This window comes from Halobellus captivus, assembly GCF_007655485.1.
Classification (GTDB): domain Archaea; phylum Halobacteriota; class Halobacteria; order Halobacteriales; family Haloferacaceae; genus Haloquadratum; species Haloquadratum captivum.
Genome location: NZ_VJXQ01000001.1, coordinates 505452 through 557042, shown reverse-complemented (window position 1 = coordinate 557042; position 51591 = coordinate 505452). Strand labels below are relative to the sequence as shown.

Here is a 51591-nt window from a genome sequence, read left to right as displayed (position 1 = left end):
GACGACGCCGCCCAGCCCGCGCTGTTCGATCTGTCGCGCGGCCTCGTCGAGGTCGGCCGGTTCCGCGAATCCGAACAGGGCGTCGAGGTACGGCGTCGCCGTCGACATCCCCCGGGAGGTCGGCTCGAACGCGGACGAGATCGCGAGCGGGTTGAGCCAGACCACCGCGCTCGCCCGGTCGGCGAGCCACGTCACGCCGTCGGCCAGCGTGTCGGGATCGCCCACGTCCAACCCGTCGCTGACGACGACGACGACCGTCCGTCGGTCGACAGCGTAGGGGTGGGACCGTCTGAGCGTCGCGAACGCCTCGCCGATCTTCGTCCCCCCGCCCCACTCGACCGCCGCGTCGCGGAGCGCACCCGCGGGGTCGCCGCCGCGTTCGAACTGCCGTGTGACGTCCACGAGGTCGGTATCGAACAGGAACACGCCCGCGTCCCGCGCGCTGGCGTGGAGTCGATCCGCGAAGGCCAACAGGACACTTCGGTCGATGGAGTCGAGCACTGAGCCGCTCACGTCGATCAACAGACAGCACCGGAGCTCGCTCCGGACCGGGCGCGACGACGGGAGTTCGATCGGCGCGCCGCCGGTCGCGAGGCTCGCGCGGAGCGCCCGCCTGGCTTCGACGCGGTCGCCGGTTGGTGACCGTCGCCGACGACGCCCCGGAACCGTCGAGAGCGCGTCGACGAAACGGTCGATGGCGGCGAGTTCCGCATCCGTCAACCGCGCCGTATCGACGTCGACGCGCTCGCTCCTGCCGACGGCGCTGTACCGACGCGCGTCACGCTCACCGGTCGATTCCGGTCTGTCGCCGGTCGCGTGCCGCCGATCGGTCGGGATCCGAACGTCGACAGGACCGCCGTCTCCATCCAATCCGGCGAGATCGGGCGCTTCGGCGTCTTCCAGTATTCCCGGTTCTCCCGCGTCGTCGTCGGCCGCTGGGGGCGTCTCGCGCTCGTCTCCGTCACTCGACATCGGGGTGTCGTGCTCGGTCGCGACCGCGCTCAGTCCGGATCGGAGCCGGTGCCAGAACGTCGGAAACGACGATTCGAAGGCGTCGGCGTCGGTCGGATCCGAGAGCAGTGTCGCCCGCAGCGCGTCCGCGACGCGCGTCCGGTCGTCGAGACCGACAACCGACAGGGCGCGGGCGGCCGCCAGCGTGTCGCTCGGCGGCACGGTGACGCCCTCCGACCTGAGTTTCGCCGCGAACCGGATCAGTTCGATCAGGGTGTGTCGGCGCGCGGCGCGAAAGTTCGGGACACCGTCGCGGGTCGAGAATCGGTCGAAGCCGCGGTCGTTGGGAGTCATCGGCAATCGGTGTTCGAATCCATCGTCATTCAGGCCTCGATTCGCTCCTCGGCCGCGGCGGCGGCCGCTCGCAACTGTTCGAGCAGTTCGGTGTCGACGCGGGCGAAGTCTTCGGCCTCCTTGAGCAGACAACCGAGCGTCCGTTCGATCTCCGTCGTCGTGAGCGGCTGCTCTCCCTCGTCGTGACGGAGCTGTGCCACCGCGCGAGCCCAATCGAGCGTCTCCGCGACGCCCGGCTGTTTGAGGAACGCCTCCTCGCGGAGCCTGGCGACGATCGCGCACACCTCTGCGGCGATTGCGCCGTCGAGTTCGGGCACCTTCCGGCGGACGATCTCGTACTCGTCCTCCAGCGACGGCGGTTCGACGTGGAGGTACAGACACCGCCGCTTCAGCGCGTCCGAGAGCCCCCGCGTTCGGTTCGACGTGAGAACCACGACCGGCGGCTGCTCCGCGGTCACGGTGCCGTACTCGGGGATCGATACCTGAAAATCCGAGAGGAGTTCGAGCAGGAACGCCTCGAACTCCTCGTCGGCGCGGTCGATCTCGTCGACGAGCAGCACCGGGGGAACGTCGCCACCGACGGTGAGCGCGCGGAGTAGCGGCCGTTCGAGGAGGTACTCCTCGTCGAAGATCGAGCGGTTTCTACCCCCCTCGTCCGCGATCGACTCGCCGGTCGCGGGCGAATCACCGGTGACGGTCCCCTCGTCGGCCTGCACCGCGAGCAGCTGCTTCGTGTAGTTCCACTCGTAGAGCGCGTTCTCGGCCGTTAACCCCTCGTAACACTGCAGGCGGATGAGCTCCGTCTCGAAGCTGTTCGCCAGGACCTTCCCGAGTTCTGTTTTGCCGCTCCCGGGCGGCCCCTCGACGAGCAGCGGCCGTCCGAGCGTGAGCGCGAGGTGCACCGTCGTGACCGTTCGGTCGTCCGCGACGTAGGCTTCCGCGTCGAAGCGGTCTTCGAGATCCGACGGCGACAGCGACGCGAAGGCGCTCCGCGTCATACTGACTCCGCCGCCGCGTCGAGATAGGACTCCGGTTCGGCGCTGAACGACTCGGCGCAGCCCTCACAGCAGAAGTAGTACGTCTCGCCGTCGTGTTCGACCGACGGTGCCGTCGCGGGGTCGGCCGTCATCCCGCACACCGGGTCAGTCGCGAGTTCGGGAGTCTCGGATTCGGCCGCCTCCTCGTCGGCGGCAGTCGATCCTGCGTCATCCAGGGCGTTCGTCCCGGTTGTCGTTCGCGCCGTCGATCGCGCGTCGACGACCTCCGCTAGGATGCTCACGGCGATCTCGGCGGGCGTGTACGCGGCGATGTCGACGCCCGCGGGGTTCGTGACGGCCGCGCGAACCGCGTCGGGATCGGCGTCGAGCAGCGCGGCCGCCCGCTCGATCACGTCTCCGCTTCGAGTGTCGCTGGCGACGAGGCCGATGTAGGGTGCGTCCGCTTTGACGCCCGCTGCGACTCCACGCGCGTCGAACTTCCCCATCGACGCCACCACGACGAGGGGCGAGCGGGCGACGGCCTCGGCGATGGCGTCCGGATCGGTCGACTCGACGACTCGGTGCGCGCTGTCGTCGCCGCCCTCGGGATCGACCACGACGACGTCGACGGCCAGTTCGCCAGCGAGTCGCGAGAGCGCTCGCGCCACCGGCGAACCGCCGACGATGAGGAGTTCCGGCGTCGGGTTCACCGGTTCGATGAACAGTTCGAGGACGCCCTCGCTGTGGCAGTGCATCGGGAAGGCGTCGAGGCCTGGACGATCGATCTCGTCGGGATCGGGCGCGATGCCGACGAACCGGGGTTCGCCGTCGTCGAGCGCGGCTAACGCCTCGCTCGTCGCCGTCGTCTGCGCGCACGCCGCGCCGCCGATCCAGCCGTGCAGTTCTCCGTCCGCCGTCACGAGCGCGCGGTCGCCGACGTTCGCGGACACCGGCGGCTCGCGACGGACGATCGTCACCCGTGCGTACGCCTCGCCGTTCTCGGTCAGTTCCGCCTCCAATTCGGCGACGTTGCCGTCGCTGACGGCCGCTCGGTGCGGCGGATCGTCGCTCCCCGTGTGTGAATCGTTCCGTGTCATTTATTAGTGCGTCTACGTCGGCAGCGCCAATGGGGTTGTCGCCGGGTCTGCGGATCAGCGCGGACCCGATCAACTGGGTTCGCCGTCCGAAAACCCCGAGCGGCGACGTATCAGTCGTCCGCCGGTTCCTCGCTCGCGCCGCCCTCGAACTCGAAGTTCACGTTCTGTCGCGGGTCGAGCGCGAGGCCCGCCTCGTTCAGCGATTCCCACACGCGGTCGGGCGTCATCGGCATCTCGACGTGCGTGATCCCCGCGTGGGCCATCGCGTCGACGACCGCGTTGACGATCGCCGGTGGCGACCCCACCGTGGGCGACTCGCCGACGCCTTTCGCCCCGATCGGGTGGTGCGGCGACGGCGTGACCGTGTATCCCGTCTCGAAGTTGGGGATCTCGTTGGCCGTCGGCAGCAGGTAGTTCATGAAGTCGCCGCCGGTGCAGTTGCCGTTCTCGTCGTAGGTGACGTGTTCCATCATCGCCGTCCCGATGCCCTGCGCGAGCCCGCCGTGGATCTGGCCCTCGATGACCATCGGGTTGATGCGGTTGCCGCAGTCGTCGACGGCGACGAACTTCTCGAAGTCGACCTCGCCGGTCTCGCGGTCGATCTCGACGATCACGATGTACGAACCGAAGGGGTACGTCATCTCCGGCGGGTCGTAGTAGTTGACGGCTTCGAGCCCGGGCTCTTCGGCACCCGGGTGGTTCATGTACGCGCTGGCGGCGATCTCGGTGATCGTGATCGAGCGATCGGGCGCGCCAGCGACGTGGAACTCGCCGGATTCGCGGTCCCACTCGATGTCCTCCTCCGCGGCCTCCAACTCGTTGGCGGCGATGGATTTGGCCTTATCGCGCACCTTTCGGGCGGCGACGGCCGTCGCCGCGCCCGCGACGGGCGTCGAACGGGAGCCGTAGGTCCCCAGCCCGTACGGGTCGGTGTCGGTATCGCCGTGTTCGACGGTGATGTTGTCGACGTCCATCCCGAGCTCCTCGGCGACGATCTGTGCGAACGTCGTCTCGTGACCCTGCCCCTGCGTCTGCACGCCGACTCGCAGGACGGCGTTGCCGGTCGGGTTCACGCGGATGTCCGCGGAGTCGAACATCTCGATGCCCGCGATGTCGCACTGCTTGCCGGGGCCCGCGCCGACGACTTCCGTAAACGAGGAGATACCGATGCCGATGAGCTTGTCTGCGTCCTCATCGATCCGCCGCGCTTGCTCCTCGCGGTAGTGGTCGTAATCGGCCATTTCGAGGGCCTTATCGAGCGCCTTCTCGTAGTCGCCGGAGTCGTAGTTCCACCCGGTCGGACTCTGGTAGGGGAACTGCTCCTTTTGGATGAAGTTCTTGCGTCGGATCTCCGCGGGGTCCATATCGAGTTCCTGCGCGAGCACCTTCACCATCCGCTCGATGAGGTAGACCGCCTCCGTGACGCGGAACGAACACCGGTAGGCGACGCCGCCCGGCGCGGTGTTGGTGAACGCCGCCGTCAGCGAACCGTACGCAGCCTCGATGTCGTAGGAGCCGGTGAAGATGTTGAAGAAGCCCGCCGGGAACTTCGACGGCTGAGCGACGGCGTTGTACGCGCCGTGGTTCGCCAGCACGTCCGTCCGGACGCCCTTGATGATGCCGTCTTCCGTGGCCGCGAGTTCGCCGGTCATATCGTAATCGCGGGCGAACCCGGTGGTCTGAATGTTCTCGGAGCGTTCTTCCATCCACTTCACGGGCTGTTCGAGCACGACCGAGGCGGCCGCCGCGACGACGTAGCCGGGGTAGATCGGCACCTTGTTGCCGAAGCCGCCGCCGATGTCGGGGCTGACGATCCGGACCTTGTGCTCCGGGATGCCCGACACCATCGAAAACAGCGTCCGGTGCGCGTGCGGCGCCTGAGACGTCAGGTGAACCGTGATCTTGTCTTTCCCGGGGTCCCAGTCGGCGACGCACCCGCACGTCTCGATCGGCGCGGGGTGGAGCCGCTGGTACTCCATCTGCTCTGAGACGGTGACGTCGGCTTCGTCGAACACCTTGTCGGTCGCCTCCTTGTCGCCGACGTCCCAGTCGAAGATGTGGTTGTCCTCCTGGTCTTCGAGTTCGTCGCGGATGAGCGGGGCATCGGCTTCGAGCGCGTCCCGCGCGGTGACGACGGGATCGAGCACGTCGTAGTCGACCTCGACCTTCTCCGCGCCGTCCTTCGCGACATAGCGGTCGGTCGCGATGACCGCGGCGACCTCCTGCGATTGGAACTTGACCTTCTCGTTGACGAGGACGTCCTGGGTGTCGTCCATCAGCGTCGGCATCGTCGCGAGGTCGTGTGCGGCCAGGTCTTCGGCGGTCAGGACGGCGACGACGCCGTCGACGTCCATCGCGCGCGACGTATCGATATTCTCGATTCGGGCGTGCGCGTGGGGGCTCCGGACGATCTCGCAGTGGAGCATCCCCGGTTTCTTGATGTCGTCGACGTAGTTGCCGCGGCCGGTGATGAAGCGCTTGTCCTCTTTGCGCTTGACCTCCTCGCCCATCCCACCGCGGCCGTGGCCGTGGTGTTTCTCCGGGTCGGGACCGCCGTCGTCGTCGTGTTGATACTCCGTTTCTGCGACGGGAACGTCGCCGGTTTCACTGCTCATACGTTGTCACCTCTGTGTTCGGTGTCGGTCGCGGGACCGCCGCAGCAGTTCTCCGCGCCGCAGGAGAACTCGCCGTCCGCGTCGTTGCCCTCGAACGACTCCACGTCGTAACCCTCGAACGCCCCGGGGCCGCCCGCGTCGGCCTCGGAGGTCGCGGGGATGTCGTCGGCGACGGTACCCGTCCCGCTGTCACCGTCGACGGCGACCGTCCCGCCGTCGGCGGCGGGCTGTGCGGCGAGTTTCTCGGACGCGTACTCGATCGACTTTACGATGTTCTGATAGCCGGTGCACCGACAGAGGTTCCCGCTGATCGCCTCGCGGATCTCCGCCTCGCTCGGATCGGGGTTCTCGTCGAGGAGCGCCTTGCCCGCCATCAACATCCCGGGCGTACAGTAACCGCACTGCAGGCCGTGTTCCTCGTGGAAGCCCTCCTGTAAGGGGTGGAGTTCGCCGTCTGACTCGGGGAGGTCCTCCATCCCCTCGACGGTCATCAGTTCGCTCCCGTCGGCCTGCGCGGCGAACATCAGACAGGACTTGATCGGTTCGCCGTCGACGAGGATCGTACAGGCCCCGCAGTTACCGGTGTCGCAGCCGATGTGGGTGCCCGTCATATCGAGATCCTCGCGGATCGCGTGGACGAGCAGTCGTCGCGGTTCGACCTCGGTGGTGCGCTCGGTGCCGTTGATCGTCAGCGTGATTTCGCGTGTGTCAGTCACGGGGATACCCTCCGTTTGATTACCCCAGCACGTTCAGCGGCGTCGCCGAGCGCCCGCTGGGTCAGTACCTCGACCATCCGCTCCTTGTAGGACGCGTCGCCGTGTTCGTCGGATTCGGGGTTGGACTGTTCGGCGGCCAGTTCGCCCGCCTCGCCGAACAGATCGGCGCTGGGACGCGACCCCTCGAGGAGCTCCTCGGCGTCGCTCGCGCGGGCGTTGGTGATGTCTACGGCGGTCATTCCGATCCCGGCGTTCTCGATCCGACCGTCCTCGTCGAAGATCAGGCGGGCCGCGACGCCAGCCATCGCGTAGTCGCCGGTCTTGCGCTTCAGCTTGTGGTAGGCGCTTCCCTCCCGCTCGATCGGGACGGGAACGCGCGCCTCGGTGATGAGTTCGCTCTCGCCGAGGGAGGTGTCGTACGGCAGGAGGAACAGTTCGTCGATCGGAATGGTCCGCTCGCCGTCGGGTCCGGTCGCGACGACCTCGCCGTCGTGGGCGATGAGGACTGATCCCCAGTCGCCCTTCGGATCCGCCTGCGCAACGGAGCCGACGATCGTCCCGCGGTTGCGGATTTGGGGATCCGCGACCAACGGGGCGGTGTCGGCGAAGCTCCCGTACCGTTCCGCGATGACGTCCGACTCCGCCACGTCGGCGTGCCGCGCCAGCGCGCCGATCTTGAGGTAGCCGTCCTCCTCGTGAAGATAGTCGAGTTCGTCGATCCCGTTGATGTCGACGACCGTGTCCGGGCGGGCGAGTCGGAATCGGAGCATCGGAATGAGGCTCTGTCCGCCCGAGAGTATCGTGGGCTCGTCGAGACTCTCCAGTAAGCTCACCGCCTTACTGACGGACGTCGGTTCGTGGTGTTCGAATCTGGCTGCTTTCATAGCATGTTCCGTAGTCTGTCGGTGACGCCGCTGCTGGCCTCCTCGTCGACGTCAGACATCTGTTTCTCGATGTTTCCGAAGAAGTTGTTCACGATCTTGTTGGCGACCGGTTTGATCACCCGCGATCCCAGCTGGGCGATCCGTCCCGAGATGTCGGCCTCGGTCCACCACTCGATCCGCGAGCTTTCGCCGTCGTCGACCGGGTGAATCTGCATCCCCGACTCCATACTGAAACTGCTTCCGGAGGCGTCGCCGCCGCCGGTCGCGACCATTCTGAAGTTCTCGCTGTCGCGCTCGTCGATCGTGACCGTCGTCTCGAAGCGGGGTTTCACGCTCCCGACGCCGACCTGCATCAGCGCCGCGTATTTCTGCCCCTCGACGAACGCGCGCTCGGCGACGACTTCGGGGTCCGCCTCCGGCAGCATCTCGACGTCCTCTTCGGCCTCGTACTCGTCGAAGTTGAACTCGTCGTCCATCGGGGTGATGTACCGACAGCCCTTCAGCGCGTCCCGGACCGCCATCGGGTCCGACAGCACGATCCAGGCTTTCTCGGGTGGTACGCCGTCTAATTCGAATTCTCCATCAAATTCCATGTGTGTCCTCAATCCCTGTGTCCGGTTGTTCGGCGGCCGCGTGTCGCCATCTTTTAAGTACCTCTACTATGTGCACACTATTATCACGCTTTATGATATCATACAGATCGCAAATAAAAGTTTGTGTTGTTCGCCGACAGATATCGGAGTTGACCGATGACCGATAAGGGACAGACACGCGAAGATGACAGCGACCGGCCCCACGAGACGCTCGCCTGCGACGGCGGCCACGACCACGATGATCTGATCGCGTGGGACGACGGGGCCGAGCGCGTGCGGGAACTCGGACAGCGGTGGCTCTCACACCTCGGCACAGAGCGAGTCGACACCGGCGAGATTCACGGACGGACGCTCGCCGAGCCGATCGATTCGCCGGTCGACGTGCCCGCACAGAGCCACGCGACGATGGACGGGTTCGCCTTCGACGCGACCGAGGAGTACCCGCTCACCGTCGTCGACGCCGACGTCTTCCCGGAGGACGAACCGCCGGAACTGGGTGCCGGAGAGGCGGTCCGCATCGCGACCGGTGCGCCCGTTCCCCCGTCGGCGAACGCGGTTCTCAAGCGCGAGGAGGCGACCGTGGAGGGAACCCAACTGACCGGCGCGGAACTCGAACCGGGCACGTACGTCTACGAGCGCGGCAGCAACGTCGCCGCGGGTGAGCGACTGTTCGAGGCGGGAGAGCGGCTCGGCCCGAAGGACGCGATCCTGCTGGGTGATCTGGGAATCGACGCCGTCGAGGTCCGCGAACGACGCTCGGTCGGGTTGCTCGCGACCGGAACGGAGATCCACGAGGGGCGCCACCGCGACCTCGATTCGCCGATGCTGGCGGGGCTGATCCGATCGTGGGGACACAGCGCCACCTACGAGGGAACCGTCCCCGACACGTACGACCGCGTCGAGTCGCGGATCGCGGAGCTGGCCCGCGAGCACGACGTCGTCGTGACGACCGGGGGGACGAGCGTCGGGGATAAGGACTACGTCGTCCGCGCGCTCGACTCGCTGGGCGACGTGCTGTTCCACCGCGTGCGACTCCGGCCCGGAAAGCCGATCGCCGTCGCGGAACTCACCGACTACGACGCCGTCGCGTTCGCGATCCCGGGCAAACCCGTCGGCGCGCACGCGGTGACGACGCTCGTCGCGCGACCGTTCTTCACCGGCGATCTGTCGCTGCCGACCGTGCCCGCCCGGATGGCCCGCGACGTCGACATCGCGACGCCCGGGTTCGCCTATGCGATCCCGGTGACGTTCGAGGATCCGGCGGACGGCGGTGACGCACGGACCGAAGGCGACGACGGAGCGTCCGAGACCGATCACCCGACGGCGATGCCGCTCGGACACGCCGACTCCGAGCTCTCCGTCTACGAGGACGCGTTCGATCCGAGCGTCCTCTCGTCGAGCACGCGCGCGACCCGCGCGGACGGCTTTGTCCTCACCGGTGAGGGTGTCTCGCGCGGGCAGACGGTCGACGTCGTCCCCTATTCGGTCGTCGAGTGATGGCCGACGACTCGGAGACGCTCCCGCTGGTCTCGCCACCGTTCGACGAGCGAACGCGCGACAGTGGGCGGGACCGTCCACGAGTCGCGGGAATACTCCTCGCGGCGGGCACGAGCAGTCGCTTCGGGGATCGAAACAAGCTGCTGGCGATGCTCGACGGCGAGCCGATCGTTCGACACGCCGCGCGGACGCTCCTCGAATCGGGGCTCGATCCGGTCGTCGTCGTGGTGGGCCACGAGGCCGAGCGCGTCGCCACCGCGCTCGACGGCCTCGGCGTCTCTTTCGTCACCAACGACGACTACGCGACCGGGCAGGCCTCGTCCGTTCGGACGGGGATTCAGACGCTGCTGGAGGCGGAATCGCCGGTCGACGCCGCGGTGCTCGCGCTCGGTGATATGCCCTTCGTCGCTCCCGAGACGATCGAGACCCTCGTCGACGCCTACGTCGCCGGAGTCGGCGACGCGTTGGCGGCGGCGCACAATGGCGTTCGGGGCAATCCGGTGCTGTTCGACCGCCGGTTTTTCGGCGGTCTCGCCGACATCTCGGGAGACGTGGGTGGCCGCGAGATCCTCCTTCGGAGCGGGGCCGGTGCGCGCGTGGCTGTCCCAGATCCGGGCGTCCGCCGCGACATCGACGAGCCGACGGATCTAGACTGAATACGGTAGCGAGAAAGAGCGGCTGCGGTTTTCGGCGGGCTACTCGTCGTCGTCGAACCTACTCGTCGTCTTCGAACTTCTCGACGATGATGCGTCCGTCTTCGACGTGCCATTCGACGCGGTCGCCAGCGCCGACGTCGAGGAAGTTCCGAACCGGTTTGGGGACCGTCGTCAGGTTCTTTTCGGAGATTTTGGTGTTCGTCAGCGTACCCATAGACTACGTTTCCTCGTGGTATTTACATAGCTTGCGCTATGCGATCGCTGGCACCCGTTCCATACACGCGAGGTAACCGAGGCAACTGGGAGTGACGTTCGAGACAATTGGCAGTGACACCCCAGGAAACTGGCACCGACGCCCGAGACAACTGGTAGTGGTGCTGATGGCGGCTATTGCAACCGTCGAAACAATCGTGCCGTCCCGTCCCCGTCAGTTCGTTTCGGGGATCGAATAGTCGCTACGAGGAGTTCCAGCGGTGTGCGCCCCCGTCGGAGGCGTTGTCAAAGTCGAGGTTGTACCGATCCGAGTTCAACAGCACCTCGCCGGGGAGATACCTGTCCTCGCCGACCGCGTTCAACACGCCGCGGTCGGCCATCTTTCCGAGAATGCTGCGGACGGTTCGCTCCCGGCCCGGAATGAGGTTCGCCTCTTCGATCACCGACTCCGTCGTGACTTGGCCTTCGAGAATCGCCAGTCTGATCGCTGCTACCCACGCCGGTTCCCGCTTCAACTCCCGACACATACCCTTCACAGCCGCTACCACCCCGACCGAATTAGCGTTTGCGGAGTCGACCGGTGTCGCTTCTGTCCGCCCTCAGTTCAGATCGAACAGCTGCGCGGCCTGTTCCATATCCTTGTCGCCCCGACCGCTGAGGTTCACGAGGATCGTGTCGTGCTCGTCGGCGAGTTCCTTCGCGAGCGCGATTGCGTGACTGGATTCGAGCGCGGGGATGATCCCCTCCTCCTCGGAGAGTTCGCGGAACGCGGCTTTGGCGTCCCCGTCGCCGACGGCAACGTACTCACAGCGGCCGACCGCGCGGAACATCGCGTGCTCGGGGCCCACACCGGGGTAGTCGAGCCCGGCGGAAACGGAGTGCACCTCGACCTCGTCGTCGATGACGCGGGTTTTCATCCCGTGGATGGTCCCGTCTTCGCCGTCCGCGAGCGGCGCGGCGTGGCGCTTCGATCCCGCGCCCTCGCCGCCGCCCTCCGCGCCGTAGAACGCCACGTCGTCGTCGCGGAAGGCGTGGAACAGCCCCATCGCGTTGCTCCCGCCGCCGACGCAGGCGACCGCGGCGTCGGGGAGTTCGCCGGTTCGATCGAGGAACTGCGCTCTGGCCTCCTCGCCGAGGACTGACTGGAAGTCGCGGACCATCCGCGGGAAGGGATCCGGGCCGACCACGGATCCGACGAGGTAATGCGTGTCGTCGATGTTCCCCGCGAAGTCTTCGAGCGCCGCGTCAACGGCGTCGGAGAGGCCCGACCCGCCGCGGGTGACTTCGTTGACCTCCGCGCCCATCAGCCGCATCCGGAAGACGTTCATCTTCTGGCGCTCGACGTCTTTCTTGCCCATATAGATCTCCGTGTCGAGATCCAAGAGCGCGCCGACCATCGCGGTCGCCGTCCCGTGCTGGCCCGCGCCCGTCTCGGCGATGAGCCGGGATTTCCCGGCCTTCTTCGCGAGCAGCGCCTGGCCGAGCGCATTGTTGATCTTGTGTGCGCCGCCGTGGAGGAGGTCCTCGCGCTTGAAGTAGATGTCCGCGCCGTAGCGCTCGCTCAGCCCCTCGGCGTGGTAGAGCGAGGTGGGCCGCCCGGCGTAGTCTTCGAGCAACTGCTCCAGTTCAGACTGGAACTCCTCAGTCTCCTTGATGTCGTCGTAGGCGGTCGCCAGCTGTTCGAGCGGTTCTTCGAGCGGGGCGGGGACGTGTCGTCCGCCGTAGCCCTCGAAGTCTCCTTGGGACATACGTTCCGCTCAATTCGCTCCCCCGATATAAACGATACTCCGCGCTGGTGGCGGGTATCTCCCCCTCAAGGCGCTTCGATCTCCCCAACGACCGACATCCTCCCTCAAGACGCTTCGAATCTCCGACATCTCTTTGTGGCTGCCACGACAGGGGTGGATAATGGCTTCACCCACGATTCGCACCACTCATGTCGGGAGCCTTCCCCGCTCGGAGCGCCTCCGGTCGCTCCTGACCGCCGCGGATCCGGACGACGACGCGTTCGCCGCCGCCGTCGACGAGTCGATTCGCGAGGTCGTGCGCCGCCAGGCGGCGGTCGGCATTGACGTCGCCAACGACGGCGAGCAGAGTCGCATCGCCTACTCGGTCGACGTCACCAACCGCCTCGCGGGCTTCAGCGAGGGAACCGTCGAGCGCGAGTGGCCCTCCGACCTCGACGACGTCCCCGACTACGGTGCGGCGCTCTTGGGGGAGACCGAGAACATCGGCGGCCCCGTCGCCACCGGACCGATCGAGTACGTCGGCGAGGCGGACCTCCGGCGCGATCTGGCCCGGTTCGACGAGGCCGTCGACGCCGAGGGAGTCGAGTTCCCGGCGCGGTTCCACACCGCGCCCTCGCCCGGTGCCGTCCTCCGGTTCACGGAGACCGAATACCACGACTCCGACGAGGAGTACCTCTTCGACCTCGCCGGGGCGCTCGCCACCGAATACGAACTGATCGCCGAGACGGGTGCGATTCTCCAGATCGACGCTCCCGACCTGCTGGCTGGGTTCACGCTGACGTACAAGGACGACTCCGTCGCTGACTTCCGCGAGCGGGTACACACCCACGTCGAGGCGCTGAACGAGGCCGTCGCGAACGTCCCCGACGAACGGATCCGGCTGCACGGCTGTTGGGGGAACTACGAGGGGCCACACCACCACGACGTCGCGCTCGAAGACGTGATCGACGCGTTCTACGAGGCCGACGTGGGCGGACTGGTCATCGAGGGGGCGAATCCGCGCCACCAACACGAGTATCGGACGTTCGCGGAGCATTCGCTCCCGGACGAGTGGCGACTGATCCCGGGCGTCATCGACGTGAAGACGAACGTCGTCGAGCACCCCGAGGTCGTCGCGGAGCGAATCGAACGCTTCGCCGACGCGATCGGCGATCCCGAGCGGATCGTCGCCGGAGCCGACTGCGGCTTCGAGACGGTCGTCGAGGGCGCGAACGCCGTCCATCCGAGCGTCGCTTGGAAGAAACTCGAAGCGCTGCGGGCGGGTGCCGATCTGGCCGCCGAGCGGTTGGAGTGAGGAACTGCCGGTCGAGCGACGGAACCGATCGTCTTCGCGCGCTCACGACACAGCGAAACACCTTCGTCCCCGCCTGTTGACGTTCCGGCAGATGGCTCCCCTCCCCGACTTCCTCCGTCGGCCGCGCGTCGGTCGCTCCAGCGTCGCTGTCCGCGCGGTGATGCTGTTCGCGATTCTCTGGGGCGCGGCCTCTTACGACCGAAACTTCAACCCCGCGTTCCTCCCGCCGGGATGGGATCCGGGAAGCAACGTCGGTGCGAACATCCGTACGTACCGTTACGCGGCGCAGGTGGCCCGCGAGGGACAGTCGTTCTACGGGGTCGCACCACCCGGACTGGGAGACTGGGCCGTGTATCTCTACCCGCCGATCACCGTCGGCGCGTACTATCCGTTCACCGCATTCGAGTGGCTGACCGGCTACCAGATCATCGTGGCGCTGAACGTCATCGCTGGCGTGGTTGTCGCGGCCGCGATCGTCCGCTTCGTCGACCGTATCAGCCACCGCCTCGGCTGGCTCGACGCGGCGCTGATCGTCGGCGTCGTGCTCCTCTCGCCGTTCACCTTCGGGACGATTTACTACGGGAACATCAATCTCATCGTTGCCGTCGCCTTCGTATTGGGGTTTCTCGCGATCGAAGGCGACCGGTCCGCCGCGGGCGGGGCGGCGTTCGGCCTCGCGGCGCTGTTCAAACTGTTTCCCGCGTTGGTGGGCGCGTGGCTGCTCAAAACCCGCTCGTGGCGGTCGATCGCGAGCGCGACCGCGGTGGGTGTCGGCGGCATCCTCGCCGGGGTGCTCGCGTACGGCAGGGAACCGACGGTCACGTTCTTCACCGAGGTCGTCCCGAACCGCTCGGAGACGGCGGACTTCGTCGGGGGATATCCCGTCGATAGCACGTATTACGTAACAATCCAGCGGCCGCTGTCGCACGTCATCTGGGGACTGTTTCCGGACGCACCCGCCGAGGCGTTGCTGCCGCTCGCGCTCCTCGTTTCCGGCGTCGTCCTCGCGGTGTTCTACCGCGACGTGAGGTCGCTGCAGGGGCGGCTCATCGCCATCTTCGCGACGCTGGTCGTGACGGTCACGGTCTTCCCGGCGCTGCAGTGGTATCTCGTCCTCCTCTTCTTCCCGATGATTCCGCTGTGGTACCTCTGGGAGGGCCCCGGCCGACTGCTCTTTCTCGCTGGTGGTGCGGTGATGTTCGCGAACAGTCCGCCGGGGGCGATCATCGCGGAGATGCGGGAACTCGGCCTGCCGGGCGTCGTCGAGTTCGTCGCCGCCAGCGTCTTCGCGTTCGCGACGGTGCAACTCTACGGGATCGCGATTATGCTGGCGGCGTGTGCGGTGTGGAAATACGACCGCCACCCCGCCCGGGCCGTACGTCGAACCGCGGACGCGCTCCGATGTCGGTTGGGCGTAGAGCGGTAATCACGCCCGACGCGAACCGTTTTACCGCCCCGCGTCCTCGACCACGCCACCGTGGTCGAAGCACGCTACACGCACGTCAGCATCGTCGCGGCGGACCTAGAGGAGTCCGTCCAGTTCTACGAGTCGGTGTTCGGAATGGAGCGGATTCCGACCCCGGCGTTCGACGAGCCGATCCAGTGGCTCGCATGCGGCGACCTACAACTGCACCTCGTCGAGCGCGACGACGACCCGCCCGCGTTCAACCACCACGCGCTCCACGTCGACGACTTCGAGGCCGTCTATCGGGCGATCCGCCAGCACGACTCCGCGGAAGCCGAACGGCTCCCGCAGATCGAACCCGGCTTCGTCGACGGCGAACCGCCGGTGTACGTCATTCCCTCCGGCGCGATACAGTTCTACATTCGAGACCCCGCGGGGAACCTCGTCGAGGTGAACTACCCCGACGCCGCCGACCTCGATACGTCGGTCGTGTCGAATCTGATCGACCGAACTGACATCGACTGGCCCGGTCCTGACGAGGAACCCGCCCCGATCTACCTGGATCGGTGAGAGCGGTCGGGATCAGGGATTCAACACGATCTTCACGCCCGCTCGCTCGGCCTCGAAGGCGTCCTCGTAGTCAGCCATCTCGAAAGCGGGCCCGACGACCGGCGCGAGATCGACCGACGGCGCGATGTCCAGCGTCCGACACCAATCCGACTCCCGTCGGGCGTTGACGGTCTGGATCGAAATTTCCTCGTTCACGAGGCCGTTGAGGGCCACGGGCACTCGCTCCGTCCCGTGATAGACGCCGATCTGGACGAGTTCGCCGCCCGGGCGGACGCTCTCCTCCGCGAGCCGCAGCGCGGACTCGTGACCCGATAATTTCACTCGCGCCCGCCGTCCGAGCGGCGATCAGTGCGCTCAGGCCCGCCGACCCCGGACCCGTAATTGCGACGCGGTCGCCGACCTCGAAGGACGAGACGGTGATGCCGTGGATACCGATGGCGAGCAACTCCAGAAACACGCCCTCGTCGTACGTGACACCGTCGGGGAGCGCATAGAGATTCCGCGCGGGAACGATCACGTACTCAGCGAGTGCACCCGGCTCCTCGGTGTCGATGCCGATGGACTTCCGGCCGTGCGGCGAGAAGCCAGATTCGTTGGTGCAGAGGTTCTGACGACCGTCCAGACAGTTGCGACAGCGTTCGCAGGAGATGCGCGGTTCGACGGCGACACGCTCGCCACCCGACCAGTCCTCGACGCACGGACCGAGGGCGTCCACCACGCCCGCGAACTCGTGACCGAACACCTACGGGAGATGCGGTTCGTACCGGTGGTACGACTCTTCCCACCGATAGAATGACGCCTCGACGCCGCCGTCGATGCCGACGGATCTCACGGCGATACGGACCTCGCCTTTTCCGGACGTCGGAACCGGACGCTCTGCGAGCCTCATCCCCTCGGCCGCTTCGCGCTTCTCTAAGACCGCCATTCGGCTCTCGGCTGGCATCGTTGTCCCCGCTTCGGTTGAACCACGGTTACGTTTTCGGGACGAATGCGACTTACGAGATGACTGTCGACGATCTGTTGTGTGGCCGACGCCGCGGAAAATCGGGGTCACACAGTTTCGTCGCCAACTGCCGGGTCCGTCTCAAGGTCTACACCTTGCGGTCTTGGTCCCTGGGTATGACGGAGGAATACTAATGGACTCGGCGGGGGACGGCGATTCTACACCCTGCTGCAATCTCGGTTTCGGTGATCGGTGCGTGCTCCCTCGTGGTGGTTTCGTTTCAGTTGGTGGCATTAGACATCCTCCAAGAACTCGCGGCGAAGTTCCATCCGCTCGCGTTCGCTCCGCTGATCGTAGTGCAGTTCTAACACGTCGCTCGTCACGTTCGAGCGGCCGCTGACAACTTCCTCGGGCGTTCCTTGTCGAAGCATTCGCGTGAGCGCTCCGCGTCTGATTCCGTGCGGAGATCGCGAACTCGGGCACCCGCTGGCGTGCTTGCTCGACATATACTCGCAGCTGACCGGGTCCTTGTCGTGGGGACAGTCCCCGATCATACACGGTCGAGTCCATTTGTACGCGATCAACCGGACCGAAGACTCAGTGAGCCGACCCTGATTCGATGAAATCAGCGGCTCGCGGCCGTGAGAGTCCTCAATCTTAATTCGGTTGTGTGTGATGTAGTCCTCGATCACCTTGGCGTACTGTTCGCCGAGGGCGATGGATCGGTCAGCCGCCTTCCCGTTCTTCAGCGGTGTCGACGTTTCCGATCGGTGCCGAACTCGTAGGCACGGCGTTTCGAGGTCGACATCATCGAGGTCCAGCGCTCGCAACGTCCCCAGCCGAACCCCTGTGTGCCAGAAGATCGCCATCACGACGTGCGCCCGACTCGCGTACTCGAAGCGCTCCATATGTTCGAGGATTGCCTCCGCGCGGTCGACGTCGAGCTTCACGTCCTTCGATTGCTCCTCGCGGGAGACCTCGGGCAGTACGACCTTCTCGCGAAGTCCCTGCTCGACGCCGTCGATCGACGCGCAGAACTCCAAGAACACTCGCAACGTGGCGAGGTTCGTCCGCAGGGTCATCGTCGTGATATCCTGTTCACTGCGCCAGGTCCGGAAACGGTGAAGATCGCGGCCGGTCAGCTCGTTCAGGTTCTCGATGCCGCGTTCCTCGCAAAATTCGAGGAACACGTCAAGCCGATACTTGTGGTTCATTACCGACTTCTCGCTTAGTTCGGGCTCGCGGTGGTCGAGGTACATCTTCACCGCTTCCCACGGCGTGAGCGGTTCGAGATCGTCGCTCACTGCGGTCCCTCCCGATCGCGACGGTTCCCGCACGAGTAGCACGTTTCGCCGTTCACAGTCGCGTTGACTGTAGTGCCGCACTCGCCGCAGGTCCAGAGGTTCCCCCTCACGCCTCCGACTCACCCAGTTGGCTCTGGTCGTCAGCGATCTGTCGGACCTTGCCGGGCTGGATGTTCCGGAACTCGACAGACCAGTCTTCCATCTTCTCGCGCAGCTTGTTCACGCGATCGTTGAGCGTCTCGATGTTCGGCGCGGAGACGGTGGCCTTCATCGACTCCTTGTTGCCGGAGCTGCCGCCTCTCGTCATCTTGACGGTCAGCTCGATATCGTCCTCAGTCATCCGCGACCACCGGCTGCTCGCCGCCGATCTCGTCCGGCGACCGCTTCGCCTCCTCGCGCCACTTCGCGCTCGCGACGCGCTTCTTGTCTCCACCAAAGGCGTTGGTCTCGTCGGCGCTCTCGGTCGCGACGCGCCTGACTGCGAGCAAACGGTGAGGCGGCAGCTTCGCCGTCCGCCCGTCCCACTCCTTGATCCACAGCCAGCCGTTCTCTCGTACGCGGGCGTCGGCGACGTAGAGCGCGCCCTGACCGTCGACGTCGACGAGCGAAGGGCGCTCGTTGATGAGGTTCTCGGGATCGACGCGATCCCAACTCATGGACCATCCGCCTCTTCGTCGTCAGCCTTTTCGTCCGCCGTATCTTGTGAAAAACCGGGGCCTGAGCTACTGGACATAGTTTAGACGGCCCCCTTTCCGTTCCGCTGGTTCTGGCCGTTCTCGTCGACGCAGAGAACAGCATCGTCGCACTCGAACGGCGTACCCATACTTTCGCGTAGGGCCTGACGCACGTACTGTGAGTACGTCATACCGTGTTTGTCAGCCTCCTCACCGATTTCCTCGTCCATCTCAATTGGCATTGAGACGGTGACCGATAGGCTTCTTCGTGGCATTGCGTTAGCAAACAATTAACGGACGAGTAATATAGTTAACGGAGAGCTATCTACTTTCCAGACAGTGCCTAAAATCCCGTCCGAAGCCGATATCATACCGTAGGTAAATAATTAACCAAGAATGCGATACTCCGGTGATTGGATGGTACTCGCAGATGATCGGATCCTCGAATACATTCGTAAAAACGGGTCAGGTCGTCCAAAAGCAATGGTCGACAGCGGGTACGTTCGTTACACTCGGAGTTACGTCTCGCAACGGTGCAAGAAATTGGTAAATCACGGATTACTGGACGATCTCGGCAACGGCGTCTACATCATCACCGACCGCGGCGAACAGTACTTAGACGGCGAGATCGACACGTCGGAGGACGCGCCCGACGCCGTCGACGAAGGAACTGGGGACTTCACCGCAGGGGAGACGAACGGCGGGCAGGTGTAGTGATGAGCGAGCGGCGGTCCGCGTACTGGATGAAGCAGCTCGACGAGCGAATCTTAGAACATCTGGACAGTGAGAGCTGGGCGACGCCGTCAACGATGGCCCGGGAAAAGGGTTTCAACGTGTCTGAGGGGCAAATCTGGGAGCGCTGTCAGATGCTGACTTATATCGGATTCACCGCGCCGATTCACGGCGATATGTACGAGTTGACCACGGACGGGCAGATGTACCTGAACGGCGATATCGACGCCGAGCATCGGCCGTGGCCTACTGTCGATCGGGTGTTGCGGGGTCGGCGGCGGGGGGAGGGGTAATATGAATCTCAGGTCTTGGACAGCGAGCGCAATACGTGATGGAAATACGCCGAGGTGGTTTCTCGGCCTCTTTATCAAAATAATCGCTGAGGGAACTGCCGCGATTTGCTTGGGATGGATTGCAACACAGGCTATTCTCTGGATTTTTCCTGTGTCTGTTCCGTCTTCCTACCTCGGCGCACAAACAGAATCCGCAGTGTGGTTTGCTGCTAGTGTCGTTTTATTCCAACTCACATGGTGCCAATTTACAAGTCCGCTTAGTGAGTGAGGCCGCTTCTGATTTCGAGTGAAGCGGCTTTCGGAACCGCTGGAGAGACGCGATAGACAGCAGCAAACGCCTGCATTACGAGTGTCGCAAGGATGGCTCCAACAGTCGCAACGTTGATACCGATCTTATCGCCGATCGATGCGTCGATCGAGGGGTAGCCTATCGCTAAAACGACAGCCACGAGGGGGAGCGACGCTTGGCTCGCCAGCAGCGACGTGACGATACTGATGAGTGCGACCTCAACACTGACTCCCCCAATTAGAATAGTATACAGGGAAATCAGGAAGACGTACCGCTCCCGACGAGTCATATCCGACATTCGTTGAACTATACCCTGTAGAATATCGGCTTCCTCGTCTGTAAGATCCAGAGACAACATCCCGAGTACGAGTCCAGCTACTGCGAGCCACGCAAATGGCACTGCTTGCGGGTATATCGTAGGGAGAACGAACAGCACCGGAGCACTGACAGCAACGAACAGTATCCCCAGGATGATCGTTCCCACTACGAAATTGGCGACCGTTGAAGCAGCCCACCGAAAAGTGCTGGACAGCTCGGAGGGGTTTTCTGTAACCGCCATCATTATCTAATAATTTGTTTCCGGCTACTCTTAATCGTTTGGTACGTGACTGAGATCGTCCACCAGTCTTTCAGCAATTAAGCGAATCACAGTGGAGCGGACCGGACAGATATATTAGCACAGGAATGGCAGTTTATTAATACGATCTGAGTGAACAATTCTTGAATATGAAGGGACTGTGGGACGAACTGGCGAAACGGACCAATGGTCAGCGACCAGATAACAGCCGTATCGCCGGTATCTCGTTCGCGACCGTCACTATACTCATATTCGGGGTCGTTGGATTAGCACTTTGCAACGTAATTGAAAGACAGATCGCATCACTAATCGTCTCCGCAATTTTGGCAGTTGCTACGCTCGGATATGTCTTACTAACATTTGGGATGATGAGTGCAATGAAACAACAAACGAAACACACTGAGCGGTCACTAAAACTACAGCGAAAGCCCGATATTGTGAAAATAGTCAAAGAAGAAATTAAGCCACGAACCACAGAAATACGCCGACACAAAACGGAATTTAATGCGTCGAATGTCGATGCATATGATCACTATCAGATTGATGAAAATACCTCCGTCGAGCGCTTTCCAGAACTTGAGACAAAGTTTACTGATCCACAACACGCGGCAATGATTTCTGACGAAGTGAATGTCAATGCAGGTGTTGTCTTTTTATACTATCAAAAAGTCAAAGAATATTGCGATGCCCATAGAAAGGCAGTAAAAGAGTTAGAGCTTCTGCTAAGCAAAGATATAGATAATCGTGAAATAAGTTCAGATAACATTCAGACATACGCTAAATCAGCACTTGCGTTAGAACCTGCTGATGATATGCCGTCACACGTATGGCGAAACAAGAAAGAAAATGTGATTCCCATACGGTCCAACTTTGACGAGCATCACTCCGACCTGCGCCAATTAAAAAATGAAATCAAAAAGCTTGGATACGAACTACAACAAGAATTTGGCCGTGCAGAAGCGGAACTTCGGCAAGAGTACCAAATCTCCAGATCGGACCTATGACGTTTCACCGGTTCAGAGTTTGAATATTGGGCTTATATCTCTGTTCGTGCTGAGTACCAGTGCCGTCGGCCAACGACATTTCGCGCGGTCGACTCGGAAACGCCAACATCGTCGTTGATCTTCGCGTAGGTCTCGCCCCGATCACGTCGACGCAGTATCTCACGCACCTTACCGAAGTCCTCACCCGGCACCTGATAGTGCCCCTGCTCGTCGTACGTCATCCCGAACTTCGGGCGGCCGTGGTCGTATCCTCGCTCTTTGCGCTCCTCGATTGCCCGAATCGACTTCTCGATCTCGTCCTCTTTCGTGTCGCGCTCGATGCGGCGCTTCAGGTCGTGAGTGAGATCGTCCTCGGCGACGTCGCCGACGTAGACGAAATCCGCGTCACCGGCCGCGTGGCGGATCACCTCAAAGTAGCCATCGCGAGAGATTCGGTTATCGTCCCACGCAACGACGTAGTCGTAGGTTCCTTCGCGAAGGCGCTCAACCGTGTCCTGTACTTGCGGGTGCTCGTCGAGGAGCAGCTCGGCGTCGCCGTCGCGTGTGAGCGATGAGAAACCAGTCTGAACGCCGAGGTCCAACGTCTCCACCTCGTCGGCGACCTCCGCAGCGAGCTGGTGGACGGCGTCGCGCTGCTCTTGGAGTCCAATGTCATCATCGGATCCCTTCGACTTCCGGATCCACGCCAGCGCTCTACTCATCGTGGATGATGATCTCCATCTTGTTCGACGCGCTTCCGGACTTCCATTCGAGTCGCTTCCCCTCGAGTTCGAAGAAGTCACCGAGTGCTTTGGGGACCGTCACCTGGTACTGGCCGTTCTCGTTCTGAGAGACTTTTGTGGTCCGAGTTTTCGGCATAGACTCAATAACGTTAGAAGTAATGTTAATTCTAACGGTGTTGTGAATCCGCAGAATACGGGGGTTTCCTGTGGGGGAGTTCTATGAAATCGTTTGATCTGGATTTATTCGTGATTTCAAAAACCGACCATTATGCAAAACAATGATATCACTGATCTGTGATTCACAAACAAGATGTGGGACTTCGATTTCTGGAGTAAACGGCATTCAGAACCCGAGCAACGGATCCATAAGGAATTAACCGAGAAAGCAAGACTTCGGGTTTCACGGGCTTTCTCTTTCTTTGAAAAAGACGACGCGAGATATGTATTGGAACATTATGTCGACAGGATGGGGGAAACCCTGAAATATCGTGGTACTCAGAGAGATTCTACAGAAGATCTTCAAATGCAGATATTAGAAACTGAGGATATGGAACAAGCGTTCGACTTGATAGAGTTATCCATTAATAAGGCATTCAGGGCTCGGACAAAGGTGGGTAGGACTTCCAACTACACGTATAATAAATCGCAACTTTACGAGATGGTTATTCAGATTCATAATGCTCTGAAAGAAGAAGGTATTCTTTTGCATCTTCAACCTACAGCGGAAGAGATTGTTTCTGATGACTGGAATGTGCGCACCGATTACGAACGGATCCTACTCCAAGAAATGGGTGACGAGGCCGTGATAGAATCAGACCAAGAGACTCGGATGTTCGCCCGAGAGGTAGGCTGGGAGAATGAATTGCAGGGGTATAATGAAGCTTGGGAGATGTACAAAGACAACGGTGGAACGTATTTAATCGCCGAAAAGCTCTACAATAGTTTGGAGGCAGTGACACAACGTATTTGTGCCGAGGAAAACAGTTGGGCTAGTGACACCGATACGGTCGGGACATACCTCTCAGAGATCCAAGACCGTGGTCTTCTGGATCCAAACCCAACGATGGTGGGAGAATGGCAACAAATCGTAGGGGGGATTAAAGTTGGTGTGCAGAAGCTAGGTGGCGATCGTAAACGTCACGAGCTAATAGACGATGACTATGCGATTCTGTTACTACATCAAACTGGGGCCTTTCTAACCTTCTTGATAAAAAAATATGAGGCTAGCAAATCGTGACAAAGCATTAGAACCTCGCAGTTTGTTGAGTGTATGGGATCGTGTTTTGCCTAAGTAGAATTGAGAATACGCACTGGCTGGGCGAGAGCGACGGTACCCACACGGGGCTACTCTTGAGGGAAAACCCTTTCAGATGGCTATACGGGACTTAGACCGTGTCGATCAAGCAACACCTGCTAAACGATGAAGAGATGCTCAGCTACTGTACTACTGATTACTGGGCGTGGGTTTGTACAGACAGACGAGTTTTGAAGTACCGTCAGGGTGGCGGTGGGGGTGAGCAATTACACGACGTCTCTTTCGGTGATATATCTGGAATCAGCCTCACCAATCAAGGCCGGAATGCAAATTACTTGGTAGGAGGTCTATTGGCCGCAGTAGTTGGCTTGATTCTGGGAGATATTGTTGGTCCAGTAGCCCTTATCGCAGGGTTACTAATCGGCGCGTATCTGGCTAAGCGGTGGTACGACTCCGAAAGCTCCTATTTTGAATTCAAGGGAACAGGGCTCATCCGGCAAGAACCCGAGCAATGGAGAATACAGCAAGGCGCTGCTGACGATCCTGACGAGATCCGCGAGTTCGTCAAAACCGTTCGAGAACGTCTTTAATCGACGTCCATCACAGCAGCGCTGCGACCGTCGGCACCGACACGCCTGCCCAGCTCGCCGCGACCGACAACGCCGCGCCGGTCCCGGCGCCGAGTAGCGAGCCGCCGAGGGTCGCCGCGACAAAGTAGCTCTCCTGTTTCCGCGCCGCTTCGTCGCGCACGATCTCGCCAAGGCCCCGAATGATCGCCAGCGGGCCGTTCCCCTTTGGATGAACGCCGAGGATCGACGCCAGCAGCGCCGCCAGCGGGAGGAACGTCAGCGCGAGCCCGAAGAGAACGCCAACTGTCGCGCCGTCTTCCAGCGCGTGAACTGCTTTCGTGCCGATCCCGTCGACGAACTGCTGTCTAACTGCTTTTACTGTCATTGTTGAGTTGAATCGCGTCGCTCCGCCTGATCGCTACTCGATGCTCCGCAGTCGTCTCCTCGACGTCGCGCAGTCGCGGAAGGACGCCGTCGCCCTCCACCTCCTCGTCGCCTTCGAGGAGTCGCAGGACTCGCGTGACGTGCTTGTCCTGTCGGTAGAGGTGCCTGACCAGCGGAAGCCCCAGCGTCAAGAGGGCACCAAAGAAGCCCGACAGCGCGGCCAGAAGTTCGGCGGAGGCCATTTCAGGGAAGGATGCCCTCGGCGCTGTCTGCGAGCCACGCGATCGCCAAGAGAGCGACCAGGCCGAGTACGATCTTCATATTCGAGCCCCCAAAGCCGAGATCGAACGGGTTGCCGTCACCGCTGCCGTCGCCGAACGGCCACCCGCCGCCAGAGTTGTTGCCGCTGTCCGAATCCGGCAGGCTCGAACTGTCCTCGGTCACATCCAGGCCAACAGGCCCGGCCTGATCCGAGTCTGCGTCTTTCCCGACAACGCGCGTCGAGGCCGTCACCGTGTAGGAACCGAGATCGTAGATCGTCGGCTCAAACTGGACGTCGAACTCGTTACCGATCTGCTCACCAGGTGCGCAGACCTGCTCGGTTTCCTGCCAAACGACGGTTCCGTACTCGTCATCTCTCACTTCGACCGTGACGTCCGTGAGATGCCCCTGATCGGATCCCCACGCCCCGCCGCACGTTGCCGGGCCGAGTAGCGGCGTCACCGTCTCGCGGTTGTTGACGCGGACTGTAGCCGGGACTGGCGTTCCCGGCGTCGTGGGACCGCCGACCTCGAAACTCTCGATGTTGACGTCAGGAACGCTCATCGGTCGCTGTAATAGTAGGCCAGCCCGACGAGGGCGACGCCGACGAGTAGCATCGTCGAATCGCCCTCGCCGCTCTCGCCCGCCGAGAGGGCTTCGAGGCGTTCAGAAAACGCCGACTGGATGGATTCGAGTTCGGCCTGTGCGTCCGCTCGAATCTGATTCAGTTGCTCCTCAAAGTCCTGTTGGGCCTGTTCGTCGGTCTCCTCGCTGTCTTCTCCCGAGTCACCGAATCCGGGGAACCCCGTGTCGAGATCGACGCCGAAATCCGTGTCGGGATTGCCTGTGTCGGTAGACCCGTCCGAGTCGGAGGTATCCGAACCGTCCGAGTCGTACCCATCGTTGGAGCCGTAGAATCCCGTATCGAGATCGACCCCATCATCTGGGTCAACGTCGTCGCCGGAATCGACGAGTCCCCCGTCGTTGCTGTTGCTATCGGAATCGTCCGGGTTGTAGTCGTCGTTGTCGCCGTAGAAACCAGTATTGAGGTCCACACCGTCGCTGGTGTCGGCATCCTCGACGCTGGTATCAGAACCAACGACAGCGCCGTATTGATCGTATTCGTATTGCTCGTGCATCGTGATTGAGTTCCTTGTTTTGTGTGGTGTCTGCTTGTTTCTCGCCCTTACAGGCCATCAAAGTGCGATATTCTCACAATCTCCAACTCCGGTATGCGGAGTCAAGTGTCGGATTGTTCGCTTTGTCTGCCCGGCTTAGTTCGACCTCCATACGCACATCATCACCCGCTGAGATGTTCGGATCGTTCGCGAGCGAGTAATTCCGAATTACTGGGTTGCCGCTGTTGGTGCGGTTCCACGAAGACCCGCCATCGGTTGAATAGGCGATATAGACGTCAACACTCTCGCCATCAGGGCTTGTTGTGAACGTGGCAACGTCCCACTCGTAGACGTCGGTGGGATACGGCCATTCGAGATTTACCTGCCCAGCCATGTCGTATGTGATAGCATTCAGCGAGTCGAAGTTGATCGCGTAGTCTGCGCCGCCGTAGCCGTCGAGGTCGATGTCCGTGGTACTGCGTGGGAATACACCACCGTCCCCAACGACGTCGTTGTAAGTTGCGCCCCCCGCGTCGGCCAGTAGATTGTACGACGTTCCCGCGGTGAGGTCCGCGTAAATGTCGAACTCGCCGCCCTGCGTCACGCTCATCCCGTTAACGACGTACTCAGAAGCGTCTCGGTCGTAGATATAAACCGTATCTGCCTCCGTGGAACCGGAAAGGGAGGCGTGAATACCGGCCAGATCCTTGTTTGGATTGAAGCGCATTCCTTGTCTCGCGCTCCGGTCGGTCTGATTGCCGGTGTCGACACCCCATCCCGACCCGGTGCCCTGTGTGGTCCCGAGTTCGACGCTCTGGTTCGTTACTTGGGTGTTACTTACGAGCGAGACTGTCAGGTCAGACTCCGCGAACGTTTGCGCTTTGTCGTAGGGATTCGGCCCCTCCCGCGTCATTGTGATGATGCCGTCTGGATCGTTATATTCGAGGCCGTAGCCGAGGGTTGCGCCGATGATATCCTCGATATCTTCTGCCGAGTTACCCGTCTTGGGCATTCTGGACATCTTAGACCACCTCTCGAACGATCGCTTTCACGTTCTCGGTGTTCGATCCCTTGAGCCTCACTCGGTCGGCATTGTACTCGATGTGTACAGCGTCCTGACCGGCGGCTGCAAATTTAACCGGGCTCTCCGTTACCTCGAACCAATCGTCTCCGCCATTCGGCGATAGTTCCACAGTCACGTCGACCGCGGCCGCGACGTCGAGGTAAAGCGTGAACGATGAGACGTCGCCGATTTCTTGCTCAACGCCGCCACTGATGTCTCCTGCGGGGTTTTGCAGTTCGAATTGATCGGCTCTTAGGCCTTCGATCGTCCCAACCTCTGATTCGGTTTCGGCTGGCATTACTGCTCGACCCCCCGAACCTGGGCGAAGACGAACCGATCGTTTGCCGACGGGTTCCGCACCGTAATCACGAGCCGTCGATTAACCGGCATCCGCGGGTTGTGAGTCGTGCTCAGGTCGTCAATGTCAGTTGGGGGAGCTGGAGCGGGGCCAAAACGAACGTCGCCGTCCACTTCGACCTCGTAGGTCAGGCCCTTGTACTTCGACGCGGCGATCACGTCGACCTGCATACCGCTCGCGTCCGGCTCGAACGTGAACGTCGCTTTCTGCCCGCTCTTAATCTCCTCGCCGATCAACTCGTTGACCGGGATCCACTCGCTGCTACTCATCGGGGGAAACTCCCGCCGCCTCGCGTGCGTGGTGCTTCCGCTCGTCGGCGCTCATCTGTTCGGTTTCCTTGTCGGTTTTCATCGCTGCACCTCGTTGATGACCCAGAATAGCAGGATCGCCGTAGAGACGACCTGTAGGCCGAGTTCAATGTCTCTGCGAGACCACGACGTGCCCGCGAGCAGCCGGTCCCACAGGACCATCTCGCCGAGATCGGCCGTCGCGACACTGGCCGCGACACCTGGACCGACGCCCGGCGGCTGACTCTGCGTCTGTGCCGTGTCGGGAAGCGCGGGCGATCCGGTAGCACTCGGAGGAGCACCACCGGCCGCCGTAGTCGTTACCTGTGCGTCCTCCGTCGGAGCTACGAGACCGCCCTGCATAGGCGGTTAGACCCGGTCCGAGGAGTCTTCGCTAACCTCGCTGGCGAGTCCTTTGATGTCCGAGACGGTCGACCGGTTGATCGGGACGGACACCAGCATATTCACCGGGGCCGGGTCGGTGGCCGGGTCGCGCCCCGCGTTGAATGGACCGTCGACAGTCCATTGCAGGGACCAGTTTTTCGGCACTGTCCCCTGAAGCGGGCTGGCGTTGAAACTGAACGTGTTCGGGTCGCGGTTCGGGTCGCGTCGGTTGATGAGTGCCGCGTCGTGCTCGACGAGGGACTCAGAGTTCGAACCGCCCGGAGCCACCTTCTTGAGTTTCACCGAAGCCTGCGTTGCCGCCACGTAGTAGACCGTGAGGTCCTGGTTGGTGCCATCGTCTGTGTAGTCGAAAGAATCGTTCGCGTAATCGATCGAATCCGGCTGCGTAATCGCTCCGTCGACGTAGAGCACAACATCATCCGAAACGTCGGAGTCGATGAGGTTGTGTGAGAGCGTAAACGTCTGCTGCGTGCCGCTACCGTCGCTCGTAAAGGATTCCCGAGCGACCGGAACGATGCGATACGGCACACCCGGCCGTAGTGCGATCGGTTGATCCGCCTGATATTCGAGGATTACGGACTCGCCCGAGCCGCCCGCGTGGGCCTTCTCCTCGAAATCACCGCGCTTGAGCGTTTCCCGGCTGGTTTTGACGTTTGCCAGACGGTTGAGAATCTGTTGAGAGACCATCTCAGTTGTGCGGCCGCTCGTTCACGGCCGAGCCCTCCATGTAGAACTGGCTGTTGGACCAGTCGATTTGCGCCGAGGACTCGATCGAGACGTACACGGTGTCGATGTGTCTGACTTGGAGCGCCTTGCCGAGCAGCGGGATCTTGACGGAATCGACGAACTCCTCGTCCTGCTGCTGAGAAATCGAGAGGTTGTTCCACGGCTGAATGTTGTCGCGCTCCTCGCTCACGACGTTTCGGTTCCGATCCGAAGGCCGCTCGAACTCGACCTGGACGGACGTCCCGATCGGCAGCGGGTCGTCGTTGGAGTCGCGAAGGTCCATATAAACCGGGATGCCCGGAGCACTGCCCCGCGTCGCCCGATTGATGAGCTCGAGGAGCAGCCCTTCATCCGGCGAGAACGCCAGAATCGGGTCGGCCTGACCGGTCGTGTTCGTCAGTTCAGTTGCGTACTCGTGGATGTTGCTGAGGTCCTGCATAGGCCTTAGTTGCCGCTCCCGGCGTTCTCGACGGTCGACTTGAAGCCGACTCGTTCGGCCGCCTTGATGCCCGTGTACCCCATCCCACCGATAGAGACCTTGGTGTAGCCCATCGCGGCCGCTCCGGCCGCAACAACTACCCCATACAGTTCGTCGGGGAGATCAAATCGGGAGTCGATACCGTTTTTGAGGACCACGGAGCCAGCCAGTCCGGCGAGGACCATCCCGGCCTCCATCCAGAGGTCCGTGTCTGTAACCGCTTCCGTCGCGTTGCTGAGTTCTGCCATACTACGCTCAGAACGCCGGACGTTGACGACTTAGGCGACCGAAACGGATTTTGGGAGAATTGAATGAAAAAGAAGGACTACGACATTAGACCGCCTTCGATCTCTGTTTGCGTCTGCTCCTCGTAGAACTCAATCAGTCGCATCACCACCTCCGGATTCGAGGGGTCGACGCCTTCGGGTCCGAACTCCCCAGCGACCCGCTCGAACGCTCTTGCTTTCTCCCCGTACAGGCTGATATACTTCTCAGTCACGGGATTTCGAGGGTTGCGCCCTCGGGGCTGTAATGTGGCGCGTCGAGGTCGATCCCCCGCGTATCGATGCGTCGCCGATCGCCCGAGTTGTCCGAATAGATCCACTCGGAACCGATCGTCTTGTCTGCGTCGTTGGTGTGGCGCTGCACCGACACCGGCCGGTCGCGATCGTTGGGGAGCAGCTCGTCGGGAACACGGCCGGGCGAGAGGTCCGACTGTGGATTGTGCAACTCCGCAGGGTAGCCGTCGACCACGTCCGAGACGCGGCTGATATCGTCTCCATCGAATCCGCCGAGTAGACGGCTCTGCATCTGCGTCGTAACCGTCTTTTCAACCTCGGAGAGTCGTTGACTGATAACGACGTAGCTCACGCCCTCGCCGCGCCCGGTCGTCGCGAGTTCCTTCAGCACGGTTGGGAAGCCTTCGCTCTGCGGAATCACGAAATGCGCTTCATCGACCACGAACAGGACGGTTCCCTCGCGGCTGCGTATCGACTTCGCGACCGACGCGGCAAGATCCTGCCAGCCGCTCGCTGAAAGGGAGTCGTGCCGGGCGATCACCACGCGGGGGTTCGCGTCAAGGAACGTCGACCAGTTCGACGCCGACCAGCCGCGTTCGATGGGGCCGCCGATGTGCCACTTTGCGTATCCGGCCTCGACGAGCCCGCGGTATTCGTCTGAGTAGTCGAGAATAACCGCCGTGTCGTATTCGGGGAGGTTCCGCTCGCAAAGGGACTGGGTGAAGTACCCCTTACCCCAGCCACTCTGAGCCGCAGTCAGCAAGTGCATCAGTCGGCCGTCTGAGGCGTCTGTTCGGCCGCGTCGCGGATCGCGTACTCGATCGATTCGAGGTTGCCCGCGAGGAGCTGTCGGACCACTTCGGCGCGATCGAGGTCGACCACGGCGTTCTCGAACCATTCGATAGAGACGCCGAAAGTCTGCTTGACGTGCATCGAAGCGAGGTCTCGGGCGCTTCCGTCCCCGCCGTAGCCTTTCGAGCGGTAGAATTCCGACCATCGGGCGATCTGCTCTTCCCACTCGTGGACGTCCATCTTCGCGTACTCGACGGCCTTCTCTGGTTCGTCGAGTCGGTGACCGTAGCGCTCCGAAAGCCACCACTCGACGGCGTCGCCCTCGGTCGCGGCTTCGAGCCCGCGGAGGAGTAGCTGCTTTCGCTCCTCCGGATCGGGCTCTTGAACGTCGACGTCGAAGCCGTGCGCGTCGGCGAGCTCTCGCAGCGCGTCGGCCTGCGCCCGTTCGATTTCCGCGAGACCGGCAGCGAGGGCCTGAACCACGCCTAACTCGGTGACGTCGACCCGATTCATAAACTGCTTCGCCATTGCTCCCTTTCCGATCATAGTTCGAGGTCTCCCATCATCTGCTGCGGTAGGTCGGTCTTCGCCGAGACGTTCATCAGAACGAAGATAGCTGAGGAGGCCATCAAGGCCTGTCCTGGCGGCATCTCCTGACCGATCCCCATTTCGTCGACGAGTCGGTTCGCGTGGTCGGGGATCCCGAGCTGCTTCGCGGCTTCGAGGTCGGTCTTTTCGGCGTCCGGCTTCCCGTGCTCCTCGATCGCCGCGTTCGTGACGCTGACGAGCGTCTGAGCGTAGAGGTCGCCGTACGTGTCTCCCTTGACACTGCTGCTCGTCGACGTCGACGTCGACGAGTCGGTCTCGGAGTCGTCTTCGTCCGATTCGTCGCTATCGCCGTCCTCCTGGTCGGCGGCCGCGCCCGCTGCCTCTTCGGCTTCGGCTGCGAGGTCCGCGGGGAGATCGGCCTGGTCCTCCTCGTCGATCTCCGGCGGCTCTTCCTCGTTGTCGTGCTCCGCTGCGTCCGGGTCGGCGTCGGCCGCCGCTTCGTCGACGGCGTCCGCAGCTTCGGCGTCAGTCATCGAAGGCACCCCACATCAAACCAATAATCAGGCCAATCAACACTGCGAGCATCAACGCCAGCCGCCCGATTGGGCCAAACATCGTGGCAATAATGTTGAGAACCGCGGTTCCGACTGCGAAACCCATCAGAAAGTCGTCGTGCTTGGTCATACCGAACCTCGCACCTGTTCAGGGACTCCACGAGGACCGCGGTTCTCGTGGTCTCGAATTAGGTGCAGATCCATCCCGATGGACGTGAACCGGGTTTCGTCGCACCCGTCGTGGGGGCACTTCTTTGCCTCGAACCAGGGGGCCGGAGGGGCAATATCGCGGCCCATCATCCGGTCAGTCCTCCCTGAATTTCGGTCTCACCGTCGCCGGAGCCGTCCCCTGGTTCGCCTCCCCCGTCGCCCCCGGTTGGTTGGTCGTCGCCGCCGGATCCGCTGAGAGCGCGGTAGGAGACCCACAGAACGAAGGCCACGAACAGCAACATTCCGAGGGTCTTGGGGTCCATCGGGAGCCCTGCGAGGGCCGACCCGTTGGTCTCGCCCCCCTGGTTGTCTTGGTCTCCGTCGCTGGAGCCGTCCCCTGTTTTGCTTCCCTTGTCGCCCCCGTCGTGCTGCTGTTGGTACTCCTCTTCAGTCGGCATATCTTCGTCCGAGTCGTTTTCTTCCCCTTCCTCGTCCCCTTCAGGGGCCGATTCGCTCCCTTCGGCTGCCTCTTCGTCCCCCGGATTGTTGGTCTCGCCGTCGCCGGAGCTGTCCCCTGCTTTGCTTTGGTCGTCGTCCCCCGGATCGCCCCCTTCGAGCTGGTCTTTTACCTCCGACCAGTCGTGACCGGGGGCTGCCGACCCGTTGACGTGGCCCATCAGGGCCTTTTTGCTCTCGAAGGGGCCGCGGTCGCAGTCCTCGACGAGACAGCGAGTCGGGAACCGATCGCTCTCACTCATCGGTCTGTGCTTCCTCGACGTCGCTCTCTACTTCGCCACCGCTGACGGTGATGGGGTCGAGGTTGCGGCTCGCCGCGTGTCGCGCTTGAGAAGCCTCTTTCCAGCTCCAGTACGCGAGGACCGCAGCGGTCCACGCCAGCGCCAGCGTCAGATCGGCTTTGTTGATCTCGATGTAGCGGTTGCTCATTCTCCGTACTCCTGTAGGGCTTCGAGGGCACTTTCCGGCGGTTCGCCCTCGCCGAGATACTTGTGCCCGGTCGCTCCGGCCTCGAACTCTTGGGTGAACTCCTCGCCGGTCGCGTCCTCGATCGTCACGACGCGCCGCGTAATCTGTCTGCCCTGTTCGTCCTTCTCGTGAATCGTCTGAACGTTGCTCATAGTGTCTCCTGTCCGCCCTCAGCGACGTTGAACTCGTCAGGGACGGACTGCTGGGTAGTGGTCTCGCCGCCGGTCCCCTCGCGCTGATCGGCGCGGAGGCCACCGGGATTCTTTTCGGTTGGCTGCTCGACTTCGCTCTCTACGTTGCCGGTCTCGCCGCCTGCAAAGCGGGCCTGGTCGTCGGCGCGATCGCCGCCGAGCGTCTGCTGGTCATCCATATCGAGGACTTCGCGCTCTCTCTCGTGGTCCGGGTGCTCGTGCCCCTCGTGGTTGGCGTGGCACTCGTGACAGCCCGCCGCAGTGGTCCGCTGAAGGTCTTGCAGCTTCGCGTTCGCCCCTTCCAATTTCTCGAAGTGGATCGGGTCCTGCCCGTGCTTCTCGCGAACGGCGTTGATCGCTTTCGCGGCCTGCTGAGCGTTTTCCCATTTCTCGGCGACCTGTTCGATTGCTTCGGCAAGGTCCGCCGTCGCGCCCTGATAGCCCTGCCAGGACCGTTTCAGGGCTCCGGCTGCCTGTCCGGTAATCTCTCGCTCGATCTCCTCGCGGCCGCCATCGGTGACGGTGAGCAGCTCGTTTACCTCGCCCTCGTCGAACCCGCAAGCTTCCTGAAGGAACTCGCAGGCTTCCGAATCGCCGTGCTCGCAGTGGTCGCGGGCGTGGTCGCAGCCCTCCGACTGAACCGTGCGGGCGGCGTCGGCGATCGTCCGATCATCCTGAATGTCCTCTTCGCCGCGGTTCATCTCGCCGGAGATGGAGTTCGTGCCGTGCTGCACCGCCCCTTCGCGACGGGCTCGAATCTCAGCCTCTGCGCCTTCCTTCGGGTCGTCGTAGTCGGCGAGTGCCGAAATGGACTCGAAGAAGCGTTCAGGATGCCCTTCGCGCTGGTAGACGCCTTTCGCCCGCCGCCACGACATCGTGGTATTCGTCTTGCTGAACCCGTCGAACTTCTTGATCTTCTTTCGGGTCGACTCCGACAGCGGGCCGCTCATCACTGCCCCCTGTCGGTCCTCTGCGCGGGTCTCTTGGGCCTGCGCTTCGGCCTGTTGAAGCACGCTCTCTGGCGTGTCGGACGTGAACGCGACTGTTTTCAGCCGTTTATCATCGTCGACCGAGCAGAGGTGTTCCTCGAACTGTTCGCGTACCGAGTCGGCGGCCGTCTTGCTGCCGAACTCGATAAACTCGGTCATCCGACGGATCTATATTTCTGTTTGAAAACCATCAACGGCCAATATTCGACCGTTGATAATAAGAATTGTCCAAGAACAGTAAATAATTAATTTATTACTCTTCTTGGTTGGCTCGTCTACTCCGGATAGAGATCGACCGTACCACAGAACTCAGACAGATGTACCTGCGCCACGTCGTGTGCGGCGCGATCGGCGCGCTCGGCGATCCTCGCGAAGGTTACACGCATCGATCCCCCTCCTCGTCAATTACAATCTCGTTCCCACAAAACGGACAATATGAGGGCGTTACGAACGGTTTCACGTACCAGTCCTCAAGACACTGAGAACATCGCCACTCGTTGAAGTCCTCGTTCCTTCGTCGGATAGGGTACGGTGCGACTATGTGATCCGGGTTACGGACTTTCGCCGTCTGCCAGAGTTTGACTTTGCTTCCGTTCATCGGCCGCCTCTCCTGTGCCGTTGTGTGTTGTTGAAGCGCTCGCGGTCCTCTGGCGACTGTTTTTCGAGCGCTCGTCGGATCGACTTGTGTTTAGTCGATCGTCGGAGGTCGCGAGTCGTGACCTGACCGCGGTAGATTGCCCCGCAGAGATCGGTTTCGAGGTCAGCGCGTTTGTGGCGTTCAGCGGACCACTGCCAGAACAGTAGGAACACGAAACCGTAGCCGACTTTCAGCGCGATTTCAGTAGCCAGCGCCGTCATCGAATAATTCCCTCCGCGATTACGTGCGGCATATGTTCTGGAATTTCGACCACCGAGACGGTCAAAAATTGGCGGCTATGGTACGTCATTTGCTTATCATCATCCCAAGATTGAGCTACCCCGTCTTCGAGTATATCGTGTCCGCCGTCTGTGAGGATCTCCTTGGAATCTGTAATTGGTCTCTTAACCCAGACATTTTTAATCGATAGCGACGGACCATCGGTATGTGGTGGATTGACATAGACGATGACCGCGTGATAGTCAACGAAGATGGACCTCAACTGGCGGTCGATATTGCAAGATGGCTCAAGGATACTGAGATATCGAAAGAACGGCTGAGTATAATCGGATCGGGAATCGTCACACTGGCTATAGAATTGTCTTGTGCCTGTAAAGGGGAGATAGTGACCGTTTTTTCGATCATAGGTCAGTTGATCCTCTCGAAAGCTGCTGACTTTTCGATTAGGACTGCTCACTATCTCCAAGTTCCTACACAGGAATTGAAGCTTGAATTTCCCAATCCTAACATCACAAACTAATGCAAGCTCCTCGTTGCGTGGCCCCAGCTTATTGGGACCGTCTTCAAGTTGGTAGTTTTCTCTCCCAGGACTCGCATCCTCGTTTTCAGACATCTACGGCCTCCTCCGGACGCAGAATAACGATACTGCCCCACCGCGGTTTCACGAAACCAAGCTGTTCGAGTGGTCGAAGCACGCGATCCCGCACGGCGTTGCCGGGGACTCGGGTCCGTTCGGCAATCGCTGACGTTGCAGTGTCGACGTCGAGCCGTCGGCCGTTGACGTCGTGGACGTCGGCCGCGGAAAGGAGCGCCTGGTAGCCGTTGCGCAGAACGTCATCCTCTATGACGGCGGTCGGGTCGTTTTCGTCACCTTCGACAACCTCGCGGACGTGCTCGCGGAGATCGTCGCTCATACTGTCAACTCGGCTCTTGTACTGGTCTTTCAGATCCGCATCGACGCGGACGGTGATCGTTGCTCGTTCGTCGGCTTCCTGAAGTCGTGGCATTTGTCGGTTTGGTTAAATTTGTTAGTACAATCCGACGCCGCGTAATACGCACACGGCGGCGGATTTTGCAGTACATTAGTACGCCCCCCCGGTATGCTCCGAGAGAGGTTATCGCGCGCTCGGGCCTACGCGCGTGAGCCTGGGCGCTCATCACCTCCGAGTGTGTCCTGTGCTCGGCTGAGAAGATTCGTCAGCGTGCCGTGTGCTCGGTCCGTGAATCGAGCGTACTCACAGACGCCGACGTCGGCAACGTGGCACGTGAGATAGGCGTCAAGTTCCGCAGGAGTGAGTTCGTCGAATTCGTCGGGGTCGGTCGTCTCGTCGAGGCAAAGCCAAGCTGGTGGAGCTGGGTAGTCCCTGCCAGTGTCGAGATGATGGACCGAGATCGCGCCGCGCGTCCACTGCCACCACAGACTGGCGACGTGGGAGCACCAGCCGTCGTTGAAGCGGTGCGCCTTGCAGTCGCAGTCAACAACGAGGGTTCGACCCCGCAGTGCGAACGTGACTCTGTGCGGGCTCTCTGAGCCGCTGAGATAGACCATACGCTCGGCGTCGTTGATCGGGCCTCCTCGGTCGGCTTCCTTCTGAGCACGCTGCCACGGCGTCGACAGCGTCCAGTCGTCGGGCATCGACAGCGTCGACGGCCCGCCGAGTCGATCCGGAAGGTCGTCACTAGGCTGCCAGCCCTGCGGCTGGATGCTCAAGGTCGACACACCCCGTCGTCAAGCGCCATACAGCGCTGTCCTGAGTGGTCGATCGGCATTCCACAGTACTTGCAGATCGGCCGCCACTCCCTGACGCGACCGCCGGACGGCGGCGACCCGCGTTTCGATTCAGAACGGACTCTCTTTCGTGAGGGAGTCGTCTCAGAATCTAATCGGTCGAAATCGTTGCTTTCAGACCGTCTACCGCTACCTTCGGCTCCCTGGTTATGAGCGGTTTTAGAAATGGACTCGGCGGGATTTGAACCCGCGGCCTCTCCCATGCCAAGGGAGTGATCTACCCCTGATCTACGAGCCCTCGTACGCAACCTTTCGTATTCCGTTTTCGCTCTTAAGGGCTTCGACTTGCCGAACGTCGGTCGCGTGTCGGAATCCTTTTGTCGCTGACACTGATGGTCGTAGACGGGAACAGCACGGCCGCAAATCTGACTCGCCGCGTTCGCGCGGCTCGGGATTGCGGAAGTGCGATGCCGCCGACACGCTCGGCCGCATCACATCGCGTATTCTGCGGTCTGTGCCGTTCCAATTTGAAAACAATGGCACGAATGCACACCCGCCGCCGCGGCTCGTCCGGTTCGGACAAGCCGGTGGCAGACGAACCCCCGGAGTGGAGTGACGTCGATTCCGACGACATCGAAGCGCGCGTCGTCGAACTCGCAGAGCAGGGTCACGACCCGAGCCAGATCGGTCTGAAGCTCCGTGACGAAGGCGTCAAGGGCGTTCCCGTCCCCGACGTCAAAGTCGCGACCGACAAGAAGGTCACCACGATCCTCGAGGAGAACGACGCGGCCCCGGAAATTCCCGAAGACCTCCGGAACCTGATGAAGCGCGCCGTGCGCCTCCGCCGCCACGTCAACGAGAACCAGCAGGACATGCAGAACAAGCGCGCCCTGCAGAACACCGAGTCGAAGATCCGTCGCCTCGTGGACTACTACCGCGGCGACGCCCTCGACGAGAACTTCACGTACACGTTCGACCTCGCGGTCAAACTCCTCGAAGAGTAAGCCCCCTACGCCAAGATGGCATCTCGATCCGACACCACCGCCGACGCGAATGCCCCCGCCGAGAGTGTCGCACACACCCTCGGTACGGCTTCGTTCGTCCGCGTCGTCTCCGCAGCCGACGGCGACTCGCTGGCAGCCAGCGGGTTACTCGCCCGCGGACTCCGACAGGTCGGCGTGCCGTTTCAGGTCCGCGTCGCATCGCTCGGCGCGGACGAACCGGCGGCCGACGACGGCGTTCTCGCGGCGGTCGGATCGGGCCTTCCCACAGCGGACGTGACGATCGCCCCCGACGGAGCATCTGCGAGCCGTCGCGCGTACGAGATCGCAGCGACGCTCGCCCGCACCGACGCGGGCGACGTCGCAGAACAGACGCGCGAATTCGGCGTCGATCCGGTGCTCGCACTCGCTGGCGTCCTCGCCGCGGGCGAACACCCGGCGTCGACCGCCGGATCGCTCGTGGAGAGCGCCGTCGATTCCGGCGCGCTCGTGCACCGTGCGGGAGTGGCGGTCCCCGTCGACGACGTCGTCGACGGACTGGTCCACTCGACGCTCGTGCACGCGCCCTTTTCGGGTGACAGAGAGGCTGTCGCATCCGAATTCGACGCGGTACTGGGCGAGTCGGACGTATCGGAGGAGTCTGACGCATCCGACGCACCGGACGTATCCGACGTGTCCGACGCACCGGATACATCCGATGCGCCGGATACGCTGGACGAGACGGCGCAGCGATCGATCGCCTCGCTCGTCGCGCTCGCCGTCGCTGGCGACGGTGAAGCGACGACGCACGCCGCGACGGCAGTCGAACGGGTTCTTCGCCCGTACGCGACGCCGGACGGGCCGATGACGACGCTCGGCGGTTTCGCCGACGTGCTGAACGCCGTCGCGAGCGAGCGTCCCGGCGTCGGCGTCGCGCTGGCGCTCGGACACGGCGGCCGCTCCGCCGCGCTTGACGCGTGGCGCACACACGCGACATCCGTTCACGGAGCGCTTCAAACGGCACACACCGGCCGATACGACGGCGTCTTCGTCGTCCGCGGCGACGTTGGCGACGAGAGCTCGGACCGTGGTAGCGGCGTCACCCGCGGGCGGTTGCGAACGCTCGCTCGACTCGCCCGCGACTACCGATCGCCGGAGCCGCTGGTGATCGCGCTCGGCGACGGCGTCGCCGCGCTGTCCGCTCGCGATTCGGGCGCCGCCGCGGCCGCGTCGGCGATCGCGACGGAGTTTTCGACGGCGACGTCGGCGTGGTCCGGTGACGCGACTGGCGCAGTGGTACGTTTCGACGGCGACGCGGAGGACGCCGACGTCATCGCCGCGATACGGGAGGCAACGAGATGACCGACGACAGCACAGACACCGAACCGAACGCACATCCGACGTCTGCGGCTCGCGAGTGCGAGTCGCGGACGGCCCGCCTGCGGACGACGCACGCCGACGCCGAGACGGTGGCGGCGGCGCTCCGCCCCGACAACACCGACTCGATGGCGATGCGCATCGAGGGCGACACCCTCGTGACGCGGATCTCCCGCGGGACGACCGGCGGGCTGCAGTCCACGGTGGACGACACCGTGGTCAACCTGACGGTGGCAGACGCCATCGTCGAGACGACACAGACACACATACTATGAGTGAACGATCAGTTTCGAAGCAGAAGCGCGGAAAGCGATGGTACACCCTCATCGCACCGGAACAGTTCGACCGAACGGAACTCGGCTCGACCTTCGCGGACGAGCCCGAGAAGGTCGACGGCCGAACCGTCGAGGTCACCCTCGGCGACATCACCGGCGACCAGGGCGAGAACAACACGAAGCTCACCTTCAAGGTGAACGAGGTCACGAGCGACGCGGCCTACACCGAGTTCGTCAAGCACGAACTCGCCCGCGACTACGTTCGCAGCCTCGTCCGACGCGGGGCCTCGAAGGTCGACGTCGCGATCACGGTGCTGACGACGGACGATTACCGCGTCCAGCTCCAGCCCGTCGCCTTCACGACCAAGAAGGCCGACCGCAGCCAAGAGAAGGCGATCCGACGTGTGATGATCGACCTCGTCGAGGAAGCCGCCGCCGAGCGGACCTTCGACGAACTCGTCGACAGCGTCATCGAGGGACGGCTCTCCTCGGCGATCTACGGCGAGGCGAAGACGATCTACCCGCTGCGCCGCGTCGAGGTCCAGAAGCTCACCCTCGAAGCGCGACCCGAAGAGGTCGCCGCCGAGGAAGAGGCCGCCGTCGACGTCGACGAGGAAGACGTCGCGGTTGACGACGCCTGATTCGGTCGCAGACGACCCGAAAACGACCCGTTTTTTCAGCGCGCCGCAACCGCCGAGCCGATGGCTCGTCACTGATGTCGCCGCCGCTCCAAGACCAGCCACGTTCGCTTCCGTTTCGATACCGACCGCCGCCGACTACGCTTCGACACCGACCGCCGCCGACTACGCTTCGACACCGATCGCCGCCGACTACGCTTCGACGACGATCGTTCCGACCATCCCGCCCTGCTCGTGCGGGATGCAGAAGTACTCGTACTCGCCCGGGACCTCGAAGGAGTGCGACCAGGTCGCGCCGCTGTCGATCGAGCCGCCGAACTCCGATCGAAACGCTTCGCGGGCCCCCTCGGTCGATTCGTAGCCGCCGCTGGCGAAGAACTCGGCGTCCTCGGGAATCCCCGAGTCGTAGGCGGTGACGGTGTGACCGCGCGAACTCGTGTTCCGCCAGACGACCGTTTCGCCCACGCTGATCGTGAATTCCGTCGGCGTGAACGCGGACGCGGTCATCCCGATGTCGTAGTCGTCGCCACCGTCACCGTCTGCGCTCGACGTAGTACACCCCGCGAGCCCCGTCGTCGCGGCCGCGGCGAGTCCGCCGAGCAACCGCCGACGCGAGAACCGTCCGTCTCTCGCGACTCGCTGCCCTGTCATAGTCGGTGCTCCGAGTGCGAGCGCTAAATGTGGTCCGATCCGGATGTAAAGAGGTAAACCCGTCCTCCGAGTTCGCCGTGATATGATGCCGCGGTTCGTCGGCCGAGTGGGACTCGCCGATGCGGTGACCGTCTCGAACGCCGCACTCGGGTTCGTCGCCGCCGTCGCCGCCACCGTCGACGTCGAACTCGCCGCTCGGATACTACTGATAGCCGCTATCGCGGACGCTCTCGACGGCGTCGTGGCGCGGCGGCGCGGCGGCACCGACGTCGGACCCTATCTGGATTCGCTCGCCGACGTCGCGTCCTTCGGCGTCGCCCCCGCGCTCTTGGTGACGATGGCCGTCGCGGATGCGTGGGGGCTCGCCGGTCCCCCGGGCCTCGTCGCGGTCGCGGGCGGCGCGCTCTTCGTCGCCGCCGCCGTGACCCGCCTCGGCCTCTACACGGCCTACGACAGCGACGCGGCGGAGACGGAGGGCGTCCAGACGACGCTCGCGGCGACGATCATCGGTGCGAGCGTGCTGGCGGGGTTCACGAGCCCGATCGTGCTGGTTCCGCTGGTGTATCTCCTTGCGGCGCTGATGCTCGCGCCGATCACGTACCCGGACCTCCACGCGCAGGACGCGCTCGTGATGGGCCTCGTCCAAGCCGCGGCGATTATTCTCGCCGGGCGGATGGGCGAGCAGCTCGTCGGGACGATCGGCGAGGGGTTCGCCTACGGTCTCCTGTTCCTGTCGCTCGCGTACCTCTGTCTGGGACCGCGGTTCTACTGGCGTCGCGACTGAACGGTGGGGCAGTTGATAGCAGACAGCGGTTCCGCGGTTAATAGCAAGTCGCAGTGCGGTGCTGGCGAATTACGATCCGGTGGTAGCTGGCGACTGGCACCGTCCTCGGGCGACTACGCGCTGGCGGTCACATTCCCATATCGGCGGCCGCCTCCGGAACCGGCAGGTCGTGCGGCGAGACGGCGAGGAGTTCCGCGGCGTGATCCAGCGCCATATCGAACCCGTAATAGCGTTCGAGCTCGTCGCCGTCGGCCGTCGGACGTACTTTCAACATCGCGTATCCGTCGATGTTCTGTGCGATTGCCGCCGTCCGACCGTCTCGATCGAAGGTGAGCAGCCGCTCGGTCTCGGTCTCGCGGTAGCGCGCAGTGATCCCGTTCGCGGTCGTCTCGGTCTCGCTCATACCCGCGATTTGACGGCGGGGCAGTCGAAGGTACCGGTTCGATCGCGAGCCGATCGACGGTAGCGCTTTGATGGGGGAGTCCACGAAATCAGTTCGGCATAGAACGAAAGCGAAACCGACGTGGTCGCCGAGTCCAATCCACCGGTAATGTCGCGGTGGCTCCAGAGCGGTCGACGGCGGGATCTGTGTGCGCTGCTCTACGGGGCGGGAACGCTCCGCGGGCAGAAGCTCAAGACGGCGCTCGAACGACACTACGGGACGCGGCTCGATCCCCAATCGTTCTACGGCAGCCTCGACGCACTCGTCAACCGGGGGCTCATCGCGTGCGAAACCGAGGGGATTCACGACGTCTACCGGCTCACGGACGCCGGTGTCGACGGCGTCGAGACGCACTACGCGTGGCTCACGGACCGACTGGATGAGCGCAACACCGACGACTGACCGCTTCTCCGTCGAGTGTGTCAGCTCCCGTCAGTGGTGGGGCAAACAGTCGGCACCCGCTCGTGACGGACCCTCGCCAACGCCGTCGCTGTCGTCTCCCGCGCCGACGTGCCGAACGACCGCGACCCGACGCGCGATGACTGTTACGTCACGGGGACGCTGGCCGCTCGTTAGGATATAAAACCACGCACGGGCGATCTCCGTTCGCGGCCGGAATCGATAGGCGTATTACACTTTCCGCCGACGTGTCGGTCAGATCGCTCACCGCCACGCCACGAAGCTTTTTATCCCGCCGTTCGTAGGGGTTGACACTCCGAATGTCTCAGCAGGATGAACGCCCCCGAGTCGACCACGCCGACCTCCAGTGGTGTCACGAGTCGGTTCAAGGGGTCTCCCGCACCTTCGCGCTCACGGTAGACGTTCTCGACGAACCGATGTCATCGTACATCTGTCTCGGCTATCTCGTCTGCCGGATCGCGGACACCGTCGAAGACGCCTCGCACATCCCTCCAGCCGAACAGGCCGAGCTCCTCAGAACGTACGACGCCGTACTCGATCCCGACGACGACACGGACGCGGCGGCGTTCGTCGCGGACGTCGAACCGTACTTCCCCGACGAGGACGAAATGACCGACGACTGGGCCGTCGTGCGCGACTCACCGAGAGTGATCCGCACGTTCCAGAGCCTGCCGGAGGACGTCCAGCAGGCCGTCGTCCCACCGGCGCGAGAGCTCGTACAGGGGATGGTTGAGTTCGTCGAACGGTACGAGGACGACGGCGGACTCCGGATCCAGACCCGCAGCGAGTTAGAGGAGTACTGCTACTACGCGGCGGGCACTGTCGGCAACCTCATCACGAACCTCGTGACCCGCCACGACCTCGCCGCCGACCGCCGCCGTCGGCTGTACGACACCGCCGAGGAGTTCGGGTTGCTCTTACAACTCGTCAACATCTCGAAAGACGTCTACGACGACTACACCGCCGAGGACAACGTCTACCTTCCGGCGGAGTGGCTCCGCGACGCCGGAGTTCCGCAGGAGGAGGTCCTCGACGACGAACACGAAGCGAACGCCGCGTCGGTCGTTCACCGCACGGCGGAGTTCGCGGGATCGTTCCTCGACGACGCCCAGACGTACCTCGAAACGGTGCCGCTTCGCGACGGCAACACGCTCGAAGCGTGGGCGATCCCGTTCCTACTCGCCGTCGGAACGCTCCGAGAACTCCTCTCGCGGCCGGAAGACGCGCTTTCGTCGACCGGTGTGAAAATCTCCAGACAGGAGGTGTTCGCGGTGGTCTCGGAGATGAGTTCCCGCGGGAGTCAGGAGACGCTCGACGAACTGCGACGCGATATCGCCACCGGTCCCCTTCACGCGCCACCGTCGAACGCCGACTGAACGCGCTCGGCCATCGCGTCGTTTGGGAGGCTTTTTAGTCATCGGATCGAAACCCACGTCTATGGGTACCGAAGAAGCACACGACGACCACGGACACCACCTCCCGGCGGTGGAGGACTGGCCCCGTGGGTTCGGTGAGGCGAGTTGGTGGCCGTTCGTCACCGCCGTCGGCGCGGCTGGCGTCTACGTCGCCGCCGCACTCTACATCCTCGGCCAGGGCGACGGCGGGATCGTCGGCCCGATGGTCGGACCGGCGGCCCTCGTCGCCACCGTTGGGGTGTTCCTCGTCGGACTGTACGGCTGGGTGTATCACGCGTTCGTGATCAAGTTCTGGGAGCGGGACGCGGATCTCAAGAGCGCGAACAAGCTCCGCTGGGGAATGCTCGCATTCCTCGGCTCCGAACTCGCCACGTTCGGCGCGCTGTTCGGGTATTACTTCTACATCCGCGCGGGCGACTGGGAATCGATCTTCGTCGGCGTTCCGGACTTGACGACGTCGCTCGTCATCGGTAACACGCTCATCCTAATCCTCTCGTCGGTCACGCTGCACTACGCACACGTCGCGATCCGCAACGACGACCGCGGGAAGTTCCTCGGCGGCCTCGCCGTAACGCTTCTGTTGGGCGTCATCTTCATCGGCGGACAGATCTACGAGTACTACGAGTTCATCATCCATTACGAGTTCACGCTCACCTCGGGCTTCTTCGCCTCGGCGTTCTTCGGCCTGACCGGATTGCACGGACTCCACGTCAGTCTCGGCGCGGTGCTCCTCGGTATCGTCTTCGTCCGCGCACTGCTGGGTCAGTACTCCGCGGCGCGACACGTCTCGGTCAGCACCGCTTCGATGTACTGGCACTTCGTCGACGTGGTCTGGGTGTTCCTCGTCGTCGTGCTCTACGTCGGCGCGGAAGTCGGCATCTGATCGACAGTCGCAGCACGCTTTTTCCGACGTTTTCGATGACACCACCTACCGACGACGAGGTTTCCGTCGATGGCGACGTACTCACTGACGGCGACGCTTCAGGTGTCGACGACACCTCCCTCGCCGACAACGTTCCAGCCGTTGCGCGCCTCGCCGGACCGATCGGAGCCGCGTTCACGAGCGCGTCGATCTTGGCCGCGGCGCTGCTGTCGCCGACGTTTTCGTGGACGCAGAGCGCGCTCTCGGATCTCGGGGCCGCGTCCGATCCCCTCGTTTCGCTGCTGTTCAACGGTGGCCTCATCGCGGGCGGCCTCGTCGGAGCCGCGTACGCGCTCGCTCTCCGACCGCACTCGACCGTCCTCGCCGTCGGATACGTGTTTTCGATCCTCGCGATGGCGCTCGTGGGCGTCTTTCCGGCGGGCACCGGCCCGCATATGCCGGTCGCGATTGCCTTCTTCCTACTTGCCACGGCGACCGTGACACTCGACGGGTGGCGACGACGCGCCTCGACGACCGGGCGGGTCGGACTCGCGTTGGCGGGCGGACACATCGCGGGCTGGCTGCTGTGGTCGGCCGGAATTCGACCCGGACCCGGACTCGCGCTCCCGGAACTCGGCGGCGTCGTGATGTTCGGCGCGTGGCTCCTCGCGCTCTCACCGCCCTCACAGTGGTGGTGGCGTCGACGGTGGCAGGGCTAGGATCCGTTCGACCGCCAGACGAACCGGACCAGTTTTCACACCTGTCGCGTGAGTGTCGCGTATGACTGAGGAAGAGACGGCGGACGCGGACGAACCGACAGTCCCGATCGTGTGTGAAGCCTGCGATACGACCTCTCGGGTCCCGCTCTCGGAGCTTCGCGATTCGATCGACACGCACAACGACCATCGCCACGACGGCGACGAGATCGCCCAGGTCGACCCGATCCTCGCCGACGCGTTGGCCGACGCCGTCGCCGACGACCTCGGGCTGTTCGAGGAGTAGTTCGGACCGCACGAGAAGTAGTTCGGAGTTCCCGGGAGTAGTTCGAACCGCACCAGCGCGCTGGTCTCCCTATCGGTCCGAGACGCTTTCAGGCCGCTTATACGCGCTCGCGACGCAGGAAAGCTATGCTCACGTTCATCGGTCTCGGTCTCTACGACGAGCGCTCGATCACCGTCGAGGGGCGGGAGGCGCTCGCCGACGCCGATCGCGCGTTCGCGGAAGTGTACACGAGCCACCTCGTCGGTGCGACCGTCGACGACCTCTCTGACGCCCACGGCATCGACATCGAGGTGCGCGACCGCGCGGGCGTCGAACAGCATCCGGAGGACATCCTCGACGCCGCCGAAGACGCCCACGTCGCCTTCCTCACCGCGGGCGACACGATGATCTCGACGACCCACGTCGACCTGCGACTCCGCGCCATCGAGCGCGGCATCGACACGCGCGTCGTCCACGGCGTCACCGCGCAGACGGCCGCGAGCGGACTCACAGGTTTACAAAATTACCGATTCGGTAAAGCCGTCACGCTGCCGTTCCCGTACGCCCACGGCGCAGACGGCGTCCCGCAGAGCGTCGTCGACTCGATCGAGGCCAACCGTGAGCGCGGGCTACACACCGTCGTCTATCTCGATATCAAAGCCGACCGCGGCGAGTATATGACCGCCGACGTCGCCAGCGAGATGCTCGCGGAGGGCTGGGAGGACGTCCTCGCTGTCGCCGTCGTTCGCGCCGGAAGCCCGGAGCCGACTGTCGCTGCCGACCGACTCTCCGCGTTAGCCGAGCGCGAGTTCGGCGATCCGCTGCACCTGCTCGTGATCCCCGGCGATCTCCACCACGTCGAGAGCGACGCGCTCGCCACGCTCGGCGGCGCGCCCGAGGACGTATTGGCCGAAAACGAGGCGTAGGTTTTCCTATCGGGGATCGGTCGGGAAGTTCCGATCCGAGTGGATCACGCCCGCGGCCGTTCCAATCCGAGTTCCGATTCGAGGTCGTACTCGTCGCCGGTCACGAGGAAGAGCACGTCCTCGATGATCGTCACGAGCTCCGGCAACTCGCGCACGACGAGGTACGTGATCCCGATGAGGACGACGACCGCGAGCAGCTGGCTGATGATCCGATCGGAGATGAAAAACGAGACCATATACGGATCGGAGGAGCCGAACAAGAGGAGAATCTCGTCGACGAACCACTGCATGTACTGTTTCCCGAAGGCGATCGTGATGAACGTCGTCCGCAGGAGGTTCAGCGCGTAAATGATCGGCACGGCGATGGCCATCGCGCGAAGCTTCCGCCGGAGCGGAGCCTTCACGGCGGCGATCAGCCCCGCGAAGATGGCGATGCTTCCCAGTCCGGTACACGCGAGGACGACTTCGACGGTCAACCGGTGGTCGCCGTCGAAAAAGAGGAAGGTATTGTGGAACCCCTCGTCGCTGAGAATCATCTCGGGGTGGTACCCGAGCGCGTTGACGAGGAACGCCGTCTGACCCGCGACGATCTCCATCAGCACGCCGCGCGGGGCCGGAACCGCGACGCCGAGCAGCGTGAACGCCGGAATGGTCTCGAACGGGAGATAGATAATTCCCATCGCGGCGACCGCCCGCGAGAGCACGAACAGCGAGTCGCGACCGCCCCACAGCAGGTAGCCGGTGTACAGCGACGCGGGGACCGCCACGAGCGAGAGGATCCCTTCGACGTAGCTCTTGTGGACGAACGCGAAGTGCGGCACCAACTGGAGCCAAAAGACTGCGAAACCGACCCACGCGGCGACCGTGGCGTACCGCGCGAACCGCTCGTTTCGGTCCGCGGAAAGCGCCCCCACGGCGAACGTCAGAATGACGAGCCACGCGAGCGCGTCGGAGAGCAGGCCGGGCATAGGAGGGGGAACGCAGTTGACGGATAAATCCCTTGTCGTTCTGTGCGTTCGAATCGCCACGCCGATTCGATCGCGGTATCGCGTTCGCGACGGTCGGGTGACGGTCGGGTTCGCGACGGGCGGACGACGGTCGCGTTCGCGCCGACCACGAGAGAGCGAGACGCGGCCTCCGCTATTCTCCGAATTAGGGCTCCAAAATCTCGATCTCGTGGCCGTCCTGGTCCGTCGTGAACGCGTAGCGGTTGTCGCAGGATTCGGGGTCGCGGTACGCTTCGGCCTCGCGCTCCATCAGCGTCTCCCAGTACTCGTGGAGATCGTCGGCGCGGACGCAGAGGTGCCCCCACGAGTCGCCCATCGTGTAGCTGCGACCGTCGTAGTTGTACGTGAGTTCGACGGTCATCGCGGCCTCGGAGGCCCCCTCGGGCTTCATAAAGTAGTTCGCGAAGGTGTCCGATTCCCAGCGGCGGACGTAGTCGTACTCGAACTTCCGCGTCCAGAACCCGATCGCCTCGTCGGCGTCCTCGACGCGGATCATCGTGTGGTCGAGGCTCCACTTCGGCAGGTCGGGATCGCGCTTGACGATCTCGATCTCGTGGCCGTCGGGGTCTTTCACGAACGCGTAGCGGCCGCCGCAGGACTCGGGATCGCGGTAGTCCTCGACGCCCTCGTCCATCAGCTGTTGGTACGAGGATTCGAGTTCGCCCTCAGGGACGCGCACGGCGATGTGGCCCCACGCGTCGCCCGTCTCGTAGGTCCGGTCGTCGTGGTTGTACGTGAGTTCGAGCATCGCGCCCTCCTCGTGCATCTCCTCGGGGCCGAGGTAGACGTTCGTGAAGGTGTCTGCCTCCCAGCGACCCTTCTCCTCGTAGTTCAGGTGCGTCGTGTACCAATTGAGCGACGCCTCGAGGTCTTCGACACGGATCATAACGTGATCGAGCACTCCGGACATATCCGAAGAATCGGACGCCGCGGCCAAAAAGGATGCTGAAGCGGGGTCGACGGGTCGCTTACTTCCTGGCGACGACGCGCAGGACGTCCTCGTCCTGTAGCTCGTGATCGCGGCCGATCTGTTGTTCGTCGTGTTTGGCGCTCGGACCCGTGACCCGGGCGAAGCGGAACCGCTCGTCGAGCGTGCCGCCGAGCTTTCTGAGGGCGTCGTCGAGGGTGTTTTCTCCCTCCATCAGGATCAGCGGCTCCTCGTAGTCGACGCCGCGACCGGGTTTGTCCATATACACCCGGATGAGTCCCAGCGCCTCCCAGAGTTTCTCTTTGAGCGCGTCGAGCCCCTTCTCGGCCTCGGCGCTGATGAAGATCGCCTCCTCGGGGTCGACGCCGACGCCGCGGAGGTTCTCCTCGACAGTCGGGAGATAGTCGCGGTCGATGAGGTCCGCCTTGTTGACGGCGACGATCGACGGCAGGTAGACGCGGTTGTCCATAATCCCGTCGATGAGTTCGTCGATCGTGATGTCGCCGCGGACGGTCACGTCGGCGTTGACGTAGCCGTGTTCGCGGAGGACTTCCGCGATCGTGTCGTCGTCGAGCGAGACGTCGTCTGCGGTCGTCACCTGAATGCCGCCCTTCGGCCGCTTCGAGATCGTGATGTTCGGCGGCGACGTGTCGAGGCGGATCTTGTTATGGTACAGTTCCTCGCTGAGCCGTTCGTAGCGATCGATCTCGAAGACGGAGAGCAGAAACACGACCAGGTCCGCCGTGCGAACGACTGACAGCACTTCCTTCCCGCCGCCGCGGCCGCCCGCGGCGCCCTCGATCAGTCCCGGGACGTCGAGGATCTGGATGTTCGCGCCGTTGTGTTTCAGCATTCCGGGGTTGACGTCGAGCGTCGTGAACTCGTACTCGCCGACCTCGCTGTCGGCGTTGGTGAGGGCGTTGATCAGCGTCGACTTGCCGACGCTCGGGAAGCCGACGAGGGCGACGGTCACGTCGCCGGTCTTCTCCACCGCGTAGCCGTGGCCGCCGCCGCTTCCGGACTGGTTTTCGAGTTTCTCTTTCTTCTCCGCGAGCTTCGCCTTCAATCGGCCGATGTGCGCCTCCGTGGCCTTGTTGTACGGCGTGTTCGCGATCTCCTCGCGGATCTCGTCGATCTCCTCCTCCAGTCCCATCGTGTTACCGTTCGGCGATCTGCGTCGAAAAAGGTGTTCTTTCCGAGCGCGCGATCGTCTGCGACTGTCCGCCGACTCGATTCGACACGACGCGCCCGATCCGACCTGACCCGACCGCGACGATCGAATCGAAGCCCTTTGTACGTCGCAGCACGTACGGCCGTCAATGGACGCAGAACCGGGGCTCTCTGAGCAGTATCGGATGGCGAGTCCGTGGCCGCTGTTCGTCGCGCTCGGCGTGCCGATCGCGGAACTGGGGATCGTCTTCGGACTGTTCCCGCTTTCGGTCGGCGGGCTTCTCCTGTTCGGGGGCAGCGTCGCCGGGATGGCCTTCGAGTCGGGGTACGCGAAGACGCCGTGGCGCGGGTTAATCGGCGTCGCGCTCCCGCTCGCCGCGCTCGGTGCGGCGTTCGCCTTCACGCGGATCGACCTTCCTGGTCGCGGCTTCGCCATCATCGCCGCGGCCGCGATCCTCGTCGCCGCGGGCGTCGCCGGAACGCTGTTCACGCCGACCCAGAAGCCGGGGTACTGAGACTGTCGAAGTACCATCCGGTAGTATGACGATCGCGGCGGCGACGACTGCGGCCGGAAACCAACAACCTATTTGATTCTCCGCCGGAAGGGGCAGGTATGGCGAACAAGATCTTCGATCGGGACACCCTACTCGACCTCACCGTCAACGTCGTCCCGCTGTTCATTATCGCGTTCTTCGTCGTCGCCTTCGCGGTGTTCTCGCCGTTCGGCATCGACCCGCTCGCATCGTCGGTCCAGTTCGGACTGCTGGTCGTGCCGTTCGTGCTGCTCGCGGTCTTGACGTATTTCGCGGGGAAGGCGGTCGCCGGAGCCGAACTGCACGGCGAAGTGTACCTCCCCGGACAGGCTGGCGTTAGGGGTGCTGAACCGCTGGAGGAATCCGAATCCGAATCAGAACTCGACGACGAACCGTCGCCGTCGGCCGTCGAGGGCGACGAAGCGAGTACCGACGAGTCGGCCGCAGGCGAGGAAAAAGCCGAAGACAACTGAAGTCGAGATACCCGAAAACGAGATTTCTGGCGTCGAAGTCGAAGTCGAAGTCGAAGCCGCGGAACTGAAGACTCCGAAATCCACGGTTCCGAAACGACGATTCCGTAACTGTTCGGCGACCGAGCACCGGCAGAAAACCGTTCTTTTGTGACGCCGTCGTTCCGGACGTTCGTTCGTTACCAACGGCGCAGTCTGTCGATTACCGACCGGTTCGTGACCGCCCACCGAGCCCGTCGACAGCGGCGCCGTCCCGAACCTTTCATTACCTTTCGTTCCTCAGACTTTCCTATGGAGGTCAACGGACAGTTAGCACTGACGGTGCTCATGGGGCTTTTCCTCGTCGCCGTCGCCGCGTGGCTCGCGCGGGTCGAAAACTGGCGCTCGTACACCCCGGTCGCGGGCGGGGGCGCCTACGGGCAGAAGGAAAGCTACGGTTCCGAGGAGAAACCGTCCGGCGTCATTCGCTGGCTGACGACGGTCGACCACAAGGATATCGGGATTCTCTACGGGGCCTACGGACTAATCGCGTTCGTCGTCGGCGGACTGATGGTCGTCGTGATGCGGATCGAGCTCATCGATCCCGGGATGTCGCTCATCTCCGAGACGTTCTACAACTCGCTGATGACGAGTCACGGGATCACGATGCTGTTCCTCTTCGGAACGCCGATCATCGCCGCGTTCTCGAACTACCTCGTCCCGCTTCTCATCGGCGCGGACGATATGGCGTTCCCGCGGATCAACGCCATCGCATTCTGGCTGCTCCCCCCGGCGGCGATACTCATCTGGGCGGGCTTCTTCCCGCTTCCAGACGTCATTCCGGCTCAGACCGCGTGGACGATGTACACGCCGCTCTCGGCCGGTGTGGGCGCGGGTAACCAGGCCAACGCTGGCGTCGATCTGATGCTTCTCGGCCTACACCTGTCGGGCGTGTCGGCGACGATGGGTGCGATCAACTTCATCGCGACAATCTTCACCGAGCGCGGCGATGAGGTCTCCTGGGCGAACCTCGATATCTTCTCGTGGACGATTCTCACCCAGTCGGGACTCATCCTGTTCGCGTTCCCGCTGCTCGGCAGCGCGATCGTGATGCTGCTCTTCGACCGCAACTTCGGGACGATGTTCTTCGCGGGTGAAGGCGGTGCGATGCTGTGGCAACACCTGTTCTGGTTCTTCGGCCACCCCGAGGTGTACATCCTCGTGCTGCCGCCGATGGGAATCGTCAGCTACGTCCTCCCGCGCTTCGCGGGTCGACGCCTCTTCGGATTCAAGTTCGTCGTCTACTCCACGCTCGCGATCGGCGTCCTCTCGTTCGGCGTCTGGGCGCACCACATGTTCGCGACGGGGATGGACCCCCGTCTTCGCGCCTCGTTTATGGCCGTCTCAC

At 62.9% G+C, this 51591-nt stretch carries 72 protein-coding genes, 1 tRNA gene and 1 pseudogene (1 of these 74 cut by a window edge); 24 read left to right on the top strand and 50 right to left on the bottom strand.

The window, feature by feature from the left end:
* The 7 genes from FJT57_RS02700 to FJT57_RS02670 all read right to left on the bottom strand — a co-directional run.
* Window positions 1-1305: the 5' portion of a VWA domain-containing protein gene (locus FJT57_RS02700; RefSeq protein WP_144901426.1), read on the bottom strand. It extends 120 nt beyond the left edge of the window; 1305 of the gene's 1425 nt are visible here — the first part of the coding sequence; it begins with the start codon at window positions 1303-1305; its stop codon lies beyond the left edge, outside the window.
* Between the two features lie 29 nt (window positions 1306-1334).
* Window positions 1335-2303 carry an AAA family ATPase gene (locus tag FJT57_RS02695; protein WP_144901424.1) on the bottom strand — a complete coding sequence of 323 codons (969 nt, stop codon included), beginning with the start codon at window positions 2301-2303 and terminating at the stop codon, window positions 1335-1337.
* Window positions 2300-3379, bottom strand: a complete 1080-nt coding sequence (locus tag FJT57_RS02690) for an XdhC family protein (protein ID WP_144901423.1) — start codon at window positions 3377-3379, stop codon at window positions 2300-2302. Before FJT57_RS02690 ends, FJT57_RS02695 begins: the two co-directional genes overlap by 4 nt.
* A gap of 110 nt (window positions 3380-3489) precedes the next feature.
* Complete coding sequence (locus tag FJT57_RS02685; RefSeq protein WP_144901421.1) at window positions 3490-5994, bottom strand: aerobic carbon-monoxide dehydrogenase large subunit; 2505 nt, start codon at window positions 5992-5994, stop codon at window positions 3490-3492.
* Complete coding sequence (locus tag FJT57_RS17175; protein ID WP_144901419.1) at window positions 5991-6710, bottom strand: (2Fe-2S)-binding protein; 720 nt, start codon at window positions 6708-6710, stop codon at window positions 5991-5993. Before FJT57_RS17175 ends, FJT57_RS02685 begins: the two co-directional genes overlap by 4 nt.
* The gene (locus FJT57_RS02675; protein ID WP_144901417.1) at window positions 6707-7594 is read right to left on the bottom strand and encodes an FAD binding domain-containing protein; all 888 of its coding nucleotides are present in this window, start codon (window positions 7592-7594) and stop codon (window positions 6707-6709) included. Before FJT57_RS02675 ends, FJT57_RS17175 begins: the two co-directional genes overlap by 4 nt.
* On the bottom strand, window positions 7591-8187 hold the full coding sequence (locus FJT57_RS02670; RefSeq protein ID WP_144901415.1) for a CoxG family protein: 597 nt from the start codon (window positions 8185-8187) through the stop codon (window positions 7591-7593). Before FJT57_RS02670 ends, FJT57_RS02675 begins: the two co-directional genes overlap by 4 nt.
* Window positions 8188-8343: 156 nt before the next feature.
* Here FJT57_RS02670 and FJT57_RS02665 point away from each other — a divergent pair, with 156 nt between their 5' ends.
* A complete protein-coding gene (locus FJT57_RS02665; protein ID WP_144901414.1) occupies window positions 8344-9684 on the top strand; it encodes a molybdopterin molybdotransferase MoeA in 1341 nt (446 codons plus the stop codon).
* Entirely contained in the window at window positions 9684-10340 is a 657-nt protein-coding gene (locus tag FJT57_RS02660; protein WP_144901412.1) for a nucleotidyltransferase family protein, read from the top strand. Before FJT57_RS02665 ends, FJT57_RS02660 begins: the two co-directional genes overlap by 1 nt.
* A 58-nt stretch (window positions 10341-10398) precedes the next feature.
* Here the strand turns inward: FJT57_RS02660 and FJT57_RS02655 are convergent, their stop codons facing one another.
* From FJT57_RS02655 to trpB, 3 genes are all read right to left on the bottom strand, one after another.
* Window positions 10399-10554, bottom strand: coding sequence for an AbrB/MazE/SpoVT family DNA-binding domain-containing protein (locus FJT57_RS02655; RefSeq protein ID WP_144901410.1), 156 nt, complete (start codon window positions 10552-10554; stop codon window positions 10399-10401).
* Window positions 10555-10795: 241 nt separating this feature from the next.
* Entirely contained in the window at window positions 10796-11080 is a 285-nt protein-coding gene (locus tag FJT57_RS02650) for a hypothetical protein (protein WP_144901408.1), read from the bottom strand.
* Between the two features lie 72 nt (window positions 11081-11152).
* Complete coding sequence (trpB, locus tag FJT57_RS02645; RefSeq protein WP_144901406.1) at window positions 11153-12301, bottom strand: tryptophan synthase subunit beta; 1149 nt, start codon at window positions 12299-12301, stop codon at window positions 11153-11155.
* A 160-nt stretch (window positions 12302-12461) separates the two neighbouring features.
* Here trpB and FJT57_RS02640 point away from each other — a divergent pair, with 160 nt between their 5' ends.
* From FJT57_RS02640 to FJT57_RS02630, 3 genes are all read left to right on the top strand, one after another.
* Window positions 12462-13595, top strand: coding sequence for a cobalamin-independent methionine synthase II family protein (locus FJT57_RS02640; protein ID WP_144901404.1), 1134 nt, complete (start codon window positions 12462-12464; stop codon window positions 13593-13595).
* A 91-nt stretch (window positions 13596-13686) separates the two neighbouring features.
* The gene (locus FJT57_RS02635; protein WP_144901402.1) at window positions 13687-15021 is read left to right on the top strand and encodes a glycosyltransferase family 87 protein; all 1335 of its coding nucleotides are present in this window, start codon (window positions 13687-13689) and stop codon (window positions 15019-15021) included.
* Between the two features lie 51 nt (window positions 15022-15072).
* Window positions 15073-15570: a VOC family protein gene (locus FJT57_RS02630; RefSeq protein WP_144901400.1), complete on the top strand. Its 498-nt coding sequence runs from the start codon at window positions 15073-15075 to the stop codon at window positions 15568-15570.
* A gap of 12 nt (window positions 15571-15582) precedes the next feature.
* Here FJT57_RS02630 and FJT57_RS16860 read toward each other — a convergent pair whose 3' ends face one another.
* From FJT57_RS16860 to FJT57_RS02605, 7 genes and pseudogenes are all read right to left on the bottom strand, one after another.
* On the bottom strand, window positions 15583-15891 hold the full coding sequence (locus FJT57_RS16860; RefSeq protein ID WP_238993886.1) for an MDR/zinc-dependent alcohol dehydrogenase-like family protein: 309 nt from the start codon (window positions 15889-15891) through the stop codon (window positions 15583-15585).
* 217 nt (window positions 15892-16108) lie between these two features.
* Window positions 16109-16285: pseudogene (locus FJT57_RS17270) on the bottom strand (alcohol dehydrogenase catalytic domain-containing protein); the annotation flags it as partial.
* A gap of 27 nt (window positions 16286-16312) precedes the next feature.
* Entirely contained in the window at window positions 16313-16513 is a 201-nt protein-coding gene (locus FJT57_RS16570) for a hypothetical protein (protein WP_203229077.1), read from the bottom strand.
* 293 nt (window positions 16514-16806) lie between these two features.
* Window positions 16807-17817, bottom strand: a complete 1011-nt coding sequence (locus FJT57_RS02620; protein ID WP_144901398.1) for a tyrosine-type recombinase/integrase — start codon at window positions 17815-17817, stop codon at window positions 16807-16809.
* A gap of 106 nt (window positions 17818-17923) precedes the next feature.
* Complete coding sequence (locus tag FJT57_RS02615; protein WP_144901396.1) at window positions 17924-18157, bottom strand: DUF7389 domain-containing protein; 234 nt, start codon at window positions 18155-18157, stop codon at window positions 17924-17926.
* On the bottom strand, window positions 18150-18473 hold the full coding sequence (locus FJT57_RS02610; protein ID WP_144901394.1) for a hypothetical protein: 324 nt from the start codon (window positions 18471-18473) through the stop codon (window positions 18150-18152). The genes FJT57_RS02615 and FJT57_RS02610 overlap by 8 nt, the downstream gene beginning before the upstream one ends.
* A gap of 80 nt (window positions 18474-18553) precedes the next feature.
* Window positions 18554-18721, bottom strand: coding sequence for a CopG family transcriptional regulator (locus FJT57_RS02605; protein WP_144901392.1), 168 nt, complete (start codon window positions 18719-18721; stop codon window positions 18554-18556).
* A gap of 166 nt (window positions 18722-18887) precedes the next feature.
* Here FJT57_RS02605 and FJT57_RS17265 point away from each other — a divergent pair, with 166 nt between their 5' ends.
* Window positions 18888-19205, top strand: coding sequence for a MarR family transcriptional regulator (locus FJT57_RS17265; RefSeq protein ID WP_144901390.1), 318 nt, complete (start codon window positions 18888-18890; stop codon window positions 19203-19205).
* A 2-nt stretch (window positions 19206-19207) separates the two neighbouring features.
* Window positions 19208-19516, top strand: a complete 309-nt coding sequence (locus tag FJT57_RS02595) for a hypothetical protein (protein WP_144901388.1) — start codon at window positions 19208-19210, stop codon at window positions 19514-19516.
* A gap of 257 nt (window positions 19517-19773) precedes the next feature.
* On the opposite strand, the gene FJT57_RS02590 is transcribed toward FJT57_RS02595, so the two are convergent.
* Window positions 19774-20364, bottom strand: a complete 591-nt coding sequence (locus tag FJT57_RS02590; protein WP_144901386.1) for a hypothetical protein — start codon at window positions 20362-20364, stop codon at window positions 19774-19776.
* Between the two features lie 167 nt (window positions 20365-20531).
* Here FJT57_RS02590 and FJT57_RS02585 point away from each other — a divergent pair, with 167 nt between their 5' ends.
* Entirely contained in the window at window positions 20532-21386 is an 855-nt protein-coding gene (locus FJT57_RS02585) for a phage holin family protein (RefSeq protein WP_144901384.1), read from the top strand.
* 32 nt (window positions 21387-21418) lie between these two features.
* Here the strand turns inward: FJT57_RS02585 and FJT57_RS02580 are convergent, their stop codons facing one another.
* Both FJT57_RS02580 and FJT57_RS16565 read right to left on the bottom strand, forming a co-directional pair.
* On the bottom strand, window positions 21419-22087 hold the full coding sequence (locus tag FJT57_RS02580; RefSeq protein WP_144901382.1) for a serine integrase family protein: 669 nt from the start codon (window positions 22085-22087) through the stop codon (window positions 21419-21421).
* Window positions 22080-22244, bottom strand: a complete 165-nt coding sequence (locus FJT57_RS16565; RefSeq protein WP_203229076.1) for a hypothetical protein — start codon at window positions 22242-22244, stop codon at window positions 22080-22082. Before FJT57_RS16565 ends, FJT57_RS02580 begins: the two co-directional genes overlap by 8 nt.
* Before the next feature lie 174 nt (window positions 22245-22418).
* Here FJT57_RS16565 and FJT57_RS02575 point away from each other — a divergent pair, with 174 nt between their 5' ends.
* Both FJT57_RS02575 and FJT57_RS02570 read left to right on the top strand, forming a co-directional pair.
* Window positions 22419-23345 carry a hypothetical protein gene (locus tag FJT57_RS02575; protein WP_144901380.1) on the top strand — a complete coding sequence of 309 codons (927 nt, stop codon included), beginning with the start codon at window positions 22419-22421 and terminating at the stop codon, window positions 23343-23345.
* Between the two features lie 155 nt (window positions 23346-23500).
* Window positions 23501-23953 (top strand): PH domain-containing protein, encoded by a 453-nt coding sequence (locus tag FJT57_RS02570; RefSeq protein WP_144901378.1) that lies wholly within the window; start codon window positions 23501-23503, stop codon window positions 23951-23953.
* 10 nt (window positions 23954-23963) lie between these two features.
* Here the strand turns inward: FJT57_RS02570 and FJT57_RS02565 are convergent, their stop codons facing one another.
* From FJT57_RS02565 to FJT57_RS02455, 25 genes are all read right to left on the bottom strand, one after another.
* Window positions 23964-24317: a hypothetical protein gene (locus tag FJT57_RS02565; protein ID WP_144901376.1), complete on the bottom strand. Its 354-nt coding sequence runs from the start codon at window positions 24315-24317 to the stop codon at window positions 23964-23966.
* Window positions 24298-24558, bottom strand: a complete 261-nt coding sequence (locus tag FJT57_RS02560) for a hypothetical protein (protein ID WP_144901373.1) — start codon at window positions 24556-24558, stop codon at window positions 24298-24300. The genes FJT57_RS02565 and FJT57_RS02560 overlap by 20 nt, the downstream gene beginning before the upstream one ends.
* Window position 24559: 1 nt before the next feature.
* Window positions 24560-25141, bottom strand: coding sequence for a hypothetical protein (locus FJT57_RS02555; protein WP_144901371.1), 582 nt, complete (start codon window positions 25139-25141; stop codon window positions 24560-24562).
* Window positions 25138-25716, bottom strand: a complete 579-nt coding sequence (locus FJT57_RS02550) for a hypothetical protein (protein ID WP_144901369.1) — start codon at window positions 25714-25716, stop codon at window positions 25138-25140. Before FJT57_RS02550 ends, FJT57_RS02555 begins: the two co-directional genes overlap by 4 nt.
* Before the next feature lie 73 nt (window positions 25717-25789).
* A complete protein-coding gene (locus FJT57_RS02545; protein WP_144901367.1) occupies window positions 25790-26716 on the bottom strand; it encodes a glycoside hydrolase family 32 protein in 927 nt (308 codons plus the stop codon).
* A gap of 1 nt (window position 26717) precedes the next feature.
* Complete coding sequence (locus FJT57_RS02540) at window positions 26718-27056, bottom strand: hypothetical protein (protein WP_144901365.1); 339 nt, start codon at window positions 27054-27056, stop codon at window positions 26718-26720.
* Window positions 27056-27385 (bottom strand): hypothetical protein, encoded by a 330-nt coding sequence (locus FJT57_RS02535; RefSeq protein ID WP_144901363.1) that lies wholly within the window; start codon window positions 27383-27385, stop codon window positions 27056-27058. Before FJT57_RS02535 ends, FJT57_RS02540 begins: the two co-directional genes overlap by 1 nt.
* Window positions 27386-27463: 78 nt before the next feature.
* Window positions 27464-27766 carry a hypothetical protein gene (locus FJT57_RS02530; protein WP_144901361.1) on the bottom strand — a complete coding sequence of 101 codons (303 nt, stop codon included), beginning with the start codon at window positions 27764-27766 and terminating at the stop codon, window positions 27464-27466.
* 6 nt (window positions 27767-27772) lie between these two features.
* Complete coding sequence (locus FJT57_RS02525; protein ID WP_144901359.1) at window positions 27773-28495, bottom strand: hypothetical protein; 723 nt, start codon at window positions 28493-28495, stop codon at window positions 27773-27775.
* 1 nt (window position 28496) lies between these two features.
* Window positions 28497-28973: a hypothetical protein gene (locus FJT57_RS02520; protein WP_144901357.1), complete on the bottom strand. Its 477-nt coding sequence runs from the start codon at window positions 28971-28973 to the stop codon at window positions 28497-28499.
* 5 nt (window positions 28974-28978) lie between these two features.
* Window positions 28979-29260 (bottom strand): hypothetical protein, encoded by a 282-nt coding sequence (locus FJT57_RS02515; RefSeq protein WP_144901355.1) that lies wholly within the window; start codon window positions 29258-29260, stop codon window positions 28979-28981.
* Between the two features lie 77 nt (window positions 29261-29337).
* Window positions 29338-29511, bottom strand: a complete 174-nt coding sequence (locus FJT57_RS16375) for a hypothetical protein (protein ID WP_162524302.1) — start codon at window positions 29509-29511, stop codon at window positions 29338-29340.
* Complete coding sequence (locus tag FJT57_RS02510) at window positions 29508-30299, bottom strand: ATP-binding protein (protein ID WP_144901353.1); 792 nt, start codon at window positions 30297-30299, stop codon at window positions 29508-29510. Before FJT57_RS02510 ends, FJT57_RS16375 begins: the two co-directional genes overlap by 4 nt.
* Window positions 30299-30868 (bottom strand): hypothetical protein, encoded by a 570-nt coding sequence (locus tag FJT57_RS02505; RefSeq protein ID WP_144901352.1) that lies wholly within the window; start codon window positions 30866-30868, stop codon window positions 30299-30301. Before FJT57_RS02505 ends, FJT57_RS02510 begins: the two co-directional genes overlap by 1 nt.
* Window positions 30865-31404: a hypothetical protein gene (locus tag FJT57_RS02500; protein WP_144901350.1), complete on the bottom strand. Its 540-nt coding sequence runs from the start codon at window positions 31402-31404 to the stop codon at window positions 30865-30867. The genes FJT57_RS02505 and FJT57_RS02500 overlap by 4 nt, the downstream gene beginning before the upstream one ends.
* Entirely contained in the window at window positions 31397-31555 is a 159-nt protein-coding gene (locus FJT57_RS16370) for a hypothetical protein (protein WP_162524301.1), read from the bottom strand. Before FJT57_RS16370 ends, FJT57_RS02500 begins: the two co-directional genes overlap by 8 nt.
* A 166-nt stretch (window positions 31556-31721) precedes the next feature.
* Window positions 31722-32333, bottom strand: coding sequence for a hypothetical protein (locus FJT57_RS02495; protein WP_144901348.1), 612 nt, complete (start codon window positions 32331-32333; stop codon window positions 31722-31724).
* On the bottom strand, window positions 32326-32520 hold the full coding sequence (locus FJT57_RS02490) for a hypothetical protein (protein ID WP_144901346.1): 195 nt from the start codon (window positions 32518-32520) through the stop codon (window positions 32326-32328). The genes FJT57_RS02495 and FJT57_RS02490 overlap by 8 nt, the downstream gene beginning before the upstream one ends.
* Window positions 32517-32711 carry a hypothetical protein gene (locus tag FJT57_RS02485; protein ID WP_144901344.1) on the bottom strand — a complete coding sequence of 65 codons (195 nt, stop codon included), beginning with the start codon at window positions 32709-32711 and terminating at the stop codon, window positions 32517-32519. Before FJT57_RS02485 ends, FJT57_RS02490 begins: the two co-directional genes overlap by 4 nt.
* Window positions 32708-33898 (bottom strand): putative sodium/potassium/calcium exchanger, encoded by a 1191-nt coding sequence (locus tag FJT57_RS02480; protein WP_144901342.1) that lies wholly within the window; start codon window positions 33896-33898, stop codon window positions 32708-32710. The genes FJT57_RS02485 and FJT57_RS02480 overlap by 4 nt, the downstream gene beginning before the upstream one ends.
* A gap of 435 nt (window positions 33899-34333) precedes the next feature.
* Complete coding sequence (locus FJT57_RS02475; RefSeq protein ID WP_144901340.1) at window positions 34334-34597, bottom strand: hypothetical protein; 264 nt, start codon at window positions 34595-34597, stop codon at window positions 34334-34336.
* On the bottom strand, window positions 34594-35229 hold the full coding sequence (locus tag FJT57_RS02470; RefSeq protein WP_144901339.1) for a hypothetical protein: 636 nt from the start codon (window positions 35227-35229) through the stop codon (window positions 34594-34596). Before FJT57_RS02470 ends, FJT57_RS02475 begins: the two co-directional genes overlap by 4 nt.
* On the bottom strand, window positions 35222-35623 hold the full coding sequence (locus tag FJT57_RS02465; RefSeq protein WP_144901337.1) for a hypothetical protein: 402 nt from the start codon (window positions 35621-35623) through the stop codon (window positions 35222-35224). The genes FJT57_RS02470 and FJT57_RS02465 overlap by 8 nt, the downstream gene beginning before the upstream one ends.
* 125 nt (window positions 35624-35748) lie before the next feature.
* A complete protein-coding gene (locus FJT57_RS02460; RefSeq protein WP_203229075.1) occupies window positions 35749-36336 on the bottom strand; it encodes a hypothetical protein in 588 nt (195 codons plus the stop codon).
* A 235-nt stretch (window positions 36337-36571) separates the two neighbouring features.
* Window positions 36572-36643: transfer RNA gene (locus FJT57_RS02455), tRNA-Ala, on the bottom strand.
* Window positions 36644-36881: 238 nt separating this feature from the next.
* Here FJT57_RS02455 and FJT57_RS02450 point away from each other — a divergent pair.
* From FJT57_RS02450 to FJT57_RS02435, 4 genes are read left to right on the top strand one after another with little or no spacing between them, the layout of a single operon-like run.
* The gene (locus tag FJT57_RS02450) at window positions 36882-37349 is read left to right on the top strand and encodes a 30S ribosomal protein S15 (RefSeq protein WP_144901335.1); all 468 of its coding nucleotides are present in this window, start codon (window positions 36882-36884) and stop codon (window positions 37347-37349) included.
* 15 nt (window positions 37350-37364) lie between these two features.
* On the top strand, window positions 37365-38687 hold the full coding sequence (locus FJT57_RS02445; protein ID WP_144901334.1) for a hypothetical protein: 1323 nt from the start codon (window positions 37365-37367) through the stop codon (window positions 38685-38687).
* On the top strand, window positions 38684-38977 hold the full coding sequence (locus FJT57_RS02440) for a KEOPS complex subunit Pcc1 (RefSeq protein ID WP_238993883.1): 294 nt from the start codon (window positions 38684-38686) through the stop codon (window positions 38975-38977). Before FJT57_RS02445 ends, FJT57_RS02440 begins: the two co-directional genes overlap by 4 nt.
* Window positions 38974-39618: a 30S ribosomal protein S3ae gene (locus FJT57_RS02435; RefSeq protein WP_144901332.1), complete on the top strand. Its 645-nt coding sequence runs from the start codon at window positions 38974-38976 to the stop codon at window positions 39616-39618. The genes FJT57_RS02440 and FJT57_RS02435 overlap by 4 nt, the downstream gene beginning before the upstream one ends.
* 189 nt (window positions 39619-39807) lie before the next feature.
* Here FJT57_RS02435 and FJT57_RS02430 read toward each other — a convergent pair whose 3' ends face one another.
* On the bottom strand, window positions 39808-40266 hold the full coding sequence (locus FJT57_RS02430) for a cupredoxin domain-containing protein (RefSeq protein ID WP_144901330.1): 459 nt from the start codon (window positions 40264-40266) through the stop codon (window positions 39808-39810).
* A gap of 82 nt (window positions 40267-40348) precedes the next feature.
* Here FJT57_RS02430 and FJT57_RS02425 point away from each other — a divergent pair, with 82 nt between their 5' ends.
* Window positions 40349-41050 carry a protein sorting system archaetidylserine synthase gene (locus tag FJT57_RS02425; protein WP_144901328.1) on the top strand — a complete coding sequence of 234 codons (702 nt, stop codon included), beginning with the start codon at window positions 40349-40351 and terminating at the stop codon, window positions 41048-41050.
* A gap of 127 nt (window positions 41051-41177) precedes the next feature.
* Here the strand turns inward: FJT57_RS02425 and FJT57_RS02420 are convergent, their stop codons facing one another.
* Entirely contained in the window at window positions 41178-41453 is a 276-nt protein-coding gene (locus tag FJT57_RS02420; RefSeq protein WP_144901326.1) for a DUF7111 family protein, read from the bottom strand.
* Window positions 41454-41600: 147 nt separating this feature from the next.
* On the opposite strand from FJT57_RS02420, the gene FJT57_RS02415 reads away from it, so the two are divergent.
* The 6 genes from FJT57_RS02415 to dph5 all read left to right on the top strand — a co-directional run bounded on the left by FJT57_RS02415 (window position 41601) and on the right by dph5 (window position 46096).
* Window positions 41601-41894: a PadR family transcriptional regulator gene (locus FJT57_RS02415; RefSeq protein ID WP_144901324.1), complete on the top strand. Its 294-nt coding sequence runs from the start codon at window positions 41601-41603 to the stop codon at window positions 41892-41894.
* A gap of 317 nt (window positions 41895-42211) precedes the next feature.
* Window positions 42212-43288, top strand: coding sequence for a phytoene/squalene synthase family protein (locus FJT57_RS02410; protein ID WP_144901322.1), 1077 nt, complete (start codon window positions 42212-42214; stop codon window positions 43286-43288).
* 61 nt (window positions 43289-43349) lie between these two features.
* Window positions 43350-44210, top strand: coding sequence for a cytochrome c oxidase subunit 3 (locus tag FJT57_RS02405; protein WP_144901320.1), 861 nt, complete (start codon window positions 43350-43352; stop codon window positions 44208-44210).
* A 35-nt stretch (window positions 44211-44245) separates the two neighbouring features.
* Window positions 44246-44908, top strand: coding sequence for a DUF998 domain-containing protein (locus tag FJT57_RS02400; protein WP_144901318.1), 663 nt, complete (start codon window positions 44246-44248; stop codon window positions 44906-44908).
* Window positions 44909-44969: 61 nt separating this feature from the next.
* Entirely contained in the window at window positions 44970-45191 is a 222-nt protein-coding gene (locus FJT57_RS02395) for a hypothetical protein (RefSeq protein ID WP_144901316.1), read from the top strand.
* Between the two features lie 125 nt (window positions 45192-45316).
* Entirely contained in the window at window positions 45317-46096 is a 780-nt protein-coding gene (gene dph5, locus FJT57_RS02390) for a diphthine synthase (protein WP_144901314.1), read from the top strand.
* 44 nt (window positions 46097-46140) lie between these two features.
* Here the strand turns inward: dph5 and artA are convergent, their stop codons facing one another.
* The 3 genes from artA to FJT57_RS02375 all read right to left on the bottom strand — a co-directional run bounded on the left by artA (window position 46141) and on the right by FJT57_RS02375 (window position 49184).
* Window positions 46141-47064 carry an archaeosortase A gene (artA, locus tag FJT57_RS02385; protein WP_144901312.1) on the bottom strand — a complete coding sequence of 308 codons (924 nt, stop codon included), beginning with the start codon at window positions 47062-47064 and terminating at the stop codon, window positions 46141-46143.
* Window positions 47065-47248: 184 nt separating this feature from the next.
* Window positions 47249-48013 (bottom strand): VOC family protein, encoded by a 765-nt coding sequence (locus FJT57_RS02380; RefSeq protein WP_144901310.1) that lies wholly within the window; start codon window positions 48011-48013, stop codon window positions 47249-47251.
* Window positions 48014-48071: 58 nt separating this feature from the next.
* On the bottom strand, window positions 48072-49184 hold the full coding sequence (locus tag FJT57_RS02375; protein WP_144901308.1) for an OBG GTPase family GTP-binding protein: 1113 nt from the start codon (window positions 49182-49184) through the stop codon (window positions 48072-48074).
* A 166-nt stretch (window positions 49185-49350) separates the two neighbouring features.
* Here FJT57_RS02375 and FJT57_RS02370 point away from each other — a divergent pair, with 166 nt between their 5' ends.
* The 3 genes from FJT57_RS02370 to FJT57_RS16845 form a co-directional block, all read left to right on the top strand.
* Window positions 49351-49716, top strand: coding sequence for a DUF7541 family protein (locus tag FJT57_RS02370; RefSeq protein ID WP_144901306.1), 366 nt, complete (start codon window positions 49351-49353; stop codon window positions 49714-49716).
* Window positions 49717-49814: 98 nt separating this feature from the next.
* Window positions 49815-50207, top strand: coding sequence for a DUF6684 family protein (locus FJT57_RS02365; RefSeq protein ID WP_144901305.1), 393 nt, complete (start codon window positions 49815-49817; stop codon window positions 50205-50207).
* Window positions 50208-50531: 324 nt separating this feature from the next.
* Window positions 50532-51591 (top strand): cbb3-type cytochrome c oxidase subunit I (locus FJT57_RS16845; protein ID WP_394348802.1); only part of this gene is annotated, 1060 nt, incomplete at its 3' end.

Bases quoted from the DNA above. Each gene is read 5' to 3' on its own strand.
- FJT57_RS02695 (WP_144901424.1), bottom strand. From the start codon at position 2,303: ATGACGCGGAGCGCCTTCGCGTCGCTGTCGCCGTCGGATCTCGAAGAC.
- FJT57_RS02690 (WP_144901423.1), bottom strand. From the start codon at position 3,379: ATGACACGGAACGATTCACACACGGGGAGCGACGATCCGCCGCACCGA.
- FJT57_RS02685 (WP_144901421.1), bottom strand. From the start codon at position 5,994: ATGAGCAGTGAAACCGGCGACGTTCCCGTCGCAGAAACGGAGTATCAA.
- FJT57_RS02675 (WP_144901417.1), bottom strand. From the start codon at position 7,594: ATGAAAGCAGCCAGATTCGAACACCACGAACCGACGTCCGTCAGTAAG.
- FJT57_RS02670 (WP_144901415.1), bottom strand. From the start codon at position 8,187: ATGGAATTTGATGGAGAATTCGAATTAGACGGCGTACCACCCGAGAAA.
- FJT57_RS02665 (WP_144901414.1), top strand. From the start codon at position 8,344: ATGACCGATAAGGGACAGACACGCGAAGATGACAGCGACCGGCCCCAC.
- FJT57_RS02660 (WP_144901412.1), top strand. From the start codon at position 9,684: ATGGCCGACGACTCGGAGACGCTCCCGCTGGTCTCGCCACCGTTCGAC.
- FJT57_RS02655 (WP_144901410.1), bottom strand. From the start codon at position 10,554: ATGGGTACGCTGACGAACACCAAAATCTCCGAAAAGAACCTGACGACG.
- FJT57_RS02650 (WP_144901408.1), bottom strand. From the start codon at position 11,080: ATGTGTCGGGAGTTGAAGCGGGAACCGGCGTGGGTAGCAGCGATCAGA.
- trpB (WP_144901406.1), bottom strand. From the start codon at position 12,301: ATGTCCCAAGGAGACTTCGAGGGCTACGGCGGACGACACGTCCCCGCC.
- FJT57_RS02640 (WP_144901404.1), top strand. From the start codon at position 12,462: ATGGCTTCACCCACGATTCGCACCACTCATGTCGGGAGCCTTCCCCGC.
- FJT57_RS02635 (WP_144901402.1), top strand. From the start codon at position 13,687: ATGGCTCCCCTCCCCGACTTCCTCCGTCGGCCGCGCGTCGGTCGCTCC.
- FJT57_RS16570 (WP_203229077.1), bottom strand. From the start codon at position 16,513: ATGCCAGCCGAGAGCCGAATGGCGGTCTTAGAGAAGCGCGAAGCGGCC.
- FJT57_RS02615 (WP_144901396.1), bottom strand. From the start codon at position 18,157: ATGACTGAGGACGATATCGAGCTGACCGTCAAGATGACGAGAGGCGGC.
- FJT57_RS02610 (WP_144901394.1), bottom strand. From the start codon at position 18,473: ATGAGTTGGGATCGCGTCGATCCCGAGAACCTCATCAACGAGCGCCCT.
- FJT57_RS02605 (WP_144901392.1), bottom strand. From the start codon at position 18,721: ATGGACGAGGAAATCGGTGAGGAGGCTGACAAACACGGTATGACGTAC.
- FJT57_RS17265 (WP_144901390.1), top strand. From the start codon at position 18,888: ATGCGATACTCCGGTGATTGGATGGTACTCGCAGATGATCGGATCCTC.
- FJT57_RS02595 (WP_144901388.1), top strand. From the start codon at position 19,208: ATGAGCGAGCGGCGGTCCGCGTACTGGATGAAGCAGCTCGACGAGCGA.
- FJT57_RS02590 (WP_144901386.1), bottom strand. From the start codon at position 20,364: ATGGCGGTTACAGAAAACCCCTCCGAGCTGTCCAGCACTTTTCGGTGG.
- FJT57_RS02585 (WP_144901384.1), top strand. From the start codon at position 20,532: ATGAAGGGACTGTGGGACGAACTGGCGAAACGGACCAATGGTCAGCGA.
- FJT57_RS02580 (WP_144901382.1), bottom strand. From the start codon at position 22,087: ATGAGTAGAGCGCTGGCGTGGATCCGGAAGTCGAAGGGATCCGATGAT.
- FJT57_RS16565 (WP_203229076.1), bottom strand. From the start codon at position 22,244: ATGCCGAAAACTCGGACCACAAAAGTCTCTCAGAACGAGAACGGCCAG.
- FJT57_RS02575 (WP_144901380.1), top strand. From the start codon at position 22,419: ATGTGGGACTTCGATTTCTGGAGTAAACGGCATTCAGAACCCGAGCAA.
- FJT57_RS02565 (WP_144901376.1), bottom strand. From the start codon at position 24,317: ATGACAGTAAAAGCAGTTAGACAGCAGTTCGTCGACGGGATCGGCACG.
- FJT57_RS02560 (WP_144901373.1), bottom strand. From the start codon at position 24,558: ATGGCCTCCGCCGAACTTCTGGCCGCGCTGTCGGGCTTCTTTGGTGCC.
- FJT57_RS02555 (WP_144901371.1), bottom strand. From the start codon at position 25,141: ATGAGCGTTCCTGACGTCAACATCGAGAGTTTCGAGGTCGGCGGTCCC.
- FJT57_RS02550 (WP_144901369.1), bottom strand. From the start codon at position 25,716: ATGCACGAGCAATACGAATACGATCAATACGGCGCTGTCGTTGGTTCT.
- FJT57_RS02545 (WP_144901367.1), bottom strand. From the start codon at position 26,716: ATGTCCAGAATGCCCAAGACGGGTAACTCGGCAGAAGATATCGAGGAT.
- FJT57_RS02540 (WP_144901365.1), bottom strand. From the start codon at position 27,056: ATGCCAGCCGAAACCGAATCAGAGGTTGGGACGATCGAAGGCCTAAGA.
- FJT57_RS02535 (WP_144901363.1), bottom strand. From the start codon at position 27,385: ATGAGTAGCAGCGAGTGGATCCCGGTCAACGAGTTGATCGGCGAGGAG.
- FJT57_RS02530 (WP_144901361.1), bottom strand. From the start codon at position 27,766: ATGCAGGGCGGTCTCGTAGCTCCGACGGAGGACGCACAGGTAACGACT.
- FJT57_RS02525 (WP_144901359.1), bottom strand. From the start codon at position 28,495: ATGGTCTCTCAACAGATTCTCAACCGTCTGGCAAACGTCAAAACCAGC.
- FJT57_RS02520 (WP_144901357.1), bottom strand. From the start codon at position 28,973: ATGCAGGACCTCAGCAACATCCACGAGTACGCAACTGAACTGACGAAC.
- FJT57_RS02515 (WP_144901355.1), bottom strand. From the start codon at position 29,260: ATGGCAGAACTCAGCAACGCGACGGAAGCGGTTACAGACACGGACCTC.
- FJT57_RS02510 (WP_144901353.1), bottom strand. From the start codon at position 30,299: ATGCACTTGCTGACTGCGGCTCAGAGTGGCTGGGGTAAGGGGTACTTC.
- FJT57_RS02505 (WP_144901352.1), bottom strand. From the start codon at position 30,868: ATGATCGGAAAGGGAGCAATGGCGAAGCAGTTTATGAATCGGGTCGAC.
- FJT57_RS02500 (WP_144901350.1), bottom strand. From the start codon at position 31,404: ATGACTGACGCCGAAGCTGCGGACGCCGTCGACGAAGCGGCGGCCGAC.
- FJT57_RS16370 (WP_162524301.1), bottom strand. From the start codon at position 31,555: ATGACCAAGCACGACGACTTTCTGATGGGTTTCGCAGTCGGAACCGCG.
- FJT57_RS02495 (WP_144901348.1), bottom strand. From the start codon at position 32,333: ATGAGTGAGAGCGATCGGTTCCCGACTCGCTGTCTCGTCGAGGACTGC.
- FJT57_RS02490 (WP_144901346.1), bottom strand. From the start codon at position 32,520: ATGAGCAACCGCTACATCGAGATCAACAAAGCCGATCTGACGCTGGCG.
- FJT57_RS02485 (WP_144901344.1), bottom strand. From the start codon at position 32,711: ATGAGCAACGTTCAGACGATTCACGAGAAGGACGAACAGGGCAGACAG.
- FJT57_RS02480 (WP_144901342.1), bottom strand. From the start codon at position 33,898: ATGACCGAGTTTATCGAGTTCGGCAGCAAGACGGCCGCCGACTCGGTA.
- FJT57_RS02475 (WP_144901340.1), bottom strand. From the start codon at position 34,597: ATGACGGCGCTGGCTACTGAAATCGCGCTGAAAGTCGGCTACGGTTTC.
- FJT57_RS02470 (WP_144901339.1), bottom strand. From the start codon at position 35,229: ATGTCTGAAAACGAGGATGCGAGTCCTGGGAGAGAAAACTACCAACTT.
- FJT57_RS02465 (WP_144901337.1), bottom strand. From the start codon at position 35,623: ATGCCACGACTTCAGGAAGCCGACGAACGAGCAACGATCACCGTCCGC.
- FJT57_RS02450 (WP_144901335.1), top strand. From the start codon at position 36,882: ATGGCACGAATGCACACCCGCCGCCGCGGCTCGTCCGGTTCGGACAAG.
- FJT57_RS02445 (WP_144901334.1), top strand. From the start codon at position 37,365: ATGGCATCTCGATCCGACACCACCGCCGACGCGAATGCCCCCGCCGAG.
- FJT57_RS02440 (WP_238993883.1), top strand. From the start codon at position 38,684: ATGACCGACGACAGCACAGACACCGAACCGAACGCACATCCGACGTCT.
- FJT57_RS02435 (WP_144901332.1), top strand. From the start codon at position 38,974: ATGAGTGAACGATCAGTTTCGAAGCAGAAGCGCGGAAAGCGATGGTAC.
- FJT57_RS02430 (WP_144901330.1), bottom strand. From the start codon at position 40,266: ATGACAGGGCAGCGAGTCGCGAGAGACGGACGGTTCTCGCGTCGGCGG.
- FJT57_RS02425 (WP_144901328.1), top strand. From the start codon at position 40,349: ATGATGCCGCGGTTCGTCGGCCGAGTGGGACTCGCCGATGCGGTGACC.
- FJT57_RS02420 (WP_144901326.1), bottom strand. From the start codon at position 41,453: ATGAGCGAGACCGAGACGACCGCGAACGGGATCACTGCGCGCTACCGC.
- FJT57_RS02415 (WP_144901324.1), top strand. From the start codon at position 41,601: ATGTCGCGGTGGCTCCAGAGCGGTCGACGGCGGGATCTGTGTGCGCTG.
- FJT57_RS02410 (WP_144901322.1), top strand. From the start codon at position 42,212: ATGTCTCAGCAGGATGAACGCCCCCGAGTCGACCACGCCGACCTCCAG.
- FJT57_RS02405 (WP_144901320.1), top strand. From the start codon at position 43,350: ATGGGTACCGAAGAAGCACACGACGACCACGGACACCACCTCCCGGCG.
- FJT57_RS02400 (WP_144901318.1), top strand. From the start codon at position 44,246: ATGACACCACCTACCGACGACGAGGTTTCCGTCGATGGCGACGTACTC.
- FJT57_RS02395 (WP_144901316.1), top strand. From the start codon at position 44,970: ATGACTGAGGAAGAGACGGCGGACGCGGACGAACCGACAGTCCCGATC.
- dph5 (WP_144901314.1), top strand. From the start codon at position 45,317: ATGCTCACGTTCATCGGTCTCGGTCTCTACGACGAGCGCTCGATCACC.
- artA (WP_144901312.1), bottom strand. From the start codon at position 47,064: ATGCCCGGCCTGCTCTCCGACGCGCTCGCGTGGCTCGTCATTCTGACG.
- FJT57_RS02380 (WP_144901310.1), bottom strand. From the start codon at position 48,013: ATGTCCGGAGTGCTCGATCACGTTATGATCCGTGTCGAAGACCTCGAG.
- FJT57_RS02375 (WP_144901308.1), bottom strand. From the start codon at position 49,184: ATGGGACTGGAGGAGGAGATCGACGAGATCCGCGAGGAGATCGCGAAC.
- FJT57_RS02370 (WP_144901306.1), top strand. From the start codon at position 49,351: ATGGACGCAGAACCGGGGCTCTCTGAGCAGTATCGGATGGCGAGTCCG.
- FJT57_RS02365 (WP_144901305.1), top strand. From the start codon at position 49,815: ATGGCGAACAAGATCTTCGATCGGGACACCCTACTCGACCTCACCGTC.